The 57,671-nt window shown below is 65.3% G+C and carries 50 protein-coding genes (1 of these 50 running past the window's edge); 32 read left to right on the forward strand and 18 right to left on the reverse strand.

The features are described 5' to 3' along the window. Positions 1-56 precede the first annotated feature (56 nt). Entirely contained in the window at positions 57-893 is an 837-nt protein-coding gene (locus MnOB_RS25405; protein WP_077527315.1) for an arylamine N-acetyltransferase family protein, read from the reverse strand. A gap of 390 nt (positions 894-1,283) precedes the next feature. Here MnOB_RS25405 and MnOB_RS25410 point away from each other — a divergent pair, with 390 nt between their 5' ends. Next, positions 1,284-2,729, forward strand: a complete 1,446-nt coding sequence (locus MnOB_RS25410; RefSeq protein WP_077527316.1) for a high affinity choline transporter 1 — start codon at positions 1,284-1,286, stop codon at positions 2,727-2,729. 242 nt (positions 2,730-2,971) lie between these two features. On the opposite strand, the gene MnOB_RS25415 is transcribed toward MnOB_RS25410, so the two are convergent. The 4 genes from MnOB_RS25415 to MnOB_RS25430 all read right to left on the reverse strand — a co-directional run bounded on the left by MnOB_RS25415 (position 2,972) and on the right by MnOB_RS25430 (position 8,177). After that, on the reverse strand, positions 2,972-3,283 hold the full coding sequence (locus MnOB_RS25415; protein WP_077527317.1) for a hypothetical protein: 312 nt from the start codon (positions 3,281-3,283) through the stop codon (positions 2,972-2,974). 108 nt (positions 3,284-3,391) lie between these two features. Next, entirely contained in the window at positions 3,392-4,210 is an 819-nt protein-coding gene (locus tag MnOB_RS25420) for an outer membrane protein OmpK (RefSeq protein ID WP_077527318.1), read from the reverse strand. Between the two features lie 424 nt (positions 4,211-4,634). Further along, on the reverse strand, positions 4,635-6,839 hold the full coding sequence (locus MnOB_RS25425) for an Ig-like domain-containing protein (protein WP_077527319.1): 2,205 nt from the start codon (positions 6,837-6,839) through the stop codon (positions 4,635-4,637). A gap of 42 nt (positions 6,840-6,881) precedes the next feature. Next, the gene (locus MnOB_RS25430) at positions 6,882-8,177 is read right to left on the reverse strand and encodes a hypothetical protein (protein ID WP_077527320.1); all 1,296 of its coding nucleotides are present in this window, start codon (positions 8,175-8,177) and stop codon (positions 6,882-6,884) included. A gap of 387 nt (positions 8,178-8,564) precedes the next feature. Here MnOB_RS25430 and MnOB_RS25435 point away from each other — a divergent pair, with 387 nt between their 5' ends. The 3 genes from MnOB_RS25435 to MnOB_RS25445 all read left to right on the forward strand — a co-directional run bounded on the left by MnOB_RS25435 (position 8,565) and on the right by MnOB_RS25445 (position 12,139). Further along, a complete protein-coding gene (locus MnOB_RS25435; RefSeq protein ID WP_077527321.1) occupies positions 8,565-9,977 on the forward strand; it encodes a sensor histidine kinase in 1,413 nt (470 codons plus the stop codon). Positions 9,978-9,983: 6 nt separating this feature from the next. After that, a complete protein-coding gene (locus MnOB_RS25440; protein WP_077527322.1) occupies positions 9,984-11,414 on the forward strand; it encodes a sigma-54-dependent transcriptional regulator in 1,431 nt (476 codons plus the stop codon). A gap of 191 nt (positions 11,415-11,605) precedes the next feature. After that, positions 11,606-12,139 carry a response regulator gene (locus MnOB_RS25445; RefSeq protein ID WP_077527323.1) on the forward strand — a complete coding sequence of 178 codons (534 nt, stop codon included), beginning with the start codon at positions 11,606-11,608 and terminating at the stop codon, positions 12,137-12,139. Positions 12,140-12,341: 202 nt separating this feature from the next. Here MnOB_RS25445 and MnOB_RS25450 read toward each other — a convergent pair whose 3' ends face one another. Continuing rightward, positions 12,342-12,923, reverse strand: a complete 582-nt coding sequence (locus tag MnOB_RS25450; RefSeq protein WP_077527324.1) for an LOG family protein — start codon at positions 12,921-12,923, stop codon at positions 12,342-12,344. A gap of 216 nt (positions 12,924-13,139) precedes the next feature. Between MnOB_RS25450 and pdxR the strand changes: the two genes are divergently transcribed. The 3 genes from pdxR (at position 13,140) to MnOB_RS25465 (ending at position 15,493) form a co-directional block, all read left to right on the forward strand. After that, positions 13,140-14,564 carry a MocR-like pyridoxine biosynthesis transcription factor PdxR gene (gene pdxR, locus MnOB_RS25455; RefSeq protein WP_077527325.1) on the forward strand — a complete coding sequence of 475 codons (1,425 nt, stop codon included), beginning with the start codon at positions 13,140-13,142 and terminating at the stop codon, positions 14,562-14,564. A gap of 95 nt (positions 14,565-14,659) precedes the next feature. After that, positions 14,660-15,112 (forward strand): carboxymuconolactone decarboxylase family protein, encoded by a 453-nt coding sequence (locus MnOB_RS25460; RefSeq protein ID WP_077527326.1) that lies wholly within the window; start codon positions 14,660-14,662, stop codon positions 15,110-15,112. Positions 15,113-15,172: 60 nt separating this feature from the next. Beyond that, entirely contained in the window at positions 15,173-15,493 is a 321-nt protein-coding gene (locus MnOB_RS25465; protein ID WP_077527327.1) for a DMT family transporter, read from the forward strand. Between the two features lie 28 nt (positions 15,494-15,521). Here the strand turns inward: MnOB_RS25465 and MnOB_RS25470 are convergent, their stop codons facing one another. Both MnOB_RS25470 and gspG read right to left on the reverse strand, forming a co-directional pair. Continuing rightward, the gene (locus MnOB_RS25470; protein WP_077527369.1) at positions 15,522-16,712 is read right to left on the reverse strand and encodes a type II secretion system F family protein; all 1,191 of its coding nucleotides are present in this window, start codon (positions 16,710-16,712) and stop codon (positions 15,522-15,524) included. 5 nt (positions 16,713-16,717) lie between these two features. Then, entirely contained in the window at positions 16,718-17,140 is a 423-nt protein-coding gene (gene gspG / locus MnOB_RS25475) for a type II secretion system major pseudopilin GspG (protein WP_077527328.1), read from the reverse strand. 166 nt (positions 17,141-17,306) lie between these two features. Between gspG and MnOB_RS25480 the strand changes: the two genes are divergently transcribed. The 20 genes from MnOB_RS25480 (at position 17,307) to MnOB_RS25575 (ending at position 40,506) form a co-directional block, all read left to right on the forward strand. Then, positions 17,307-17,927: a lytic transglycosylase domain-containing protein gene (locus tag MnOB_RS25480; protein ID WP_077527329.1), complete on the forward strand. Its 621-nt coding sequence runs from the start codon at positions 17,307-17,309 to the stop codon at positions 17,925-17,927. A 507-nt stretch (positions 17,928-18,434) separates the two neighbouring features. Then, positions 18,435-24,239 (forward strand): manganese-oxidizing multicopper oxidase MnxG, encoded by a 5,805-nt coding sequence (gene mnxG / locus MnOB_RS25485; protein ID WP_371580353.1) that lies wholly within the window; start codon positions 18,435-18,437, stop codon positions 24,237-24,239. Positions 24,240-25,034: 795 nt separating this feature from the next. Continuing rightward, positions 25,035-26,945: a YncE family protein gene (locus MnOB_RS25490; RefSeq protein ID WP_077527330.1), complete on the forward strand. Its 1,911-nt coding sequence runs from the start codon at positions 25,035-25,037 to the stop codon at positions 26,943-26,945. Positions 26,946-26,955: 10 nt separating this feature from the next. Beyond that, positions 26,956-27,645 (forward strand): SCO family protein, encoded by a 690-nt coding sequence (locus MnOB_RS25495; protein WP_077527331.1) that lies wholly within the window; start codon positions 26,956-26,958, stop codon positions 27,643-27,645. Further along, entirely contained in the window at positions 27,642-28,274 is a 633-nt protein-coding gene (locus MnOB_RS25500) for an SCO family protein (protein WP_077527332.1), read from the forward strand. Before MnOB_RS25495 ends, MnOB_RS25500 begins: the two co-directional genes overlap by 4 nt. A gap of 11 nt (positions 28,275-28,285) precedes the next feature. After that, on the forward strand, positions 28,286-29,845 hold the full coding sequence (locus MnOB_RS25505) for a cytochrome c/ABC transporter substrate-binding protein (RefSeq protein WP_077527333.1): 1,560 nt from the start codon (positions 28,286-28,288) through the stop codon (positions 29,843-29,845). A 24-nt stretch (positions 29,846-29,869) separates the two neighbouring features. Next, positions 29,870-30,505: a SurA N-terminal domain-containing protein gene (locus MnOB_RS25510; protein ID WP_077527334.1), complete on the forward strand. Its 636-nt coding sequence runs from the start codon at positions 29,870-29,872 to the stop codon at positions 30,503-30,505. A 766-nt stretch (positions 30,506-31,271) separates the two neighbouring features. Then, entirely contained in the window at positions 31,272-32,960 is a 1,689-nt protein-coding gene (locus MnOB_RS25515) for a GspE/PulE family protein (RefSeq protein WP_077527335.1), read from the forward strand. Further along, positions 32,941-33,732, forward strand: coding sequence for a hypothetical protein (locus MnOB_RS25520; RefSeq protein WP_107504133.1), 792 nt, complete (start codon positions 32,941-32,943; stop codon positions 33,730-33,732). Before MnOB_RS25515 ends, MnOB_RS25520 begins: the two co-directional genes overlap by 20 nt. Position 33,733: 1 nt before the next feature. Continuing rightward, on the forward strand, positions 33,734-34,279 hold the full coding sequence (locus MnOB_RS25525) for a PilN domain-containing protein (protein ID WP_077527336.1): 546 nt from the start codon (positions 33,734-33,736) through the stop codon (positions 34,277-34,279). Further along, positions 34,266-34,817: a GspMb/PilO family protein gene (locus MnOB_RS25530; RefSeq protein WP_077527337.1), complete on the forward strand. Its 552-nt coding sequence runs from the start codon at positions 34,266-34,268 to the stop codon at positions 34,815-34,817. The genes MnOB_RS25525 and MnOB_RS25530 overlap by 14 nt, the downstream gene beginning before the upstream one ends. Positions 34,818-34,819: 2 nt before the next feature. After that, positions 34,820-35,317 carry a secretion system X translation initiation factor gene (locus MnOB_RS25535; protein WP_077527338.1) on the forward strand — a complete coding sequence of 166 codons (498 nt, stop codon included), beginning with the start codon at positions 34,820-34,822 and terminating at the stop codon, positions 35,315-35,317. Further along, entirely contained in the window at positions 35,314-37,134 is a 1,821-nt protein-coding gene (locus tag MnOB_RS25540; protein WP_077527339.1) for a type II secretion system protein GspD, read from the forward strand. The genes MnOB_RS25535 and MnOB_RS25540 overlap by 4 nt, the downstream gene beginning before the upstream one ends. Positions 37,135-37,137: 3 nt before the next feature. Next, positions 37,138-37,608 (forward strand): type II secretion system protein, encoded by a 471-nt coding sequence (locus MnOB_RS25545; RefSeq protein WP_077527340.1) that lies wholly within the window; start codon positions 37,138-37,140, stop codon positions 37,606-37,608. A gap of 2 nt (positions 37,609-37,610) precedes the next feature. Continuing rightward, the gene (locus tag MnOB_RS25550) at positions 37,611-37,985 is read left to right on the forward strand and encodes a type II secretion system protein (RefSeq protein WP_077527341.1); all 375 of its coding nucleotides are present in this window, start codon (positions 37,611-37,613) and stop codon (positions 37,983-37,985) included. Next, positions 37,972-38,460 carry a type II secretion system protein gene (locus MnOB_RS25555; protein WP_077527342.1) on the forward strand — a complete coding sequence of 163 codons (489 nt, stop codon included), beginning with the start codon at positions 37,972-37,974 and terminating at the stop codon, positions 38,458-38,460. Before MnOB_RS25550 ends, MnOB_RS25555 begins: the two co-directional genes overlap by 14 nt. Beyond that, positions 38,457-38,849: a curli production assembly/transport protein CsgE gene (gene csgE / locus MnOB_RS25560; RefSeq protein WP_077527343.1), complete on the forward strand. Its 393-nt coding sequence runs from the start codon at positions 38,457-38,459 to the stop codon at positions 38,847-38,849. The genes MnOB_RS25555 and csgE overlap by 4 nt, the downstream gene beginning before the upstream one ends. Further along, entirely contained in the window at positions 38,846-39,247 is a 402-nt protein-coding gene (locus MnOB_RS25565; protein WP_077527344.1) for a curli assembly protein CsgF, read from the forward strand. Before csgE ends, MnOB_RS25565 begins: the two co-directional genes overlap by 4 nt. Before the next feature lie 27 nt (positions 39,248-39,274). Then, positions 39,275-40,120 carry a CsgG/HfaB family protein gene (locus tag MnOB_RS25570; RefSeq protein ID WP_077527345.1) on the forward strand — a complete coding sequence of 282 codons (846 nt, stop codon included), beginning with the start codon at positions 39,275-39,277 and terminating at the stop codon, positions 40,118-40,120. A gap of 77 nt (positions 40,121-40,197) precedes the next feature. Beyond that, positions 40,198-40,506 carry a hypothetical protein gene (locus tag MnOB_RS25575; RefSeq protein WP_077527346.1) on the forward strand — a complete coding sequence of 103 codons (309 nt, stop codon included), beginning with the start codon at positions 40,198-40,200 and terminating at the stop codon, positions 40,504-40,506. A gap of 21 nt (positions 40,507-40,527) precedes the next feature. Here the strand turns inward: MnOB_RS25575 and MnOB_RS25580 are convergent, their stop codons facing one another. The 10 genes from MnOB_RS25580 to MnOB_RS25625 all read right to left on the reverse strand — a co-directional run bounded on the left by MnOB_RS25580 (position 40,528) and on the right by MnOB_RS25625 (position 52,031). Continuing rightward, positions 40,528-40,926: a transcriptional regulator gene (locus tag MnOB_RS25580; RefSeq protein WP_077527347.1), complete on the reverse strand. Its 399-nt coding sequence runs from the start codon at positions 40,924-40,926 to the stop codon at positions 40,528-40,530. Positions 40,927-41,675: 749 nt separating this feature from the next. Next, complete coding sequence (locus MnOB_RS25585) at positions 41,676-42,335, reverse strand: DUF2931 family protein (protein WP_077527348.1); 660 nt, start codon at positions 42,333-42,335, stop codon at positions 41,676-41,678. Continuing rightward, positions 42,335-42,994, reverse strand: a complete 660-nt coding sequence (locus MnOB_RS25590; RefSeq protein ID WP_077527349.1) for a DUF2931 family protein — start codon at positions 42,992-42,994, stop codon at positions 42,335-42,337. Before MnOB_RS25590 ends, MnOB_RS25585 begins: the two co-directional genes overlap by 1 nt. Further along, the gene (locus MnOB_RS25595; protein WP_077527350.1) at positions 42,994-43,647 is read right to left on the reverse strand and encodes a DUF2931 family protein; all 654 of its coding nucleotides are present in this window, start codon (positions 43,645-43,647) and stop codon (positions 42,994-42,996) included. The genes MnOB_RS25590 and MnOB_RS25595 overlap by 1 nt, the downstream gene beginning before the upstream one ends. 17 nt (positions 43,648-43,664) lie before the next feature. Then, on the reverse strand, positions 43,665-45,446 hold the full coding sequence (locus tag MnOB_RS25600; protein ID WP_158713860.1) for a phospholipase effector Tle1 domain-containing protein: 1,782 nt from the start codon (positions 45,444-45,446) through the stop codon (positions 43,665-43,667). A gap of 706 nt (positions 45,447-46,152) precedes the next feature. Next, positions 46,153-46,449 (reverse strand): hypothetical protein, encoded by a 297-nt coding sequence (locus MnOB_RS25605; protein ID WP_077527352.1) that lies wholly within the window; start codon positions 46,447-46,449, stop codon positions 46,153-46,155. A gap of 44 nt (positions 46,450-46,493) precedes the next feature. Further along, positions 46,494-47,876: a curlin gene (locus tag MnOB_RS25610; protein ID WP_077527353.1), complete on the reverse strand. Its 1,383-nt coding sequence runs from the start codon at positions 47,874-47,876 to the stop codon at positions 46,494-46,496. A 53-nt stretch (positions 47,877-47,929) separates the two neighbouring features. Further along, on the reverse strand, positions 47,930-48,400 hold the full coding sequence (locus tag MnOB_RS25615) for a curlin (RefSeq protein WP_077527354.1): 471 nt from the start codon (positions 48,398-48,400) through the stop codon (positions 47,930-47,932). 10 nt (positions 48,401-48,410) lie between these two features. Further along, positions 48,411-50,630, reverse strand: a complete 2,220-nt coding sequence (locus MnOB_RS25620; RefSeq protein ID WP_077527355.1) for an Ig-like domain-containing protein — start codon at positions 50,628-50,630, stop codon at positions 48,411-48,413. A 39-nt stretch (positions 50,631-50,669) separates the two neighbouring features. Beyond that, on the reverse strand, positions 50,670-52,031 hold the full coding sequence (locus MnOB_RS25625; RefSeq protein ID WP_077527356.1) for a hypothetical protein: 1,362 nt from the start codon (positions 52,029-52,031) through the stop codon (positions 50,670-50,672). Between the two features lie 385 nt (positions 52,032-52,416). On the opposite strand from MnOB_RS25625, the gene MnOB_RS25630 reads away from it, so the two are divergent. The 5 genes from MnOB_RS25630 to MnOB_RS29855 form a co-directional block, all read left to right on the forward strand. Then, positions 52,417-53,877 (forward strand): sensor histidine kinase, encoded by a 1,461-nt coding sequence (locus tag MnOB_RS25630; RefSeq protein WP_077527357.1) that lies wholly within the window; start codon positions 52,417-52,419, stop codon positions 53,875-53,877. Continuing rightward, the gene (locus tag MnOB_RS25635) at positions 53,877-55,298 is read left to right on the forward strand and encodes a sigma-54-dependent transcriptional regulator (RefSeq protein ID WP_077527358.1); all 1,422 of its coding nucleotides are present in this window, start codon (positions 53,877-53,879) and stop codon (positions 55,296-55,298) included. The genes MnOB_RS25630 and MnOB_RS25635 overlap by 1 nt, the downstream gene beginning before the upstream one ends. Positions 55,299-55,605: 307 nt before the next feature. Next, on the forward strand, positions 55,606-55,851 hold the full coding sequence (locus tag MnOB_RS25640) for a DUF3203 family protein (protein WP_077527359.1): 246 nt from the start codon (positions 55,606-55,608) through the stop codon (positions 55,849-55,851). 83 nt (positions 55,852-55,934) lie between these two features. After that, complete coding sequence (locus MnOB_RS25645; protein ID WP_077527360.1) at positions 55,935-56,114, forward strand: hypothetical protein; 180 nt, start codon at positions 55,935-55,937, stop codon at positions 56,112-56,114. 245 nt (positions 56,115-56,359) lie between these two features. Beyond that, positions 56,360-57,671, forward strand: partial view of a methyl-accepting chemotaxis protein gene (locus MnOB_RS29855; protein WP_077527361.1) — the 5' portion only. It continues 5 nt past the right edge of the window; 1,312 of the gene's 1,317 nt are visible here — the first part of the coding sequence; the start codon lies at positions 56,360-56,362; the stop codon falls past the right edge of the window.

Below are 57,671 nucleotides of genomic sequence, written 5' to 3' on the forward strand. Positions count from 1 at the left end.
GTCTCCCGACACCCGTTACCTATGTCCCCCGGCTGAACACGCAGCGCACCCTACCGTCAGCCGTTGAGCAGGCCATCCAGGCGCTGGCGAAGCGGCTCGATCTCGTCGTCCGTGAGGTTCAGCAGGAAGTCGTTTCTCAGCACCTCGACCAGTTCGGCCGCATCCTCGATCCGACGGCTTTCCACGCGGCCATCGCGGTGGCGCTTGTTGAAGGTGCCGTTGGCCAGGGTCAGGCGCCATTCGCCTTCGCTGCGAGCGGTCATCAGCATCTGCCGGAATACGCTGTTCGGGTGGGTGGAGGTGTACCAGTTGCGCGGAATGCAATCGACCCAGGCGTTCACCTCCGGTCCGAAGCGATAGCAGGCCGCCCAGCCGCTTTCCGTGCGGAAGTTTTCCAGCTGCACCTCACCGGTTCCATCCTCCTGCGGGCGCAGACGGTAGGGAAGGTCGTCGGGCATCTCACCCACCAGGGGCACGGCGCGCCAGGGCGTGGCGGAGCCGAAGCCGACGTCCGCCAGGTAGGGGCCTTCGGGCAGCAGCACACGCAGCATCAGGTGGGAAAGCATGGTCTGCGGCGCATCCAGCGGCAGGCCCCAGCGCACGCGGCCCCCCAGCAGTTCGAGCTGGTAGCCGAGGGCGAGCAGCAGGCGCGCAAAGAGGTTGTTCAGCTCGTAGCAGTACCCGCCGCGTTGGCGCTCCACCACCTTGGCGAATACCGCATCGGCATCGATGTGAACGGCGCGGTCGAGCAGGACATCGACGTTCTCGAAGGCCACCCGGCGCTGATGGGCGGCGATGAGGCGGTCGAGGCTGGCGAGGTCGGGCTGCTGCGGAGCGGGGATGTCCAGGTGACGCAGGTAGGACTCAGTCTGTTGCGGGTTCAGCGCGTACATGCACGAAGGCTCCATGACGATGACGCCTGGATGCTAGCAGATGACTTCCTGTTGACGATGAACGGTAGTTTGGTGTCGTTCTTAATAAACAGTGCATGTAAAAAATAAAAAACTGACGAGTCACAAGCTGACGTTACGACGCCTTTAAATTCAAGGCTTTGTGAGTCTGGCTGCTCTGCAATGAGGCACGCATCCTGTCGATTTTTTTGCTCATCGGCGCGGTAATTGTTTGACATATTTTACGTCTTTGGCAGACTGCGCCTCCGTGGTACCCGCCTGCCTCGCGCTGTATCGGGCCCTTCCGCGTCAATAACAAAAACTCCGTCAGTCGAACTCCGGACTCCCAGGTTTTTTCCGGCCTCGACGAGCGTGCCTCTGGAACAAGAACAAATGCTTATCTGGTTTGTTGCGATCTATCTGCTGATCACTGTCGCTGTCGGCTTCTACGCCTCCACTCGCGTCAAGAACTCCACGGACTTCGCTTCCGGCGGCCGGAGTATGTCTTTCCCCCTGGTCGTGGCGATGGTGTTCGCCACCTGGTTCGGCTCGGAAGCCGTGCTGGGCATTCCCGCGACCTTCCTCGAAGAAGGCTTCGCCGGGATCATCGAAGACCCCTTCGGCTCCTTCGGGTGCCTGATGCTGGTGGGCCTGGTATTCGCCCGTCCGCTCTATCGCCTCAACCTGCTCACCATCGGTGACTTCTTCCGCAAGCGCTTCGGCCCGAACGTGGAACTGCTCACCAGTCTGGTGATCATTGCGTCCTACCTCGGCTGGGTCGCTGCGCAGCTCACCGCGCTGGGCGTGGTCTTCAGCGTGCTGTCCGACGGCGCCCTGACCACCACCCAGGGCATGATGATCGGCACCTTCATCGTCCTGCTGCACACGCTGTTCGGCGGCATGTGGTCGGTGGCAATGACCGACTTCCTGCAGATGATCATCATCGTCGTCGGCCTGTTCTACCTGACCTGGCTGGTCGGTGACATGGCGGGCGGCCCTGCAGCCGTGATCAGCCAGGCCGCGAACGAAGGCAAGTTCGCCTTCATTCACGGTACGTCGGCCAAGGACATCGTCGCCTTCCTCGCTGCCGCAGTGACCATGATGTTTGGCTCCATCCCGCAACAGGACGTGTACGCCCGCGTGATGTCGGCCAAGAGCGAGAACATCGCTGCCCGCGCCTCCATGACCGGTGCCTGCTTCTACCTGTGCTTCTGCATGTTGCCGATCTTCCTCGCCTACTCGGCCAAGATGATCGACCCGGCGATGGTGCAGCATTGGCTGGCCGAGGATTCGCAGATGATCCTGCCGCGCCTGATCCTGGAACGCACCCCGCTGTTCGCCCAGATCATGTTCTTCGGCGCCATCCTCTCGGCGATCATGTCCACCGCCTCCGGCACCCTGCTGGCGCCGTCGGTGACCTTCACCGAGAACATCCTCAAGCGTTTCATCCCCGACATGACTGACCGCCAGGCCCTGCTGGCCATGCGTTGCAGCGTGCTGGCGATGACCTTCGCCACTGGCCTGTTCGCCCTGAACTCCAACTCCAGCATCTACGAGATGGTCGGCAACGCATACAAGGTGACCCTGGTCGCCGCCGCCGTGCCGCTGTTCGCTGGTCTGTTCTGGAAGCGCGCCACTACCCAGGGCGCACTGCTGGCCATCTTCGCCGGCCTCGGCTCCTGGGGGCTGCTGGAAATGACCTATCAGGAAACCGATTTCTGGCCGCCGCAATTGGCTGGCTTGCTGTTCAGCTGGATGGGCATGGTCGTGGGTTCGCTGCTGCCGCAACTGGTGCGCAGCCGGGCCGAGATCATCGGCGTGGCTCCCGCCAGCGCCTGATCGCTCCCGCGATGAAAAAGCCCCGCCAAGTGCGGGGCTTTTTCTTTGGGGGAATGCTGCTGAGGCTGATGGGTTTCGCTTCGCTCTACGCCATCCTACGGAGGAGGAGTCGTAGCTCGTTGAGGTAGGTTGTGGCTGAGCTACGCGAAGCCCAACGCAAAGGTCGCTTCCGAATGTTGGGCTTCGCTGCGCTCTGACGGAACGCCGCCCGCACCAACCTACGGGATACCGCGCCGAAGAGATCAGGCCACCAGTTCGACGAAGCCGCGCAGCACCGTGAGGCCGACGAACACGGCCATGGCAATCGAGCTGTTGCGGGGCACTTCGTCGCAGAGCTTGCGGTAGTTGATGGGGGTGATGAAGAGCTTCGGCCAGCAGGCGAAGGCGGCGCAGAGGGTGATCAGGGAAAGCAGCGCCAGGCTGGCGGAGAAGTCGAAGGATTCGTCGGAGAACAGGCAGCTGAAGGGGATGATGATGCCGAGGGCGATCCAGGCGCTGGAGACCAGTTTCTCACCGCGGGTGTGCGAGGAGGCTTGGGCGCTGTCGCTGGCCATCGGAACATTCCTTTTCTGACTGCAGGCTGGGACTGCCGCGCATTCTCCACCCGCCTTTTCCATGGCGCAAGACAGAAGGGCCCGACAATGTGCCGGGCCCCGCAATCATCAGAAGTGCACCTTGGCCAGCAGGCTGAAGGTGTTCTGGTCGGTGCCACCGAGGATGTCGTCGCCGAGGAAGCTGTTGTCGTCGATGGCGTACTTGTTCTTCCAGTAGTCGTACTCGACGCCGACGTAGAAGTGCTTCACCGCGCTCCAGCCCATGGCCTTGCCCAGGTCGTACTTGATCTGCGGGTTGAAGTGCAGGTTGGCGTGCAGGTCGTTTGGACGGTCGGAAGTGGCGTCCTTGTTGTTCCACACCCAGTCCATGAAGCCGTCGATCACGACGTCGGAATTACCCACCGGAATGGTGTAGGACCACACCGGGGTGACCTGCCACTGGCCGGACGGGTAGTTGGTGATGCCGTCGGGCTTGCGGTAGTAGAAGTTCAGCTGGAAGTAATCGAAGCCGGGGAGCTTGAGGTCGAAGCCCGGGCCGATCAGGTAGTTCTGGTTGCGGTTCTCGCCGCGCTCGTAGGTCGCCGCCAGCAGCACGTCGCTGATGGGGCCGAATTCCAGCTTCTGGTCGAAGATCTTGCCGAAGGACAGGCGCGGGGAAATCTCGCCGTAGTAGGTGTTCTTGCCGGCGTTGGCGTCTTCCTCGCCGTTGTAGTTGATCTGGTCGACGAAAATGAACAGGTCGCCGAAGGTCCAGCCGCTGGCGTGCTCGAAGGTGAAGGTCTGCTGGATTTCAGGGTTGATCTGGAAATCCTTGCCATAGAGGTAAGTCAGGCTGTTGTCCTGCCAGAGCAGGGGGCCGTCGGCCATGGCATTGCCGGCTGCCAGCAGGCCGCCAGCGAGCATCAGGGAAGAAAAGACGCGGTTCATCGGGTTTGGCTCCAGTGGTTTTTAGCTGTGTCTATCTGCGTAGAACTTGTCTGATTGGTCAGGTCTGCCGGCGAGCAAAAAGGGCGCCAGGATGCTCTGGGCAAACGACCGGGCGCGCGATTATCGGGCGATGGCGGGGTTTTTCAAGCGGTTGTGCGAAGTTCGCCAGGATTTCCCGACTGCTGGAAGCTGACCATGTGCACAACTATGGGGCGGTTTGGCAGGCATAGCGCCGCTGGTGGATGGAAAAGCGCCATCCACCCTACAGGGCCAGTCAGTGCGTAGGGTGGATAACGCTCTTTTTATCCACCATCGGTGCCGGGCCGAATATCCAATGCATCAGGATTCCTCAGGCCTGTCCGGCGGCAGAACAAAAAAATCCCCCAGCCGCATGGCGCGGCAGGGGGCAACTGGAGCTGAGCGATCAGCGTACGGAAATGGTGCCGGTGCGCACTCCGCCGAAGGTGGAGCGCACGGTAACGCTGGGGTTGGCCGCGGGAACGACGGCGGTGGAGTTATTCACCGACAACCTCCACTTCCCATTCGGCCCCGGCGCGGCGGTGCCCAGCGGGACGACGCCCTGGGCGCTGGCGACTTCAATGCGGATCTGGTTGCCCGCAGGCCGCGAGGTCGTGCCTTCGAAGTCCCAGGAGAAGCGGTTGTTGGAACCTGCCTTCACGTCAGCCTTTGTGATCGCCAGGGTGTCGGCGGCTGCGGCCGGGTTCACCGTCACGGTCACCGTTGCCTGGGGCGAGGTGGCACCAATGGAGTCCTGCGCCTGGTAGTTGAAGGTGACGGTGAAGGCGGTGGTCACCGTTGCCGGTGGGGTGTAGGTCACCGTGGTGCCGTTGGTGCTGGTCGTGCCGCGACCTGTGGGCGGCGCGGTCAGGTTCACCACCGTCATCGGGTTGGCTTCCGGGTCCGCGTCGTTGGCCAGCACGTTGATCGTCACCGGTGCGCCGGCGTTGGTGGTCGCGGTGTCGTTGGCAACCACCGGCGGCAGGTTCGGCCGCACGGTGAGCGTCACCAGGGCCGGGACGGAGAGAGCGCCGAGGTTGTCACGGATCTGGTAGGTGAAGGTCAGCGTCTGCGTCGTGGCGACCTGCGCCGGCGGATTGTAGATCACCGAGCCGTTGCCGCTCTGCACAAGGCCGCCGAGGGTGACGCTGCCAAAGTTGTCGATGATCAGCGGCAGGTTTCCGTCCGGGTCGCTGTCGTTGGCGGTCAGGGCCAAGGTCACCGGTACGCCGGCGGTGGTATTGGCGCTGTCCGGGTTGGCCACTGGCGGCTGGTTGGCCGGGACATTGGCCGGCCGTCCTTCGATGACCACGAACTCCGTGTCGCTGCCGCCGGCAGCCGATTTCACCGTGACCTTCGCCGGCGGCTGTTCGATGCCGGCGGCCACCAGGCGCTGGGTCGCGCCGCTGACCGGCAGCAGGCGGCCGAAGCCTTCGGCGACCATGGACGGGATTTCCACTTCGTCACTGGAGCGCGCTTCCACCGTCAGCGTCTTGTTCGGCCAGGAATAGCGGGCCTGGCTGATCTTGACGATATCGGTCAGCTGCTGGGTCTGCGTGGTGGCCGACGCGTTGGTGTCCGTGGCGGTGATCAGCACGAAGGGCGGCAGGCTGGCCGGTGCCAGGTCCTGGCCGAAGAACAGGCCGCTGCCATCGCCGGTCATCTCGAACTGGCAGGGTGACGGCGGGTCGCCCACCAGGTCGAGGCTTTCGCGGAAGCACAGCGTTGCGCTGGCGCTGGAGTTGGCGAACACCGAAATCCAGGTGCGTTGGGCGTCGCGGCTGTAGGTGGCGCGGTCGACGCCGACCTTGCTGGCGATGCCGCCGGTGAACAGCTTGCCGGACAGGTTGAACAGGCTGGTCTCGATGGACAAGCCATTGGGGCCTTCGATGCGGATGAAGTTGGTCCCGAAGGGGCTTCCCACCACCGGCTCGGCCAGGTTGGGGTCGCCGATAAAGGTTTCCACTTCATTGGTTTCCGGGTTGGTTTCGGTGTACAGCGGCCCGTCCCGATGAAGGAACGGACCGATATTGCCCGCCAGGGCGCCGCTGAAGTCGCCGGGCGCGCCGATGCCGATGTCGCGGGTCATGTTGATGGCGCGGCGGCCGGGCGCGGTGACGGTGAAAGTGTCCACGCCATAGGGATGGATGACCTTGTAGGTGCCGGCCACCGGAACCGTCACGCGGATGCGGATGCGCGCGAAGCTCTGTTGATCGCCCAGGCGCGGGACTTCGGCGGCGAAGGCCGCTTCTATGCCGGCCACGTAGGCATCCAGCTGCAGGCCATTGCCGGGATCGTCGATGCTGGCTTCGGCGAGCATCCAGAAGCTTTCATCCGGGAAGTTGCCGGGGAAGGCGACGGGCTTGGTGTCGTCGAAGATGCCGGGGGTCGGCAGCAGGGTGCACATGAAGTTGCCGGGCGCGCGCGAGCTGCGGGCCTTGGACAGACACAGCTCCAGGGCCGCGCCCTCGGTGTCCTGGTACCAGCGCGGGAAGTAGCCGCTGGCGGCGGTGAAGGGACCTGGGTCCACCGCCGCCAGTTGCGCCTCGGCAACGGGGGCGCCGATGAGCACACCCAGCAACAGGGTGAGTATTCCTGGCCATCTGAACATGACTGCCTCCGTTCACCCGCCTGCGGCAGGTGAGTGTTGTTCTCAGGGGAGAATCAGGACTTCTTCGGTATCGGAGCCGCCATTGGCCGAGTTCACGTGGACGGTCGCCGGTGGAATGAGGCCGGCCGGGAGATCCAGGTGTCCGGCGATCAACTGGCCCAGTCCCTCGGCGGTCAGCACCGGCTGGCCGGTCTGGTCGCTGGAGCTGGCGTCCACCGTCAGGCGGCCGGTGGCCAGGCTGTACTCGGCGCGGCTGATGGTCACCAGGTCCACCAGCGGGGCGGTCTTGGTGGTGGCGGTGCTGCTGGGAATGGCTGCGCTGTTGTCAGCGGTGAAGGACAGGTTGCCATTGGCCGTCGGGGTGGCCGCGGACTGGCCGTACCAGGCACCGGTGGCGCTGCCCAGCATGGCGCCGCTGGCGCCGGCGGTATCGGTGTAGCGCACGGTGGCCGGAGCGGGCGGGGCCAGGGTGAAGAAGTCCTGCTGGGTGGCTCCCCCCGTGCCGCCGGTGGAATAGGTGGCGCGCTCGACGATCAGCGGCGTCGGCAACGGTACCTGGGACAACTTGCCGGAAATGGCGAACTGCCGTGTTTCCGCGCGCAGGCCATTGGGGCCTTCGATGCGCACGAAGTTGGTCCCGTAGGGGCTGCCGGTGACTTCCTCCAGCACGTTCGGGTCGCCGATGAAGGACTCCGGCAGGCTGGTGACCGGATTGACCTCCACATAGGGCCCGTTCACCGAGCGCAGGAAGGGCCCGACGTCGCCTTTCAATGCACCGCTGAATTCGCCCGGCGTGGTGATGCCGATGTCGCGGGTCAGGTTGATGGCGCGAGTCCCGGGCGTATCCACATCGAACACTTCCACGCCATAGGGGTGAGTGATGGTGTAGGTACCGGCCACCGGCACCGTCACCCGGATGCGGACGCGCGCGAAGCTGATCTGCTCGCCTACCGCCGGCAGCTCGCCGCTGAAGGCGGCCTCCAGGGCGGACACGTACAGCAAGTCGATGCCGGTGGTGGCGTCGGTGATGGCGGCATCGCCAGTGAACCAGAACGCCTCGTCCGGGAAATTGGTGGGGAAGACGATCGGCTGGGTGTCGTCGAACACCCCCGGATTGGGCAGCAGGTTGCACATGAAGGAGCCGGGAACGCGGGTGCTCTGTGCCTTGGAGAGACAGAGGTCGAGGGCGCGGCCGTGGGTGTCCTGGTACCAGGCCGCGAAGAATCCGTTCGCCTCGGTGTAGGTGGTCTGGTCGACCGCGTAGAGACCGGCCTTGGCCGGGACGACCGTGAGTCCGAGCAATAGCGGGAGCGCGAGTTTCGGCAGTGCGTTGTGCATGGTGTTGCCCTTCCAGTCGATGAACTTCGCCGTTTGTCAGGCTCCGATGGGCAAGGGGCCCGTCGTTGACCGGAAGAGGGCGCAAACCCCATGCCAGAGCGGTTCCGGCGCTCTGGTTCGGGGTTGGTGTCTGAAACATCTTGAAATAAGTCGTGGGGAGGACTTCCCGGCTCTGGGGGCTGGTAACCCAGAAGTGGGTGAAAAGTGGGTGGGGAAATGGGGAATTTCCGTCCCTACCGTTCGGCGACCGCTGAACGGTAGGACCGCGAATTACGGGGCCTGCGCTATAACTACCCGCAGTCGGCGCAGGAGTTGCCGACCCGGCCGGAGGCCCCTTTTTACGCCCGCCTTGCGAGCGATCCGACGGTCAAACACGGGGAGGTTTCGATGAAGATGGCGCTGGTGAGCAAGCCCTTCAATCTGTTCCGCTGGTTTTCCCTGGTGAGCCTGGTGATCATCGTCGTGGTGGCCGTCCTGCTCGGCTCGGCGGCAACCCGCTTCCTGATGCGCGAGAGCATCGACCGCGATGCCATGCTCAGCGCCCAGTTCATCAAGTCCATCGCCGATGTCGAAGTCATCCACGGCAATTTCTCCCCCGGCCTGACCCTCGGTGAATTCCTCGACAAGCGCGTCGATGGCGCGCGCCTTGGCGTCTCCCACGAACAGCTGGTGAAATCCCACGAAGAGTTCTTCGACCACATCGTGCGCCTGCCCGATGTGCTGCTGGCCAATGTCTATGCGCCCGATGGCGTGGTGATCTGGTCGACCAATCCGAAGCTGGTGGGTGGCCATTCGCTGGAGCGCGCCAAGCTGAGCGAAGCGGTCAAAAGCCGCAACACGGTGACCACCGAGCATCACGGCCCCGATGCCTGCCCGGCCGAAGCCTATTTCATGCGCGTGCCGCACAGCCTCTATCTGGAAAGCTTCATCCCGCTGGTGGACAGCCGGGGCGAAGTGCTCTCGATCATCGAGATCTACAAGGAACCGGTGGACCTGATCGCCCGCATGAACCGCGGACTCGTGCTGCTCTGGATCGCCACGGCCGTGGGCGGCGCGGTCATCTACCTCAGCCTGTTCTGGTTCGTGCGCCATGCCTCGCGTCTGGTGGACGACCAGCAGCGGCAACTGGTGGAGAACGAAACCCTGGCCCTGCTCGGCGAGATGTCCACCGCCGTCGCCCATAGCCTGCGCAACCCGCTGGCGTCCATCCGCTCCAGCGCCGAGCTGGCGCTCGAAGTGGACCCGGGGCCGTTGCACAAGAACCTGGGCGACATCATCACCCAGGTCGACCGCATGTCGAAGTGGGTGCGCGAGCTGCTGCTGTCAGCGCGTCCGCTGGCCGGCGACCAGGAACCGGTGGACCTCACCAATGCCCTGGAAGAAACCCTCGCCGCCTACGAACCGCAGATCCGCCATGCCGGCATCGAGGTCGACTGGCAGACCCGCCACGCACCCAAGGTGGTCAGCCACCCGGTACTCCTGCAACAACTGCTGGGCAGTGTCCTTTCCAACGCCATCGAGGCCATGCCGCGCGGCGGTCGACTGGCCATCTGCCTGGAGCCGGATACGCAGCGCCGGTTGCTGACCCTGACCGTCAGCGACACCGGCAGCGGCATGTCGCCGGCCATGCTGGAGATGGCCTTCAAACCGTTCCATACCACCAAGCGTGGCGGGCTGGGCGTCGGCCTGGTGCTGGTGCGCAAGATCGTCGAGCGCTTTGGTGGCGCAGTCAGCATCGATAGCCGGGAAAATTCCGGTACCAACGTGCACCTGACCTTCAGGGCCACGGCAGGGGGATAACAACAAATGGGCAATAGCATTCTGATTGTCGAAGACGACGAAATCCTGGCCGACAACTTCTGCACTTACCTGCAACGGCGCCAGTTCGACGTCATGGTCTGCAGCTCGGCCGAAGAGGCCCTGCCGATCATCGAGGCGCAGCACCCGGACCTGGTCCTCACCGACTACTGCCTGCCCGGCATGAGCGGTTGCGACCTGATCAGTCGGGCCCGCGCGATGGACGAGCAGCTCAAGGTCATCATGATCACCGGCCACGGCAACGTGCAGGGCGCGGTGGAAGCCATGAAGGCCGGCGCCACCGACTACCTGACCAAGCCGGTGGCGCTCGCCGAGTTGAAGCTGGTGGTGGACAAGGTGCTGGAGGCGCGGCGACAGGAGCAGCGCCTGTCCTTTTACCAGCAACGTGAAGCCCAGGACTCCGGGCTCGCCGGGCTGATAGGCGACTCCGAACCCGTGCGCGCCATGAAAGACATGGTCCGCCAGGTACTCGGCGCCGAGGAACGCATGGCCGGGGAAGACCTGCCGGTGGTGCTGATCGAAGGCGAGACCGGGACCGGCAAGGAACTGGTGGCTCGCGCGCTGCATTTCGATGGTGCACGCAGCAAGGGCCCCTTCGTCGAATTCAACTGCGCCTCGATTCCCTCGCACCTGCTGGAGGCCGAACTGTTCGGCCACGAGAAGGGCGCCTTCACCGACGCCAAGGACCGCCGCGTGGGCCTGGTGGAAGCGGCTGATGGCGGCACCCTGTTCCTCGACGAGGTAGGCGAGATCGACCTGCTGCTCCAGGCCAAGCTGCTCAAGTTGCTGGAAGACCGCACCATTCGTCGCCTGGGTTCGGTGCGCGAGCGCAAGGTCAACCTGCGCATCATCAGCGCCACCAACTGCAATCTCGAGCAGATGGTCCAGGAGGGCAAGTTCCGCCGCGACCTGTTCTTCCGCCTGCGCATCATCACCATCAAGGTGCCGCCGCTGCGCGCCCGTGGTGAAGATGTCCTGACCCTGGCCGAGCATTTCGTCGCCCAGCATGGCAAGCGCTACGGCAAGCCGGGGCTGCGTTTCAGTGCGGAAGCCCGGGCTGTGCTCAAGGGCTACAGCTGGCCGGGGAACGTGCGCGAGCTGCGTAACATGCTGGAGCAGACGGTATTGCTGGCGCCGGGCAACCTCATCGGACCGGACCAGCTCACCATCTGCCGCGGCCTGCTGGCCGGGGTTGGCGTCACCGAATCGGCTCCTCCGCAGATGGTCGGCGGTCCGCTGGGGCTGGACGACGAGAACATGAGCCTGTCCGATGCCGAGCGCGACCTGGTGGTGAAGGTCCTGGGCAAGACCGACTGGAACATCTCCAAATCCGCCCGCATGCTCGGCCTCACCCGCGACATGCTGCGCTACCGGATCGACAAGCTTGGCCTGGAACGGCCCGACCGGCAGCAACATTGAAATGGCCCCGATCCAGGGGAATCCCCCGGCCAACGTAGGGGGTTATGGGGATGGTGAAACTTTTCCGCCGATCTAGACTCTAGGAATCATCGACCCGGGCGGGTCGATGCAGCCTTGGCTCGGAATGTGCAGGGATGCAATCAGCGGTCAGCCTGGCCGTCGTCCGATCTCCTGACAGGGGAGCAGCCGCAGTGACGAAGAAAGTACTGATAGTCGACGATGAAGAAATCCTTGCCGCGAATTTCCAGACCTACCTGGAAATGCTCGGTTGCGAAGTGCGCACTGCCGCCAACGGTGCCATCGCCCTGGAGGTCGTGGTGAACTTCAAGCCCGACCTGCTTGTGCTCGACTATCGTTTGCCCGACATGACCGGTTTCGAGGTCTTCGATGCCATGCGCACCCTGCACAGCTGCGAAGCGGTGCTGATGACCGCGCATCCCAGCATCGAAGTGTGCAACCGCGCCATCGAGCGCAAGATCGACATCATCCTCCTCAAGCCATTCCCCCTGCATGAACTGGGCAACGTGGTGCTCCACGGCCTACCGACTGCCGCCCTGCGCGATCAGGAATCGCCGGCCGAGCAACCCGTCCAGGTGGACCGCCGTCGCGGTGGCGAGGTGAACTTCCCGCTGAAGCTGTATGACGGCGCCTGGGTGCTCTCCGACCGCCGCCGCCCCGCCGCAAGCTCCGAAGAGCCCCTGAAGCAGATCAAGAAAGGCACATAAAGTCCCCTCAGATTCAGGCCGCTGCCTGCCCTCAGGATTGCTTGTGCCTCACCCGCGCGAGTCACCCCTCTCCTCTTCAGGGAGAGGGGCTGGGGGAGAGGGTTGCTTCAGGCTGGCACCGAGGCCAGACAGAAACAAAAAGCGCAGGCACTGACCTGCGCTTTTTCGTTTTCGGCCTACCAGCGCGCTGCTGAGGCGCCCACTACAACCACTTCGGCACGTCGACCCGCGAGTAACTGCGAAGCTTGTCGATAAGCGCATGGGCATCGGCATCCACCGAAATCGAATGACGATGCGCTGCTGGCAGGAACCGCGTGTCGACCATGTGATCGATGAACGTCAGGAAGGCCGTGAAGAAGCCGTCGGCATTCAGCAGCCCCACCGGTTTGTCGATTTCCGCGAGCTGGTTCATGGTCCAGACCTCCATCAGCTCCTCGATCGTGCCGATGCCGCCGGGCAGGGCGATGAACGCATCGGCCAGCTCGACCATGCGTTCCTTGCGGCTGGGCAATGTACGGGCGATTTCCTGCCGGGTCAGGCCAGCGTGTGACTGTCCACGCTGGTGCAGGCTTTCGGTGATCACGCCATGGACGCTGCCACCGGCTGCCAGCGCGGCATCGGCCACCACCCCCATCAGGCCCTTGGTGGTGCCGCCGTAGACCAGGTCGATTCCAGCGCTTCCCAGTGCCTGGCCGAGTGCCCGGGCCGCTTCAGCGAACGCTTCCGACGCGCCATGGTTCGACCCGCAAAATACGGCGATGGTCCTGATTGCACGTTCACTCATGCGACACGACTCCCCTCGGAAGCAGGTAGGTGGAAAGAGGAAAAATACGCCTGCAGCGCACGGTCCGATTCTATGAATTTCATGGATCATCCCGTAGAACCATGAATACACTTCAGGACTGAGCCATGAGGGCGGTCCGCGCCGATTTGCCGGAGCCATCGCGCAGGGTCACTATGGCCCACCTGTTCTGGCTCAACTTGCAGGGCGTACCCGTCCATGACCGCCGTAAACCCTCCCAGCATCGCGCCGTTGGACCCAGCGGCGGGCGATCCCTTCTACCGGCAGATCTACGACCGCTTCCGCGCCGCCATTGCCAGCGGCGCGTTGAAGCCGGGCGACCGCATTCCCTCGGCCCGGGCGCTGACCCGGGAATTGGGGCTGGCCAGGGGGACCATCGACGCCGCGTATGCCCTGCTGGCGGCTGAAGGGTACATCCAGGCCCGTGGTCAGGCGGGGACCATCGTGACGCCGGACCTCAAGCCCCGGGTGCCGGTTGCAAGCCCGCCGTTGCCGACCGTTGGCGACACTGCCGTGCCGAGTTTCCGACCGGACTCGATCCTGCCGTTCCAGATGGGCTTGCCCGCCCTCGATGAGTTTCCCAGGAAGATCTGGGCACGCCTGGGCGCGCGTTGCCTGCGTGCCATGCAGCCGGTGGACATGGTCCATCCGCCCGTTTACGGCTTGCCGGCCTTGCGTGCCGAGATCGCCGCCTACCTCCAGGTCGCTCGTGGCATCAACTGCTCTCCCGCCCAGGTGTTCGTGACATCGGGCTTTCGCCACACCATTGCCTTGATCGCCCATGCGCTGTTGAAGGCCGGCGACCGCGTGTGGGTCGAAGCCCCCGGCTATCCACCGACGCGCGAGCTCCTCGCGCAGATGAAGATCGCCGCCGTACCTGTGCCGGTGGATCGGGACGGTATGCGGGTGGCCGAAGCAATCCGGGCTGTGCCAAGGGCGCGCGCGGCCGTGGTCACGCCAGGGCACCAGAGCCCGACCTGCGTGTCGCTGTCCCTGCCACGACGCCTGGCGCTACTGGATTGGGCGGGACGCAATGACGCCTGGATCATCGAGGACGATTACGACGGCGAGTACCGCTATGTCAGCCGTCCCCTGCCGTCGCTGAAAAGCCTGGACCGGGATGGACGCGTGCTCTATGCCGGCACCTTCAGCAAGGTGCTTCTGCCTAGTCTTCGCCTGGCCTACCTAGTGGTGCCGGAAAGCCAGGTCGAGCGTTTCGAGCAGGTCATCCAGATCGTTGCCGGGGGCAGCCCCGAGCTGATGCAAGCCGTGGTGACCGCCTTCATTCGGGAAGGGCACTTCGCGCGGCATATCCAGCGCATGCGCAGGCTGTACGCCGAGCGGCGGGAGGTCACCGCAGCAGGCCTGGAAAACGTGCTGGGGAAACGGGTGCGAATCGATGAGCAGCCGGGAGGGATGCATCTGATCCTGCGGCTGCAGGGCCAGCAGTCGGACCGGCACCTGGTTGCGGCCATGCGCAAAGACGGACTTTACGCAGAAGCCCTGAGCGACTGGATGAGCGACGGCGAGGAAGCCTCGACCCTGCTGCTGGGATTCACCAACGTCGATTCCCAGGCCACGGCCGAGCGGCTCGGCAAGCGCATCCTGAACTTGATGGAGTGATCATGGCCTAGCACTCAAGCCGGATCATGGATCTTCTTGGGTAGGCCAAGATGCTAGACGATGAAGTCCTTGATCAATCAGCTCGAGGATTCACCATGACTCATCGCATCGACTACGCCACCGTCGCTCCCGAAGGTTACAAGGCCTTCGGCAACGTCTACGCCACCTTGCAGAACGGCAGCGTGCCAAAGGCACTCGTCGACCTTGCCTACCTTCGGGTTTCGCAAATCAACGGCTGCGCCTTCTGCATCGACATGCACTCCCGCGACCTGCTCAAGTCTGGCCTTGCGGTCGACAAACTGGTGCTGGTGCCGGTGTGGCGCGAGGCCGGAGCGGTGTTCAGCACCCGCGAACGCGCCGCGCTCGCCTGGGCAGAATCCGTAACCCGCGTCGCGGAGTCCGGGGTTTCTGATGCGGACTATGCCGCCGCTACCAACGAGTTCAGCGAGAAGGAGCTGGCCGACCTCACCTATGCCATCGGCCTGATGAACGCCTTCAACCGCTTCGGTGTCGCCTTCCGCTCGACGCCTGCGGCTGCCAAGGCCTGATCACCCACTGCGCCGGCCACGGGTCGGCGCCCCTTCCATCACGCAACGGATGTGGCAGTCATGGCATGGGTACTACTGGGCCTCGCCGGCCTTCTGGAAATCGCCTTCGCGTTCGGCATGAAGTGGTCCGAAGGGTTCACCCGATTGACGCCTGCGCTGTTCACGGTCGCCACCGGTGTGTCGAGCGTCGTGCTGCTTTCATTCTCCCTCCGCAGTTTGCCGGTGGGCACCGGCTATGCGGTCTGGACCGGTATCGGCGCTGCGGGTACGGCGGCGCTGGGGATGATCGTGCTGGGCGACTCCGCCGCTCCGCTTCGGGTCTTCTGCATTGTCCTGATCCTCGCCGGCGTCATCGGGCTCAAGCTGCTCTCGAGTAACTGAGGAGCATCTGGCGGGTTGGGCGCGCTCATCACTGAATGCTCGATGCCAGCTCGAAGATCGGGATGTACATCAGGATCACGATCACCCCGATGATCAGCCCGATGAACGTCATCAGCAGCGGCTCGAACAAGCGCACGAACCATTCGATCCAGCGGCCTGTTTCCTCGTCATGGAAATCGGCCGTGCGCTCCATCATCTCGCCAAGGTTGCCGGACTGTTCGCCGGCCCTGAGCATGCGCAGCGACACCGGGGTCGACAGCCCATGTTCTTCCAGCGCACGCGACAACGCCTGGCCTTCGCGAATGCGCGCGGCGGCCTGGTCCAGACGTGGTCGCGACGCGGCGCCGAGCAGGCCACGGACCATCTCGATGGCGGTGAGGATGGGAATTCCGCCCTGCAGCAGGATGCCCAGGGAGCGATAGAAACGCGCCAGCTCATAGACCTGGATGCGCTCGCGGATTGCCGGCAATCGTTCTATCTGGCGGCCGATGGCGCTGCGCACATTCTCCTGGCGCAGCAGCAGCACCAGTGTCACCAGGGCCAGTGCGGCGCCACCGAACACCTCCGCCTGATGCGAGTGGAGGAACAGGCCGCTGTGCAGCAGGACCCGGGACAGCCAGGGCAGGTTCGAACCCAGGCCTTCGAACACCAGGCTGAAGCGCGGCACCACGTAGCCCACCAGGAACAACAGTACGCTGCAGCCGACCATGAACAGCAGCACCGGGTAGACCGAAGCACTGATGATCTTCTGCCGCACTTCATCCATCCGCGTGCGATAGGCCACGTAGCGCCCCAGGGCATCACCCACTGCGCCGGTCTTCTCGCTGGACTGCACCAGCGCCACGTAGAGCGCGGGGAACACCGAGGGGAACTGCGCCAGCGCCTGGGACAGCGACTTGCCCTCATAGAGCAGCCGTACCAGGGCACCCAGCACCTTGCGCGCCTGCGGGTCGGCCTCCTTCTCCGCCAGGCTCTCCAGCGCATCGATCAGCGCCAGGCCGGCATTCAGCAATGTGGTCAGCTCCTGGCTGAACAGGAGCAGCGGGAATACCTCGCGCCGCCGCCAGCTCCGTGGTGACCAGCCGCGCTCGGCCTGTAGGGTCAGCACCCGCAATCCCTGGGATTCGGCCTGGCGACGGGCGTCGTCATCGCTAACCGCCTCCAGCGTCAGGGCGACCACCCCGGCCTGGCCACGCACCGCCTTCACCTGGAAGCGCATGGCGGTCACTGCCAACTGGTGACTTCGGCGTTCTCGCCGTCGCCGCCAGGCTGGCCATCCTTGCCCAGGGTGAGCAGGTCGAAATCGCCGTTCTCACCGGGCGCGCGATAGACATAGGCGCGGCCCCAGGGATCCTGCGGCACTTCCTTCTGCAGATAAGGACCACCCCAGCGCGGCTCGTCGGACGGTGCGCTCACCAGCGCTGTCAGACCCTGCTCGGTGCTGGGGTAGTGGCCCACTTCCAGGCGGTAGATATCCAGCGCCTTCACCAGCCCCTCGATCTGCGCGCGGGCCACCTTGGTTTCGGATTTGCCGAGTTGATTGAAATACTTTGGCGCCACAATGCCGGCCAACAGGCCGAGCACCACCAGCACCACGAGGAGTTCGAGAAGGGTGAAACCCTGTTCGGGTCGACGAAGCATCTTCATGGGAGCCTCCGCTGCAGGTCAGTGCGAAGGGCTATGCAAGAGGTGTGCACGACGAGCGGGCGAGGGGGGGCGACACATCACCAGTTGGATCTTCCGGCACGTGCTTTGCTGACGGTACAGCACCCAGCAACCCAAAGGGCATCGGCCCTCACAGGGGAGAACAACGATGAAAGTGCCCGCCCTGGTGCTGCTCAGCATCCTTGCGACCATCGCTGACGAAGCCCGCTCCGACATCTATCAGGTGGTCTCCGCCAACGGCAGCATCACCCTCACCAACATCCACCGGACGGACCGCAAACTGGTCCGCGTGGCTCGCGAAAGACCCGCGTTGGCGAAGGCTCCGAGCCAGGTCAAGCCGATTCGCAAAGGCGTTGCCAAGGCCCCGCGCTACGCCCTGATCGTCGCCCAGGCGGCCTTCGACTACGACCTGCCCGCTGAGCTGCTGCACGCGGTGATCAAGACCGAATCCAACTACGATCCTTTCGCCCTCTCGCCCAAGGGCGCGGCCGGCCTGATGCAGCTGATGCCCGATACCGCGAAGGATCTCGGCGTGCAGGACGTGTTCGACCCGGCCGCCAACGTGCGCGGCGGCGCACGCTACCTGAAGCGCCTGCTGAAGATGTTCGACAACGACCTTTCCCTCACCCTGGCCGCCTACAACGCGGGTCCCGGCACCGTGCTCGCCCATGGCAGCGCCATTCCCCCCTACCCGGAAACCCAGCGTTACGTACCCAGCGTCCTGGGTCACTACCAACGCCTCCAGGCCGACGCAAAACGACCCCGCTAGTGGGGAATTTCCCCAGATGCGGGGGCGTTTTTCTGCGAATCCTGTGGGAGCGAATTTATTCGCGAATGAATTCGCTCCCACAGGAGTTGCATTCGGGCCAGGGATTCTTCTGTGGGGGCGACTTCAGTCGCTAGACCAGTGGCTGGATCGATTCTGCCTGGTGGACGAAAAAAGCGTCGTCCACCCTACAGGTTCGCGCCGGTTGCAAACGCATTTCTGCAAGGAATGTAGGGTGGATAACGCTCTTCTTATCCACCGTCGGCTGCCTGGCCGAGCACCCTGTGGGAGCGAATTCATTCGCGATTGAAATCGCTCCCACCACCCCTCCGTCCAACCCCGGTCAAAACCGGGGAATTGGGTGGGAATCGGGTGGGGGAAATACTGGCACTTCCCCCATTAGCCATTCCAACCGTCTGATTTAAAAAGCTTTGTGCTGATGGCACAGGCATTGCTCGGTCAGTCCTGCCCTCTATTGGCATCCGTGCACCTGATACCGAGGTCAGCCAAATGAAACGGACGAATCCTTCGCGCAGTGCAAAAAACATTTTCGATGGTGCCCCGAGGGCATCTCTTTACCTGGGCGGCGCCCTTCTATTGTTGGGCGCGCTCTTTCCCACCGAGGAGGCGCGGGCGGCCGTGCAGTGCACGCGCAATTTGGTGGCCAATGTCGTGGCCCTGGACCAGCCGCTGATGTTCAACCGCCTCGGCGCGCAGAACATCAACGGCATGATGTTCGCCCTGCGCCGCGACGTGGTGGACAAGAATGAAGTGCCGCTCACCCAGGGCGGCGCGGCGGTGCCCGGTGAAGTGGCGCTGCGTCCCGACAAGCGTCCGCGTCCGCTGGTGCTGCGGGTAGCCGCGGGCGATTGCCTGACCATCAACCTGCAGAACCTGCTGGCCTACCAGGCCAACCCCCGGAACCCGGACGACCCGCTGTTCAAGAAGGACGAGCAGGTTGCCGACCGCCATGTCGGCTTCCAGGTCAACGGCATGCAGGCGGTCAATGACATTGGCGACATCGCCACCAACGCCGGGCGTAATCAGAACAACCTGATCCCGCCGGGCGGCAGCCGCTCCTACACTCTGTACGCCGAACGCGAAGGTGCGTTCGCCGCCAGCAGCTACGGCGCCACCTTCGGGGGTGAAGGCACCGGCGGCAATACCGCCAACGGCCTGTTCGCCCAGGTGGTCGTGCTGCCCAAGCTCTCGCGCACTTACCGCAACGTGGTCACCGAAGAAGAGATGCGTCTGGCTACCACCGGACGTACCCCGGCCGGCCAGCCGATCATCGACTACGAAAAACGTTATCCACAAACCTCGCCCTGGAACGAGGAAGGCAAGGCCGGCCTGCCGGTGATCGCCATGATGTACAACGGCGAGATCATCTCCAGCGACACCGATGCCGTGGTCATGGGCCCCAACCCCGATGGCACCTTCCCGCAGAACACCTACCCGCTGGAAAGCTACGGCAAGCGCAACCCGGCACTGCCCAATCGCCTGGAACCCTTCCGCGATTTCTCCTCCGTGTTCCATGACGAGAACGCCGTGGCCCAAGCCTTCCCCGGCTACTGGAATGACCCGGTGTTCGGCCATGTGCTGGAGCCGACCCGCGACTCCTTCATGATCAACTACGGTGCCGGTGGCATCGGTGCCGAAGTGGTGGCCAACCGCCTGGGCGTGGGTCCGATGCATGACTGCCTGTCCTGCGCCTACGAAGAGTTCTTCCTCAGCGCCCACGTCGTCGGCGATGCCGCCATGCAAGTGGATGTGCCGGCCAACGTCGGCCTCGAAGCCATCCTCCCCGGCCAGGTCCCTCCGGAAGGCACTACCGGCGTAAAAGCCACGATGGCGCTGTTCCCGGCCGAGCCGTCCAACGTCGCTCACAGCTACATCGGCGATGCCGTGCGCATCCGCAACACCCACAACGGCTATGAGCAGCATGTGTTCCACCTGCACGGCCACCAGTGGCTGTTCAACCCCAATGACGACAACTCCGACTACATAGACGCGCAAGGCATCGGGCCGGGCTCGGGCTACACCTACGAGATCGCCAACGGCGGCTCCGGCAACCGCAACCGCACCTCGGGCGATGCCATCTACCACTGCCACTTCTATCCGCACTTCGCCCAGGGCATGTGGGCCATGTGGCGCATCCACGACGTGTTCGAGGAAGGCACCCGCCTGGCGGTATCCGAAGAAGGCGACGGTGGCTATCACAAGAAAGCCTTCGAGCTGCGCAGCGGCCTGCCTGCACAAGGCGCCCGCGCCCTGCCGGACGGCGAGATCGTCGCCGGTACACCGATTCCCGCCATCATCCCGCTGCCGGGCAAGGCCATGCCGCCCATGCCGGGCAAGGTCACCGTGGTCGCCAAGTACGGCGAAGAGCTGGTGGCCGCGAACGACGACGACGAGCACGAAGAAGGCGATGACGATTCCAGCCACGAACCCGAGCGCAAGGCCGTGGGTTCGGTGGCCCTGGTGGATCGAGGCTGGGCCAACCGCAATGCCGACGGCACCCTGAAGAACCCGGGCTTCCCGTTCTGGATCGGCGGCATCGAGAGCACCGTCGGCCAACGCCCCAGCACACCGCCGCTGGACATGCTCGACGCCGCTAAGGCCGAGAGCCTGCGTGATTCGGGCAAGGCCCTGTGGGCGAACATCGACCCGGCGCAGGCCGGTGGTTGGGACGGCGGTCTACCGCGTCACACCCTCGACGGTGTGTCCGCCGGCGGCGAGGCGGAAGTGGTCACCAGTGCCCTGGACTTCTCCAAGGTGGTCCATCGCGCCAAGGCCGTGTTCTTGCCGGAAGAGGGCACCGACGTCGAACAGTCGGTCATGGCCTTCCATGCCAAACCCAGCCATGCGAGCTTCGCCGTGTCGCCGACCGGCGCCGTGCAGGCCAAGGACTTCCGTACCAACGGCGCCCTGCCGGTGGGCGGCGCGCCGTACTACGAACCGTGCATGGACGACACCGGCAAGCGCCTGACCCAGGCCTCCGCCCTCGGTCGCTACAACAGCGGCGACACCATCAATGGCCAGTCCTTCACCGGCAGTTCGGCCTACACCGCCGACCGCCCGCGCGTCTACAAGGGCGCCAACATCCAGTTCGACGCCGTGTTCAACAAGGTCGGCTATCACTTCCCGCAGACCCGCATCCTCGCGCTCTGGGAAGACGCCTGGCCGGTGATCAACAAGCAGCAGCCGCCGGAACCGCTGGTGATGCGGATGAACACCTTCGACTGCACCATGTACCAGCACACCAACCTGATCCCCTCGGTGTATGAACTGGACGACTACCAGGTGCGCACGCCCACCGACATCATCGGCCAGCACATCCACCTGCCGAAGTGGGACCTGACCGCCTCCGACGGCTCGGCCAATGGCTGGAACTACGAGGACGGCACGCTCTCGCCGGCCGCCGTTGTGGAGCGCATCCACGCCATCCGCGAATACAACCACTGCGTCGAGGCCGACCCGCGCGACGGCACCCAGGAATGCCCGGTGGCCAAGGAGCACCCCTACTTCGGCCAGTTCGGACGCGCCGACTGGCTGGGTGCCCGCACCACCCTGCAGCGCTGGTTCGCCGACCCGCTGATCAACACCTACAACGTCGACCGTGGCCTGGGGAACATCTTCACCCACGACCACTTCGGCCCGTCCACCCATCAGCAACTCGGCCTCTACGCCACCGTGCTCACCGAACCCGCCGGCTCCAGCTGGTACCACGGTGAAACCGGCCAGCCGCTTTACAGTGGGCGCCCGGACGGCGGCCCGACCTCCTGGCAGGCGGTGATCGCCACCGGCGACCTGGACGGCGACGGCAAGAACGACAGCTTCCGCGAGTTCTTCATGGAGTACAGCGACTTCCAGCATGCCTACGAGGCGGGCGTCTACGTTGGCGCCGGTCCTGACGGCGTTCCGGATGCCGGTGCCTATCCGACCTCCATGGACAGCTTCCGCTACGCCATCAACCCGCCTGTGCGCCAGTCCGGCCCGAATCTCTTCGAGTCGGTGCGCGAGGCCGCTGGCGGCCAGGTCCTGGGCTGCCCGAGCCGTCCCTGCCCGCAGGCGATCTCGGTGGATGATCCCGGCATGTTCGTCGTGAACTACCGCAACGAACCAGTGGGCCTGCGCATCTACGACCCCTACAAGGTGGCCCCGGACGGCAAACCCGGCATGCAGGCCGACGGCCTGGCGGGTGATCTCGCCTATGCCCTGCAGACCCGTACCGACCGCGCCATCCCGGCGCTGAACCTGGCGCCCAGCGCCATCAGCTCGGCCACCGGCCCCACCGGTGCCAGCACCGAGTTCCCGCCACACATCAACGCCGGCGGCGACCTGCCCGGTGACCCCTTCACCCCGTTGCTGCGGGCCTACTCCGGCGACAACGTGCGCCTGCGGATGCACGCCGGCGGCCACGAGGAAGAGCACAACGTCACCCTGCACGGCGTGAAGTGGCTGTACTCCGGCACCGGCTTCGGCAACAGCGGCAACTCGGGCTGGAAGGCCTCGCAGATGGTGGGCATCTCCGAGCAATTCGGCTTCGTCGCCCCGGTGACCATGATGTCCGGCAACACCACCTATGAAGCCGCCGACTACCTGTACAACATGGACGCCTCCATCGAGGGTTACTGGAATGGCATCTGGGGCGTGATGCGCAACTACACCCAACCGCGCGCCGACCTGTTCGCCCTGCCGAACAACCCGCGCCCGGTATCGTCGCGCAACACCACTCAGTTCGACGGCGTGTGCCCGCGCACCAGCCCCAACCCGAACGGCATCGGTACCCGTACCACGGTGCAGCGCAACTACGAGATCGTCGCGGCGCTCGCCAACGACATCCTCGGCAATCCTCTGGGCCTGACCATCGGCGACCCGGCCGGGGCGGGTATGCATGCCGGCGGCCCGCTGAATCCGCAGGGTGGCACCCTGGTGTACAACTCGCGGCCAATGACCATTCCGCAGGCCACTGTCATCGACGAGGAAGACGGCGAGGTGTTCACCATCGGCGGCCAGGCCGGCCCGCTGCATGACCCGACCGCCATCCTCTATGTGCGCAAGGCCGACCTGGACCCGCTCACCGGCAAGCTGAAACCCGGAGTGCCCATCGAGCCGCTGGTACTGCGCGCCGCCGCTGGCGATTGCGTGAACATCACCCTGGAAAACCGCCTGCCGCAGGTAATGCCGGACCTGCCGACCTACGCGGTGATGCAGGGCCTGGTCAAACGCGACCGCAACAGCGCGCAGGGCCCAACCACCTTCAACAACAACATGATGCGGCCCTCCAGCCATGTCGGCCTGCACACCCAGTTGCTGGCCTACGACATCACCAAGTCGGATGGCTTCAACGTCGGCATCAACCCGGTGCAGACCGTGGAACCGCGTGCCGCCGCTGGGGGTGCCTGGCCGTCGAAGAGCTACAAGTTCTACGTCGGCCACCTGGAGCGTGAAGGCAAGCCGGTGACCCAGCTCGGCCGCAGCGTCGACAACATCACTGCGACCCCCATCGAGTTCGGCGGCTTCAACCTGCTGCCGGCCGATCCGGTCAAGCAGGGCCAGAAAGGCCTCGCCGGTGCGATGAGCATCGCGCCCCAGGGCGCCACCTGGGTCGAGGACGCCAACATGCGCGCCGCCGCCACCGTGACCCCGTTGTCCGGCACGCCGTACCGCGACTTCTCGCTGGTGCTGCACAAGTCGCTGAACATGCGCTGGGCCAACGGCCGACCGGTGGAAAACATGGCCTCCGAAGGTTTCGGCGTCCCCGCCGATCCCAAAGACAACTCCGGCATGGCCGTGAACTACAAGAGCGAGCCGCTGTGGTACCGCTTCGGCAAGGCGCCGGACGCACCCTTCGGCCACGCCCAGGGCCACGGCTGGGGCGACGTGCCCAATGCGCACATGGCGTACAACAACGAGCTGGTGGGAGGCGACCCGCTGACCCCGATCATGAAGGTCAAGCCCGGTCAGCCGTTCCGTACCCACGTGACCATGCCCTCGGGCGGTAGCCGTGGCATGACCTTCCAGCTCGATGGCCATGTCTGGGCGTTCAACCCCTACCTGTCCGAGAAGCTGGATGTCTGGGGCTATCCGCAGAAGAACGCCGGCATCGGTTCGCTGCGCTTCGGCATCAACCCGGCGGCGCTATACATCGGGGCCCAGGAAAGCGTGTTGCCGGCCGCGCACTTCAGCCTATCGATCCCCAGCGCCGGTGGCGCCAACGCGGTGCCGGGGGACTACCTGTACCGGGACTACGCCGCCTTCGGCAACGTCGGTGGGGTCTGGGGCCTGCTGCGGGTGACCAACGAGCAGTAGGGGGCAGGATGGCGTTGAGCGCGGCGACACCCCGATGATGGGTATCGCTTCGCTCAACACCATCCTACGAGTCTGTCTGCGTAGGATGGGTTGAGGTACGAAACCCATCATCGGAGCCCACCTGAACACTGAAATCGCAGGCCAGAAATGTCCTGCGATTTTCTTTTCCGGGGAGGCAGGACTGCGTCCTGCCTGGCGATTGAAATCGCCCCTACAGGACGGTGCCCAGACTGAACGCCGGCACGGACAGCCCCCTCTCCCTCTGGGGTGAAGAGGCACGCTTCTGGAAGCACCGCTTCCTGTGCCGATGAACGCTTGAGCGCGCAGCGATCAGGCCGGGGCGCAGAGCGGGGTTGGGGTGAGGGCAGCCTCCGGTTGGCACGGTGCATTGCCATTTCGCGAATGAATTCGCTCCTACAGGGCAGGACTGCGTCCTGCCTGGCGATTGAAATCGCCCCTACAGGACTGTGCCCAGACTGAACGCGGGCACGGACAGCCCCCTCTCCCTCTGGGGTGAAGAGGCACGCTTTCGGAAGCACCGCTTCCGGTGCCGATGAACGACTGAGCGCGAAGCGATCAGGCTGGGGCGCAGAGCGGGGGCCGGGGGTGAGGGCTGCATCAGGCCGGCTCAGACTTGCCAGTTAGCATTCCCCAAAAGAGGGGGAAATGGGTGGGGAATATTCCGGGGGTCACCCTTGCCCAGTTCGCAACCCATTGAATCCATAGCCCTTCCCCGGCTGGCACAGGCATTGCTCCTGCATCAGGGCGAGGTCCAGACGAGAGGAAGGACGCCAGATGAAAGCCCTGCACAACGCTTCCAGCCTGCTGCTGCTCACCGGTCTGCTGGCCGCCCAGTTGCCTGCCGCCGAAGCACCGGCCGGCGTTTCCCAGCGCCTGGTGCGCGATGGTGTCGCCATCGAGTTCGAGGCCCGGCCGCTGGGCAGTGATGGCGTGCTGACCGAGGGCATGTTCGCCGACGTCCGCCTGCGCATCACCGATGCCACCACCGGCCAGCCGCTGGCCGGGCAGGTGCCGGGGGCCTGGCTCGACCAGGCGTTGCCGGAAGGCCAGGCCGACCAGTGCAAGGTGCGCATCGGCACCTACCTCAAGGGCGTGCTCAGTGCCCGTCCGCTGGTGGACCTGAACAGCTACTACCTGGTGGTGATGAACAAGGATTCCGCCCTCACCGTGATCGATCCGGTGACCTCGGTGGGAGGCATCACCAGCACTCTGACCCGCGTCCCGCTGAAACGTCCGCCCATGGATTGGGCCGCCAGCGCCGACGACCGCCTGCTCTACGTGTCCATGCCCAGCGCGGGTGAGGTGGCGGTGGTGGATACCACCGAGTTCAAGGTGCTGAGCAGCCTCCCGGCCGGCCCCGAGCCGGTGCGCGTGGCCCTGCAACCGGACGGCCGCTACCTGTGGGTCGGCAACAATGCCCAGCGTGGGGAAGAGGGCGGCGTGACCGTGATCGATACCCAGGCGCGCAAGACCGTGGCGACCCTGGCCACCGGCGGCGGCCACCACGAAATCGCCTTCAGCGGCGACTCGCGCTTTGCCTTCGTCAGCAGTCGCGATGCCGGCCGGGTAACCGTGGTGGATGTCGCCAGCCTGAAGAAGGTGCAGGACATCGAGACCGGACCGAGCCCGCTGTCGATGGCTGTCTCGAAGCTCTCCGGTGCGCTCTACGTGAGCGACGGCAAGGCCGGCACCATCACCGTGATCGATGCCCGCAGCCTCAAGGTGCGCAAGGTCATCGATGCCGGCCATGGCCTGGGGCCGCTGCGCTTTACCCCGGACGGCCGCTTCGGCCTGGCGCTGAACAGCCTGAATGACCAGGTGCTGGTGCTGGATGCCGGCAGTGACGAAATCGTCCAGCGCGCCGAAATCACCGCCGAGCCTTACCAACTGGTGTTCACCCGCAACTACGCCTATGTGCGCGGCCTGGCGTCGCCGAAGGTGACCATGATCAACCTGGAGTCCCTGGGCAAAGGCAAGCAGATCATCGTCCAGTCCTTCGAGGCCGGTCCCGCCGCGCCCAAGCTGGCCGGCGACCTGCCGCTGGCCGACGGCCTCAGCCAGGCTCGCGACGAAGGCGCCGTGTTCGTGGTCAACCCGGTGGACAACACCACCTACTTCTACATGGAGGGCATGAACGCCCCCATGACCGGCTACCTCAACCGGGGCCATACCTCGCGCGCCGCACGGGTTATCGACCGCAGCATGCGCGAAGTCGAGCCGGGCCTGTTCAGCAGCCGCATCAAGCTGCCGGCACCGGGCAAGTTCGACCTGGCGGTGATGCTCAACCAGCCGAAGATCGCCCACTGCTTCAGCGCGGAGGTACAAGCCAACAAGGCCATGGCCGCCCAGCGCAACAAACCGCGCGTGGAATTCCTCATCGACCAGCCGCTGGTGGCTGCGGGCGCCACCACCCAGTTGCGCTTCCGCATCCTCCAGGGCGGCGCGGAGGAGCCGAAGACCGGCATCACCGACCTGCGTGTGCGCTACTTCCAGGCGCCGGCCTCGCGCCCCTACGAGGTGGCAGCGGTGGAGGTGGGCAAGGGTATCTATGAAGCGCCGATCGAACTGAAGCAGGTCGGCGCGTACTACCTGCACGTGGGCTCGGCCTCCCTGGGCATGCCCTTCGGCTCGCAACCCTATGCCAGCCTGCGCGCCGTCCCGGCCCAGGCGCGGACCAACCCGTAAGGAGCACGCCATGGAACCGTTGAAGACGGGCATCGCCGCCGCACTGTTCACCCTGGGTCTCGTCGCCGGCCCGGTGCTGGCTGGCCACACTCCGGAAGAACACGCCGCACACATGGCGCAGATGGCCGCCGATCCCCATGCCCAGCACCAGGGACATGCCGGCGCGCAGGGCGCCCAGGTGGCTTTCGCCGATGTGCCGTTGCTGGATCAGGACGGCCGCGAGCTGCGCCTGAAGGACGATCTGGTGGGTGACCGCATCGTCGTCATTGGTTTCGTCTACACCAGCTGCACCACGGTCTGCCCGGTGATCTCGGCAATCATGCAGAAGCTGCAGAATCAGCTGGGCGAACGCGTTGGCCGCGACGTCCAGCTGATCTCCCTGAGCATCGACCCGCTGCGCGACACCCCTGAGCGCCTGCACGAATACGCCGGCCGTTTCGACGCGGGCGAGGGCTGGCGCTGGGTCACCGGCAGCAACGAGGCGGTGACCGACACCCTCAAGGGCCTCGGCACCTGGACCGCGAACTACCAGGACCATCCGCCGCTGATCATGGTGGGCGATGGCCGCACCCGGCAGTGGACCCGCTTCTACGGCTTCACCGATCCTGCCGTGCTGATGGCGCGGGTCGACGAACTCAGCGCCGCCCGTGAACACGGCGGCCACGGTCACGATGCCCTTGCCCAGGAGACCCACCCATGAAGCGCCTGCTCCCGATCGTCCTGGCCATGGCCCTGGCCAATGTTGCCCTTGCCCACGAAGGCCACGAGAACCACGAAGGCGCTCCGGCTTCCAATGCGCCCGCCGTGCAGACCCTGAAGGCGGGTGGCACGACAGACGCCCAGACCTACTTCACCGATACCCTGCTGCGCGACCAGAACGGCCAGGAGGTGCGCTTCTACAGCGATGTGCTCAAGGGCCGGCTGGTCATGCTCAACGTGATCTTCACCCACTGCAACGACGCCTGCCCGCTGATCACCCGCAAGCTCAAGGAAGTGCGCGACGCCATGGGCGAGGACCTGGCGAAGCAGGTCTACTTCATCTCCCTGTCCAGCGATGCCGAGAACGACACCCCGGAAGTGCTCAAGGCCTTCGCCGCCAAGCACGGTGTGGATTCGCCCAACTGGATCTTCCTGACCGGCGACAAGGCCGACATGGACCTGGTGCTGACGCGCCTGGGGCAACTGGGTGAAAGCCCCGAGGCCCATTCCACGTTGCTGATCGCCGGTGACGTGCCGAACAAGCGCTGGAGCAAAATTCGCCCCGACGCGCCGGTTCCCGCCATCGCCCAGCGCCTGCAACTGATGACCATGCCCGTGGCCGGACGTTGAGGACCGATGCCGTGTGGCGCGCCGTACTGCTGGCCCTGCTGCTCGCCCAGTTGAGCCCCGCTTTCGCGCTGGAGCTCATCCCCGAGGAAGCGGCGGGCCGGCGCATCTACCTGGAGGGCGTGGGCGCGGCCAATGGCGAGATCAGCGCGCGGGTCGGCGCCGGCGACACCCTGGTGCCGGCAGCGGTGATGCCCTGCGCCAACTGCCACGGCGCGGATGGCCGTGGCCGTCCGGAAGGGGGTGTGCGTCCGCCGGATATCACCTGGCGACGACTCTCCTTGCCCTATGGTCAGCTACAGGCCAACGGCCGCAGCCATGGCCCCTACGACGAAGGCGCATTGGCTCGCGCCGTGAGCGAGGGCCGCGACCCCGCCGGCAATCGCCTCGACCCGGCCATGCCGCGCTTCGTCATGTCCCTGCGTGACATGGCCAACCTCACGGCCTACCTCAAGCGCCTGGAAGACGACCGCGACCCCGGTGTCCAGGAAACCGAGCTGCGCCTGGGAACACTGCTGCCAACGCGAGGCCCCCTGGCCGAGCTGGGCCATACCGTGGAAGCGGTGCTGCGCGGCGCCCTGGCGCAGGTCAACGAGGCGGGCGGCATTCATGGCCGACAGCTGTCGCTGGTGGTACGCGACCCCGGCATGGACCGGCAAAGCACAAAGCGGGCGCTGGACCAGTTGCTCGGCGAGGACCAGGTCTTCGCCTTGCTGGCGCCCCTGGTGCCCGCGCTGGATGGCGACCTTTCCGACGCCATCGGCAAGGCCGGCGTGCCCCTGGTGGGGCCGCTGGCGCTGTTCGACGAAGCCGGTGACAACCGGCTGGTGTTCAATGCCCTGCCGGGCCTGCGCGAACAACTTTTCGCCCTGGCGGGCTATGCCAGCAGCGACCTCGGCCTGAAGCAGCCTGAGGCGCTGGTGGTCTACCCCGGCGAGGCCCGGCAACAGGGCCTCGCCGAATCCCTGGCCCTGCGCCTGATGGACCAGGGCTGGTCGCGGGTGCGCCTGCTGGACTACGGCAGCGGCAACCGTGATCACGTCCTCGCGTCTGCGGCCCGTGGTGCACAGGGCGTGTTCTTCCTCGGCCAGTCGGAAGACTTCGCCCGGCTCGCCGATCAGCTCCAGGCCGACGACCTTTCGCCCTACCTGTTCGCTGCCTCGGCCCAGGTCGCCAGCAGCGCCCTGCGCATTCCGCGGCGCTTTTCCGAACGGGTATTTCTCGCCTATCCCTTCATGCCCGCCGACTGGACCCCGGAAGGCGAAGCGGCGCTGCTGGCGATACGTCGCAGCCAGGGGGTGGGTGGCCAGCACGCGGCCTTGCAGGTAGGCGCCTACTGCGCCGCCATGCTGGTCAGCGAAGGTCTGAAACGGGCGGGCCGTGACGCCAGTCGCGAGAAGCTGGTCAGCGCACTGGAAGGGCTGCGTGGCTTCCACACCGGCCTGACCCCGGCGCTGGATTTCGGCCCTGGACAGCGGGTGGGCCTGGCCGGCGCACATATCGTCACCGTCGACCTGCACGGCCAGAGCTTCCGGCCGCTGGGCAGGTTCATCAAGGTGGACACACGGCTCTAAGCATCACGAAGGGGAGGACAGGACATGCAAGGCAATCCCTGGCTCGGGCTGGTCATCGGCCTGCTCACGCCCCTGGTGCTGGCCGGCGAGACCGGCATCGCCGCGCGGGTCAACGGCACCGACATCAGCAACTTCCGGCTGGAGCGGCACTTCGTCGACTACCTGAAGATCCAGGGCCGCCAGGTGGGCGCCATCCGCAGCCCGGTGGCCTACAAGCGCCTAAAGCGCGAGGCGCTGCAGCAACTGATCGACAAGGAACTGCTTTGGCAGGAGGCCGGCCGGCTGGGCATCAGTGTGTCGGATGAGGAAATCAGCGGCAGCCTGGCCGAAATGAAAGCCGCCTTCCCCGACACTCAGGGCTTTGCGCGGGCACTGGACGAGGCTGGTTTCGATGAGCCGTCCTACCGCGACTACCTGCGCCATGAACTGGTCGCCAGTCGTGTGCTTGATGAACTGGCCGAAGCAACCCCGCCCACCGAGACAGAGGTGCAGGCGGCCTACGAAAGCCTGAAACCGCAGGTCGACCCGGCCATGGACGAAGCCCGCGCCAAGGCCCTGGTGCGCCAGTACCTCACCGGCCAACGCATGGCCCAGGGCCGCGAGCAGGCGCTGGAGAAATTGCGCGAGAAGGGCAGGGTGGAAGTGCTGGTTGCACTGTAGGGGCGAATTCATTCGCGATGGGCTGCGCAGCAGCCCCGTAGGGTGGACCACGCTTCACCGGTCCACCATCGGAGGCTCGATCGGGCACCGTTGGTGGATGTAAAAAGCGACATCCACCCTACGCACCGGGGCCTGATTTTCTGTGGGGGCGAATTCATTCGCGAAGGAGGCCGAAGGGCTCCCCACGGTGTTCCGCATCCGCCGGGGAATTCCCTCACCCCCGGCCCCTGCTCTGCGCCCCAGCCTGATCGCTTCGCGCTCAGTCGTTCATCGGCACCGGAAGCAGTGCTTCCGAAAGCGTGCCTCTTCACCCCAGAGGGCGAGGGGTGACTCGCGCCTGCGGCTCCGTGCGGTCAATGGGCTTCTCTTGTAGGGGCGAATTCATTCGCCAAGGGCTGCGCAGCAGCCCCGTAGGGTGGACCACGCTTCACCGGTCCACCATCGGCGGCTCTATCGGGCACCGTTGGTGGATGTAAAGAGCGACATCCACCCTACGCACTGTTGTTGTGGGAGCGAATTCATTCGCGAAAGAGCCCGCAGGGCTCCCATGAAAGGCCTTCCCCACTTCTGGGGATAGCCACTGGCCGACATCGGCCATTCCCCCGGTTTTGGGGGAACCCCCGATGGCGGGGAAATCACCCCCATTGCAAATCAGCGACTTAGAAGCCCCTCCGGCCAGCCAGTCGGCTGGCACGATGCATGCGTATGTCCAGGCAAGGGCGGATTCCGGCAGCACCGGACCGCCATGGCCCCTGGAGGTACCACCATGGACAGCCAGCTTCTGACGCAGCCTGTACCGGAGCGTTTCGATACCGAACTGATGCGCGCTGCACGCAAGCGTTCGGACGAGCTGGGTCATCGCCTGGTGGATGCCCTGGATGAGTTGGCCAACCTCTCCCCCGATACCTTCGCCCAGCGCCTGGGCAACACCCTGCATTACCCGGTACTGGCCTTCGAGGCCCTCAGCCGTGGAACGCCCTGCTTCGAGCGGGTTCCGCTGGCACTGGCCCTGAAACGCGAGTTCGTCCTGCTGGAGCTGGATGGCGAAACCCTTGGTGTTTTCGCCGACCCCTTCGACGAGTCGCGGCTGGCCTGGATCGAAGAGCAGCGCCAGGGCGCGCATCTCTACCTGGTGCATCCGCGCGAGCTGGCGGCCTACCTCGAACGCCATGAAGAAAGCTTCCACGCCGTCGATTCCCTGCAGGCGGGTGCTGGCAACGTGCAGGAAAGCGAGGCCCTGGAAACCCTCTCCCTGGCGCGCATCAGCGAAGACGCCAGTGTGGTGGTCAAACTGGTCAACTCCACCCTCTACGACGCTCTCAAGCTGCATGCCAGCGATATCCACCTCGGCATGACCGGCAGCGGCCTGTCCATCAAGTACCGCATCGACGGTGTACTGGGCGGCGGCAGCCGGGTGCCCGGCGCGGAGCTGGCCGAGCAGGTCATTTCGCGGGTGAAGGTGATGGCCGAGTTGGATATCGGCGAGAAGCGCGTGCCTCAGGACGGGCGCTTCAAGATCGGCATCAATGGTCGGCAGATCGACTTCCGCGTCTCCATCATGCCGAGCATCTTCGGCGAGGACGCGGTGCTGCGGGTGCTCGACAAGCAGGACCTGGCAGACCAGGTCCACGGCGTGCGCCTGGAGGCCCTGGGCTTCGAGGACGGCACCCTGCGCAGCCTGCGCCGGCTGGCCTCGGAGCCCTACGGCATGGTGCTGGTCACCGGCCCCACCGGCAGCGGCAAGACCACCACGCTGTACGCGATGATCACCGAGATCAACCACGGCGTGGACAAGATCATCACCATCGAAGACCCGGTGGAGTACCAGCTTCCCGGCGTGCTGCAGATCCCTGTGAACGAGAAGAAGGGCCTCACCTTCGCCCGTGGCCTGCGCTCCATCCTGCGCCACGACCCGGACAAGATCATGGTCGGTGAGATCCGCGACCCCGATACCGCGCAGATCGCCGTGCAGTCGGCGCTCACCGGTCACCTGGTGTTCACCACCATCCACGCCAACAACGTGTTCGATGTGATCGGCCGTTTCAGCCAGATGGAAGTGGACCCCTACAGCTTCGTCTCGGCGCTCAATGCGGTGCTGGCCCAGCGCCTGATCCGCCTGGCCTGCCCGAGCTGCGCCGAGGCCATGCAGCCGGGTGAAGAAGAACTGCTGGCGTCGGGCATCGACCCCGCCAGCGCGCACCAGTACCGCTTCATCACCTGCCTGGGCTGCGGACGCTGCCGGGGCACGGGTTATCGCGGGCGGACCGCCATCGCCGAACTGCTGCGCCTGGACGATGACTTGCGCCAACTGATCATCGAGCGCCAACCCATCAGCCGCATCAAGGAACTGGCCGTCAAGCGCGGCCTGCGCCTGCTGCGTACCTCGGCCCTGGACCTGGTCCGCGAAGGCCGCACCACGCTGGAGGAGATCAACCGTGTCACGTTTGTGGCCTGAGGCCTATACCGCCGTGTTCGGGCCCCACAGCGTGGGCCTGTTGCGCTGCCGCGACCGCGAGTGGCTCGGCAGCGCTGCCTTTGACGCCGTCGGCGGCCTGGCCTGGCCGTCCGCAGTGGCCGCGCTGGAAACCCTGCTGGCCGGACGCAAGCCGGGGCGGGCCATGCTCAAGGTGCTGCTTTCCAGCCACTACACGCGCTTCTGCCTGGTGCCCTGGAGCGAGGCCATCAACACCCCCGAGGAGTTGGCCGGTTACGCGCGCCTCTGCTTCGAGGACATTTACGGCAGCTTGGGCGACGGCTGGAGCCTGTCCCTGGCGCCGGAAGCCGCTGGCCAACCGCGTCTGGCCGCCGCCATGCCGGACGAGCTGCTCACCCAGCTGCGCAGCCTGGCCAAGGGTAATGGCCTGCAGCTCGCCTCGGTGCAGCCCTACCTGGTTGCCGCCTTCAACCGCTACCGCGCGGCATTGTCGATGGACGACTTTCTCTTCCTCGTGGCCGAGCCCGGACGCGGCAGCCTGCTGCTGGTACGTGACGGTCGCTGGGCCACCGTGCGCTCGGTGGCGCTGGACGAAAGCGACGCCGCACTGAATGACCTGATCGCCCGCGAAGGCGAACTCCGTGGCCTGGAGCAGGACGCTCCGGCCGGCTTCTTCCTGCATGCCCCGGGACGCGCCGGCCAGTTCGCCGCAGAAGTCGCCCGCCTCGACGCCGAACTGTCGGAAGGGCGGTACCAGGACCCCTTGCACGCCATGGCAATGACGGTGAACTGACATGCGCCCGATCGATCTCGACTTCCAGCACAAGCCCGTTTCCAGCATCCCCGGTTGGCTGCTCCTGGGGGGCGGGATGCTGATGGCCGTGCTCATGCTCGGTGCGCACCATGGCATCGGCAACGAGACCGAAACCCGCAAGGCCGAATTGCAGCGCGTCGACCAGCAATTGCAGAAACGCGGACTGCGCCATGCGCCGCTCTCGGCGGGCGAAGAGAAGGCCCGCGCGGCCAGCCTAGCGGAACTGCGCCGCATCACCGCGCAGATGAACCTGCCCTGGGATGGCCTGTTCGCCACGCTCGAAGCCCAGTCGCGCAAGGACGTCGCCCTGCTGTCGCTGACCCCCGATGCCCGCAAGGGCCAGCTGCGCATTTCCGCCGAGGCGCGCGACCTGCCGGCCATGCTGGCCTTCCACCGGGATCTGGAAGCCAGCGACGCGCTGAGCGATGTCTCGCTGCTCAATCACGAAATGGTCACCGAACAGGCCGAGCGTCCCATCCGCTTCAACCTGCTGGCGAACTGGGGGGTGAAGGATGCACGTCCCTAGGCTGATCCTCATCGAACAGGCCCGTCGCCTCGGCTGGCCGGGTCTGGTCGGCGGCACGCTGCTGGTCCTGGCCCTGGGCTACGCCCTGTTCGGCCTGCTGCCGGCACGCGAAGCGCTGGCGAACCTGGATCAGCAACTGGCCGCCGACCGCGCGCAACTGGCGGCGGCCCCCACCGCCGTCACAGCCAAACCGGCCAGCGACGCCTCATCGGCCCAGCTGGAAGACTTCCGCCGCAACCTGCCGGCACAACTGGACGCCACCGGCGCCATCGACCGCATCTACGTCCTGGCCAGGGAGGAGGGCATCTCGCTGGCCCGTGGCGAATATGCCCTCGGGCTCGATCCCAAGACGCGCCTGGCGCGCTACCAGGTGCTGCTGCCCGTGCGCGGCAGCTACCCGCAACTGCGCCGCTTCCTCCATGGCCTGCAGGCGCAACTGCCGGCCCTGGCCCTGGAAGAGGTGGACCTGCAACGCAAGCAGATTGCCGACTCGGAACTCGAGGGGCGTATCCGCATGACCCTGTATCTGGCGAGGTGACCATGGCACGCCGTCTGTTCTGGTTGGCATTCCTCGGCTCGGCCGCCGTCCTGGCGGTGGTTCCTGAGTTCTTCGGCGAGCAGGCCGAACCCATGGCCATGCCGCGCCCGCAGCGCCTGGCGGCCTTACCCGATACCGCCGCGCCGGCCTCCGCTCCGGTCACGCCGGTGGTAGCGGAAGTCGCGGTACCGGCGGCCGACCTGTTCGCTGTGCAGAGCTGGTACGTGGCCCCGCCGCCGCCCCCGGCGATGGCCTCCGCACCGCCGCCTCCGCCACCGAAGCCAACGGCGCCGCCGTTGCCGTTCAAGTTCATCGGCAAGATGGATGACCGCCAGCAGATGCAGGTCTTCCTGATGCGCGGCGAGCAGGTGCTGGTGGTGCGCGAAGGCGACCTGATCGACAAGACCTACAAGGTCCAGCGCATCGATACCGAGCGCATGACCCTGGTCTACCTGCCCCTGGATATCGCCCAGACCCTGGTCGTGGGGAGCTCGCTATGAACCGCCTGTCCTGCTGCCTGGCCCTGGTGCTGCTCGCCGGTTGCGCCACCAACCTGGCCCAGCGTGAAGGGCTGGACCTGATCGATGCCGGCCAGTTCGAGGAAGGCCTGGCCAGGCTGGAGCAGACCGCTCGCGAGTCGCCCAACGACGTCAGCGCGCAGATGGCCGTGACCACCCAGCGCGCCCGGGCGGTGAAGGCATTGCTCAGCGATGGCGACCTGGCCCGCACCCAGCGCGATTTCGCCACTGCGCGGCTGAACTACGAACGGGTGCTGCGGATCGAGAAGCACAACCAGCGGGCGCTGGACGGCCTGCATGTGATCGAGCAGCAGCGCAACATCAGCGACATGCTGCGCCAGGGGCAGACCGACCTGCGCCGGGGCGATGTGGTCGGCGCCTCGCGCCAGGCGCGCGGCATCCTCGCCCTTGACCCGGAGCATGAAGGCGCCCGCGAACTGCAACGCAGCATCGAGGTGGTCCAGGCCCGCTCCGCCGTGCCCTATCCGCAGCTGCGTTCGCGCCTGGACCGGCCGGTGACTCTGGAATTCCGCGACGCCAACCTGAAGGTGATCTTCGAAGTGCTGGCGCAGACTTCGGGGCTGAATTTCATCTTCGACAAGGATGTGCGCCCGGACCTCAAGGCCACCATCTTCGTCCGCGAAGTGCCGATCGAGGATGCGGTCGAGCTGCTCCTGCAGCAGAACCAGCTGCACCAGCGCGTGGTGAACGACAACACCATCGTGGTCTACCCCGATTCGCCGCAGAAGCTGAAGGATTACCAGGACCTGGTGATGCGCACCTTCTACCTCACCAACACCGATGCGGCGACCGCGATGAACCTGGTCAAGACCCTGCTCAAGACCCGCGACGTATTCATCGACGAGCGCCTCAACACCCTGACCATGCGCGATACGCCCGACGCCGTGCGCATGGCCGAGAAGCTGTTCCAGGCCCAGGATCAGTCCAACCCCGAGGTGGTGCTGGAAGTGGAAGTGATGGAGGTCTCGCGCAAGCGCATCCTCGACCTCGGCCTGCAATGGCCCAACACCTTCGGTGTGATCAATGACGACGGCTCGCCGGTGACCATCCTCGACCAGCTCAAGGGCATCGATTCGGGCCGCATCAGCATCTCGCCGTCCCCGCAGCTGAAGATCAACGCCCAGGACAACGACGTGAACACCCTGGCCAGCCCGGTGATCCGCGTGAGCAACAAGGAGCAGGCCCGCGTCCACATCGGCCAGCGGGTGCCCATCGTCAGCGCCACCTCGGTGCCCTCCACCCAGGGCCCGGTGATCACCGAGAGCATCACCTACCTGGACGTCGGCCTGAAGCTGGAAGTGCAGCCCACGGTGCACCTGAACAACGAGGTGGCGATCAAGGTCGCGCTGGAAGTGAGCAACGCCACGCCGCTGACCCCGACCCAGAACGGCACGATTCCGGTCCAGGTGGACACCCGCAACGCCCAGACCACCCTGCGCCTGCGTGACGGCGAAACCCAGGTACTGGCAGGCCTGGTGCGCAACGACCAGTCCAACAGCGGCAACAAGATTCCCGGCCTGGGCGACATCCCCGGCATCGGCCGGCTGTTCGGCAGCAACAACGACCAGCTCGCCAAGTCCGAGCTGGTGCTCTCCATCACCCCGCGCATCGTGCGCAACCTGCCGTACCAGAGCCCCTACGACATGGAGTTCCCGTCGGGTACCGAGAGCAGCATGCGCGTACCGACGGTGCGCGGCCCGGTGGAAGCCCTGGGCGTCGACCTGCCCGATGCACCGGCGGTGGTGGTCAGCCCCGCCCCCATCAGCGGGAGGCCCTGAGCCATGCAACGCCAGGCCGCCTTCTCGCTGATCGAACTGGTGATCGCCATGGCCATCCTCGGCCTGCTCGCCAGCATGGCCGCACCGCTGGCGGAAACCGTGATCCAGCGCGGCAAGGAGCAAGAGCTCAAGTCCGCGCTCTACGAGATCCGCGACGCCATCGATGCGTACAAGCTGGCGGCCGATGCCGGGCATATCGAGAAATCCGCCGCCAACTCCGGCTACCCGGCGTCATTGCAGGCGCTGGTGGACGGCGTGCGTGACCTGCGCAGCATCAAGGGCGAGCGCATCTACTTCCTGCGCCGCATCCCCCGCGACCCCTTCGCCGACGCCCGCCTGGAGCCCGAGGAAAACTGGGGCCTGCGCGCCTACACCAGCCCAGCGGACGATCCGCGCCCCGGCGTGGACGTGTTCGACGTCTACTCCATGGCTGCCGGCCGCGGCCTCAACGGCACGCCTTACCGGGAGTGGTGAAGATGGCACGGCAGAAGGGCTTCACCCTCATCGAACTGCTGGTGGTCATGGCCATCATCGCCACGCTGATGACCATTGCCGTGCCGCGTTATTTCTCCAGCCTGGAGAACTCCAAGGAGACCACGCTGCGGCAGAGCCTTTCGGTCATGCGCGAGGCCCTGGACCAGTTCTACGGAGACACCGGACGCTATCCTGATTCGATAGAGGAGCTGGTTGCCCAGCGCTACCTGCGCGCCCTGCCACAGGACCCGATGACCGAGCGCAGCGATCTGTGGGTGCTACTGCCACCCCCGGAAGGCGCGCCGGGCAGCGTCTACGACGTCAAGAGCGGCGCCCCCGGCCGGGCGCGGGACGGGAGCCTCTATGCGGACTGGTGAGCAGGGTTTCACCTACCTCGGCGTGCTCTTCCTCGTGATGCTGATGGGGATGGCACTGGCCGGCGCGGGACAGCTCTGGTCCACCAGCAGCCAGCGCGCCCGTGAGCGCGACCTGCTCTGGGTCGGCAGCCAGTACGCCCAGGCCCTGCGCAGCTACTACCGGGCCTCGCCGGGCGTGGCGCAATACCCGGCGAGCCTGGACGAACTGCTGGAAGACAATCGCTTCCCGGAGCCTGTCCGCCACCTGCGGCAGCTCTATTCCGACCCCATCACCGGCAGCGCCGACTGGGGCGTGATCCGCTCCTTCGATGGCCGTATCGCCGGCGTCTACAGCCAGTCCCGCCAGCGCCCGCTGAAACAGGCGCACTTCCCCGCGCAATGGGTGGAGTTCGAGGGCACGGGCAGCTTCGCCGATTGGCGCTTCGTCGCCGAGAAGGCCTTCATGGAAAACACGCCAGCGGGGGCCACGCCATGAACCGCGCACCGCTGCTGGCCGTTCTCGTCCTGTGCTGCGCCCTGGGCGCGGCACGCGCCGATGAAGACGAGATCATGGGCTTCATCGTCGACTACACCATTTCCCACATCGGCCACGACTTCTACCGCTCGTTCAGTGAGCGCCTGCGCGATACCAGCAAGCTGGATTTCAACCTGGTGGTGCGCGAACGCCCCGATGCCCGCTGGGGCAGCCTGATCTGGGTGGAGTACGAGCAACGCGTGCTCTACCGCCAATTTCTCCCGCCCAACACCGCAGAACTGCAACCCACTGCCTACGCAGCGGCAGACCTGGTGCTGGAGGCCATTGCCCAAACGAAGCTGCAACGCCTCCTGCAAGACACACACGACATGGAGAGGGACGAACTATGAACAAGAACAGACTTGCCCTGTGGCTGCTCGGGTTCGGCCTGGTCGGAACGGTCCAGGCGACCGAACTGGTGTACACGCCGGTCAACCCTGCGTTCGGCGGCAACCCGCTCAATGGCACCTGGCTGCTGAACAACGCCCAGGCACAGAACGATCACGATGATCCGGATTCCCGCTCCACCGCGAGCCGGCAGAGTGCACTGGAGCGCTTCACCAGTACGCTGGAATCACGCCTGCTGTCGCAGTTGCTGACCAATATCGAGGAAGGCAATACCGGCAGCCTCACCACCGAGTCCTTCGTCATCAACATGATCGACGACGGGGGGCAGCTGACCATCGAGATCACTGATCGCGCCACCGGCGAAGTTTCGGAAGTCGTCGTCAACGGCCTGCTCCCTTAATCCAGGCATCGACAGGAAGCCACCACCATGAACAGAGTGCTGATGCTGGTCCTGCTGCTCGCTACCCTGCAAGGCTGCGGCCTGCGCCAGCCGATGTCGGCTGATACCGAGGGCCAGACCCCGACGCTGACCCCGCGCGCCTCGACCTATTACGACCTGTTGAACCTGCCCCGGCCCAAGGGCCGCCTGGTGGCGGCCGTGTACGGCTTCCGTGACCAGACTGGGCAATACAAGCCGACCCCGGCCAGCTCCTTCTCCACCAGCGTCACCCAGGGTGCGGCGAGCATGCTGGTGGACGCGCTGCAGGCCAGCGGCTGGTTCATGGTGCTGGAGCGCGAGGGCCTGCAGAACGTGCTGACCGAGCGCAAGATCATCCGCGCCTCGCAGAACAAGCCCAACACGCCGGCGAATATCCAGACCCAGTTGCCGCCGCTGCAGGCTGCCAACCTGCTGCTCGAAGGCGGCATCATCGCCTACGACACCAACGTGCGCAGCGGCGGTGAAGGCGCCCGTTATCTCGGCATCGGCGCCTCCCACGAGTACCGGGTCGACCAGGTCTCGGTGAACCTGCGGGCGGTAGATGTGCGCAGCGGCACGGTGCTGGCCAACGTGATGACCACCAAGACCATCTACTCGGTGGGGCAGAACGCCAGCGTCTTCAAGTTCATCGAGTTCAAGGAGCTGCTGGAAGCCGAGGCTGGCTACACCACCAACGAACCGGCGCAGCTCTGCGTGCTTTCCGCCATCGAATCCGCCGTCGCCCACCTGATCGCCCAGGGCGTGGAACGCCGGCTGTGGTCGGCGGCCGGGAACGAACCGGTGGAACAGACCTCGCTGAAGAAATACATGGGGGCGCAGGTGTCCATCCACTGACCCTCCGTCGTCAGGGCGGAACCCGCTGCCACGTACGGGTGGTCAACCTTTGTGTGACTACCCAGCGAGAGCCCGCCATGACCACGCCTATCACCCGTAACACCGCCATGCGCCTGACCAGCGAAGCCTTCGTACCCTACGGCTGCAAGGTCAGGAGCAACGAAGCGGACGACAGCTTCAGCTTCACGGTCCATGACTTGCACGGGCAGCAGGTCCTGTCCATCGAGAACATCCAGAGCACCCAGTACGCCAACCCGCTGCGGCTGGCCGGGGTGATCGCCCAGGCCCGCGCCGACCTGCAGCGCGAAGGTCGCAACCTGGACCCCTGGGCGATGCCCTACATCCCTGATCCGGAAGTCTTGCCGGAAGCGCCGCCGGTCTATTGATACCGGCGGCAGCAACGTCGCTCAGGCGCGAGCCGCCTGGGTGGCGATGTGATCGAAAACTCCCGGCTCCAGTGCCGATTCCCCCTGCGCATCGAGCATCTGCCGATACTGCAGGTGGGCGGGCAAGCGGCTGTTGATCAGCTCCAGCAGTCGCACGCCGCGCGACGTGAGCACGAAATTCTCGCCATTGCCTCCCTGGTCCTCGGGGCGGCTTTCGATGAAACCATTGTTGAACAGCAGGGACTCGTAATCTGCCGCCTGCATTTTCAGCTGATCCAGGTTGCCACCTACCGCCCGGCCTGCAGCCTGGCGGTCCTCAACCAGCTCGGCGACGTACTCGCGCGGCGCGTAGGCGACGTGGGCGGATTCCTGGACCTTGTGCAGGAGCAGTTCGAGCATCTCCCAATCGTGGCGTTTCATGGCATCGCTCCTCGGGTGTCTGTGAAGCTGCGACCGCCGGGAATGGAGTGGGGTTCGGGTGAATGGCGTTAGTGGTAGGTGGGGCAGGACGGTGTCCTGCATCGCGAATGAATTCGCTCCCACAGGGTGAAGCCCAGGTGGGCAGGGCGGTGCAGGCGCGCGTCACCCCTCGCCCTCTGGGGTGAAGAGGCACGCTTTCGGAAGCACTGCTTCCGGTGCCGATGAACGACTGAGCGCGAAGCGATCAGGCTGGGGCGCAGAGCGGGGGCCGGGGGTGAGGAAGGTGCCAGGCTGGCTGGAAGTCGGTTGGGGAGGATTTGTAGGGTGGATAACGCTCTTTTTATCCACCATCGCGAGGCCAGGCTGAACTCCGCCTGGTGGACATGAAAAGCGATGTCCACCCTACGGGGCTGCTGCGCAGCCCATGGCGAATGAATTCGCCCCCACGAGGAGAAACCCTTCGTGAGCAGGGCGGTGCAGGCGCGAATCACCCCTCGCCCGCTTGCGGGAGAGGGGCCGGGGGAGAGGGTGACTTCAGGTTGGCTGGGAGGCTCTGTAGGGTGGATAACGCTCTTCTTATCCACCCTCGCAAGTGCCGGAAAGCGATCACTGATTGGTAGGAGCGAGCTTGCTCGCGAACAGCCCCATGGGTAGCTGCGCACCCCTTAGCGAATGAGTTCGCCCCTACAGGGCTTTGGCCTGGGAGCCGTCGACCAGCAGCAGGCCCAGGAGGGTGAGGAGAGCGCGCATTACCAGCTCCCGAAGGGAATGCCGAAGCGCTCGATATAGCGTTTGGCCTTCTCGCTGGGCTTGTAGGCATAGCGTCCTTCATTACGTCCCTGGTCCGGCCCCAGGGGCACCACCTCGGCCTGGGCGCGGGCCACCTTGACCGACCGGTAGCAGCGGTTATAGACCCAGACCTGGATGATGCCGCCCGGGGCCAGGCCCAGGTACAGCGTGGCCTTGTAGCTTGAGACCCTCTGGGGTTTCTCCGGGCAGCGCCAGGCCACGGAATCGCGCATGATCTGCCGCGCTTCCTCTGGGATGTCCACCCAGGCGCGGTAGGTCTGCGGCTCGACGATGGACTGCCAGCGAACGTAGATGCGCTGGGGCAGGTCGGCGCCGACTACCGCGACTCCCGTGGGGCCGGCGCCACCGCGCCAGCCGCGGGCGGCTTCGGTGCCATCCTCCGGCTCATCCCCAGCGGCCGTGCCGCCGCCGGTATTCCAGAACAACCGACCGCGGATATCGACGACTGCGCTGTCCTCGACCCAGACCTTCATATAGGCGGGTTGGACGAAACCCAGGCTCCACCAGGGATCATGGGGATCATTGGCGCCGGAGAGCGGGTCCATGGCCTGGCAGCCGCTGACCAGCAGCAGTCCCAGCAGGGTAAGGACAGTACGCATCACCAGCTCCCGTAAGGAATGCCGAAGCGCTCGATATAGCGCTTGGCCTTTTCGCTGGGCTTGTAGGCATAGCGTCCCTCGTTACGTCCCTGATCCGGTCCCAGCGGCTCCACCTCGGCCTGGGCGCGGGCCACCTTGACCGACCGGTAGCAGCGGTTATAGACCCAGACCTGGATGATGCCGCCCGGGGCCAGGCCCAGGTACAGCGTGGCATCGTAGCGTGAGACGCTCTGGGGTTTCTCCGGGCAGCGCCAGGCCACGGAATCGCGCATGATCTGCCGCGCTTCCTCTGGGATGTCCACCCAGGCGCGGTAGGTCTGCGGCTCGACGATGGACTGCCAGCGGACGTAGATGCGCTGGGGCAGGTCCGCACCGACTACGGCGACTCCCGTGGGGCCGGCGCCGCCGCGCCAGCCGCGCGCGGCCTCGGTGCCATCCTCCGGCTCATCGCCAGCGGCAATTCCCCGGCCGGTATGCCGGAACAGACGACCGCGGATATCTACGACTGCGCTGTCCTCGACCCAGACCTTCATATAGGCCGGCTGGACGAAACCCAGGCTCCACCAGGGGCTGTGATCGTCCTGGGCGCCGGAGAGCGGGTCCATGGCCTGGCAGCCGCTGACCAGCAGCAGGCCCAGCAGGGTAAGGAAAGTACGCATCACCAGCTCCCGTAAGGAATGCCGAAGCGTTCGATATAGCGTTCGGAAGCGTCCGACAGGGGATAGTAGTGACCGCCTGACTGGCCCAGATGTGGCCCAAGGGGCTCTACCTCGGCCTTGGCGCGGGCCACCTTGACCGACCGGTAGCAGCGGTTATAGACCCAGACCTGGATGATGCCGCCCGGAGCTAGGCCTAGATAGAGCGACGCTCGGTAACGTGAGACTCTGTCTGGCTTCTGTGGGCAGCGCCAGGCAATGGAGTCACGCATGATCTGACGCGCTTCCTCCGGGATGTCCACCCAGGCGCGGTAGGTCTGCGGCTCGACGATGGACTGCCAGCGCACGTAGATGTGTCGGGGCAGATCTGCGCCGACCACCGCGACGCCGCTGGGGCCGGCTCCGCCGCGCCAGCCGCGCGCGGCCTCGGTGCCATCCTCCGGCTCATCGCCAGCGGCAATTCCCCGGCCGGTATTCCGGAACAGACGGCCGCGGATATCGACGACTGCGCTGTCCTCGACCCAGACCTTCATATAGGCCGGATGAGCGAAACCCAGGCTCCACCAGGGGTTGTGATCGTCCTGGGCGCCGGAGAGCGGGTCCATGGACTGGCAGCCGCCGACCAGCAGCAGGCCTATCAGAAGAAAATGGCGCATCGAATCAGGCTCCTGTGCTAGGCATGGGGGTGACGCACGCGCCGGCCATTGGCGGTGGGGGCATTGATGAAGGTCAAGGCGACCCCCGTGCGCGGGGTCCGGCCCTGCAGGCTTACAGGTGGGTTCCAGTGGGCCGAGCAGTGGATGTAGTGCAGTCGCAACAACCGCTCTGTGGCGGGGGTGGTTCTGTAGTCGCCGGCCAGAACGTCATCGCAGAAGGGCTGCAAATCGGCGGGCAGCATCAGCTGCGGATCATGCTCGTCGATGGCGTTAAACCTTACGCCGTACTGCCGGGCCAATTGATGCATCAGCCGCAGGTAGACCCGCGACAGTTCGCCCCGCACGGAGCGCTTCAGTTGCAGGGCGGCATAGACGCGTTTGCGTGGTGGGGCCAGGCGGTCAGCCGGATCGAGTGGCAGCGGCCGGGCCTCGGGGATGACGATGGTCAGCATGTGGGCTGGCCAGTCTTTGGCCAGCCAGGCGTCCCGGGCCCGCTCGGCATCGCGGTGGATGGAGGTGCTTCGCACATCGGTGTGCAAGGGAACGTCCAGCGCCTGCATGGGGCTGACCAGCAGGGACTCCTCCGCTTCGGCCAGGTAACCGCCCCCGAGGTCGGCATGGACGCCAGGCAGAACGATTTCGCGGTGCTCGGGCGCGGTGCTGTTGAGGGCGAAGTTGGCGCGGTATTCATCCCGCGCCACTAGATGCACCACAGTCGGGAAGTGGTCAGGTGCCAGGTAGAGTTGCAGGCCCGGGGTGCTGGCGCTGCGCACATTGCCCAGGTTGGCAAGGCCCGCGGTGGAGGCCACGGTGTCGAACAGGCCGATAACGGCTACTTGCACTCCGTGGCCGTAACGGCCGCGCAGGTCGTTGCTGAAGGTGCCGCTGGTATCGGGGAACAGCATGCCCAGGGGGCCATTGCGGCCCTTGGCGATCTGGTTGGCGAAGTGCCGGGCCGCTGCTGCGCCTCGGCTGAAACCGAAGATATCGAAGGTCAGCGACTCGATTTCATAGTCGGTGTTTTCGTCGATGAAGTCGTAGCAAACCCTTCGGATATCCTTAAAGGCCTGCTGCACCTTTCCCGCCACGCCAGTGGCGCCACGCCCGGTGCCTGCGCCGAACAGACTGTCCTCCTCACCCGCGCGGGTGCCGCTGCCCTCGACATAGATACGTCGATAGCCCTGTTTGGCTGTGGCCGGCAGCCTCCGGGTTTCGGGATACAGGTCATGGAGCAGCCTGATATTGGTCACACCATTCCCATAGCTGCTCTCCGGGTCGCGCATATAGGGCTTGCAGCTGGCGTCCAGGTCGTCCTCGGTGATGGCGTGCTGGGCGCCGCAGAGTAGGCCCAGGGCGGCGTTGGCGGCATTGTTGTAGGTGCCGTCGAAGAACACGCCGATGCGCAAGGCGATGCGAAGTTTGGCCTTTGGGGTATGCGTGAAGGGCTTCCAGTCGGGCGGTAGCTTGGGCTCGGCAGGAGCGGGCGGGGCGGAAACCGGTGCGCCGAACCAGGCCAGGTCGTCGGTCACGGAGTGCCGTTTTCCGCTCAGAGGCTTGAATGGACGCCGGCTGATGAGAAGCCAGTCGCCGCTGCGAACTTGCTCGAGAATCCGGTTCCGACAGTATTCCTCCTGCCTGTCGTTGGGATCGATGCCGCATTCGCTGAGCAGTCGCTCGAGCCCGGGTAGTTGCCAGGGCTCGTCCAATGCCCGATCGACTTTGGAGACGGCGAAGAAAGGATCCTCCACCTGGTCCTCGTTGACGGGGTCGAAGATCGACCGTTTGACCAACCTGTCCATTGCGCTGTGCTTCCTGTGAGGCTCCATGGTTGAGGAGCGAGGCTTGCACAGGCGTGATGCCCTGGCGGCGTGATGCGGGCTGAACGCGCTATGGGAATGGTCTGGTTTTCGCTGTTTGGGAGTTCGGGGCTTGGAACTTCAGATTCGACAGCAGACCAATCTGTCGCGGCAGGGGCGGGCCGCGTTAGGACGGGGGAAGTGCGAGACCGACTGGGAGTCTGTTGGGCAGGACTGCGTCCTGCTTGGCGAATGAATTCGCCCCTACAGGGTTCGTAGTCAGGCCGGGGCGCAGGGCGGGGGCCGGGGGGAGCGCAGCATCGGGCTGGCTGGGACTCTGCTGGGCAGGACTGCGTCCTGCTTGGCGATTGAAATCGCCCCTACAAGTGGAAGCCCGTGCGGGCAGGGCGGTGCAGGCGCGAGTCACCCCTCGCCCTCTGGGAGAGGCGCCGGGGGTGAGGGTGGCTACAGGCTGGCTGGAAGTCTGTTGGGCAGGACTGCGTCCAGCTTCGCGAATGAATTCGCTCCCACAAGGTGTAGCGCTCGTGTGGGCAGGGCGGTGCAGGCGAGAGTCACCCCTCGCCCGCTTGCGGGAGAGGGGCTGGGGGTGAGGGCGGTTCCAGGCTGGCTGGAAGTCTGTTGGGCAGGACGGTGTCCTGCTTCGCGAATGAATTCGCCCCCACAAGGAGAAGCCCGGCGGGATTGCCTTCTACAACTCCACCCACTCCACCCGCTCTTCCTGCTCCACCCCGTCGACCCACCACCTGAGCCGGGCTTTCACTCGCGTCTCGGCGGGCAGGTTGAGGCGGTTTTGCACGGGGCAGGGGCGGTCGGCGATGCCGCTCTGGCGGGACTGGCTGCGGCCGGCCGGGCCTTGCGCGGTGACCTGGAGTTCGTAGCGGATGGCCGGTGTGGGGTTGTCGAAGCACAGGCGCACTTCGGCCTGGCCGGTGCCATCGGAGGAAAGCTGGAGGCTGGCGCTGGCCAGCAGGGCGGCGAGGAGCATGGGAAAAAGACCGCCGCCCACGGAGGGGCGGCGGTATCGGGGGATTACTGCTGGACGACGATGGCGCTGTTGCCGGTGCCGTTCTGGTCGATGACGGAGTTCTGGTTGAAGTTGCTCTGGGTGACCGAGGCCTGGTTGTCCCAGCCCACCTGGGTGACGACGGAAATGTTGTTCATGTCGGCCTGGCTGACGATGGCGCTGTTGCCGCCACCTGCGCTCTGGAACACCTGGCTCAGGTTATCGCTGCCGGACTGGTCGATTTCCACGTTGTTGCCGATGCCTTCGCTGGAGCCTTCCGCCACGTTGCCGCCTTCGCTCTGCGCGACCACCAGGGTGTTGTCGTCGCCGGTCTGGTCGAAGTACAGCTCGTTGAAGTTGCCTTCCTGGGTGAAGTTGGCGGTGTTGCCGTTGCCGTTCTGGGTCAGCGCCACGGTCTGGTCTTGGCCGAACTGGCCGCCTTCCTGGGCGCCTTGCCAGTTGCTGGCATAGACGTTGTTGTCGTTGCCGTTCTGGTCGATGGTCAGGCTAAGGCTCACGCCGTTCTGGTAGGTCAGGCTGAGGTTGCTGTCGCCGGTCTGGGTGATGGTGCTGGTGGAGTCGCTGGATTCGAACTGGTCGGCCCACGCGGCGTTGGCGTTGCCGGTCTGGGTCATGGTGGCGACGTTGCCGGAGCCGTAGCTCTGGTCGACGATCACTTCGTTGAACTCGCCGCCGCCCTGGTCGATGGTGGCCAGGCTGCCGTCCTGCTCGGTCTGCCAGATCTCGGCGTAGCCGGTGTCGCCGCTCTGGAAGATCACCGCCTGGTTGTCGAGACCGGGGCCGGTCTGGTCAATGTAGGCCTCGTTGTCGCTGCCGGACTGCTGGACCTCGACGCGGCTGCCGGTCTGGTCTGTCTGCCAGGTGGCAGCCTGGTTGTGGGTGCCGCTCTGGTTGATGGTGGTGGTGTTGTCGGTGCCGAATGCCTGTTCGGCGTCGGCGATGTTCTGCTGATCAGTCTGGGTAATGTTGACCGTGCTGCCGATCTGGCTGTCCTGGAAGCTGAACGCGTCGTTCTCGCTGCCATTCTGGGTCACGTTGGCGTGGCTGTTCTCGTTGAACCATTGCTCGCTGTGGGCAAGGTTCCATTCGCCTTCCTGGATATGGGTGACATCGCTTTGAGTTTCCGTGTTCTGCACAGCGGTGGAGGCGTTGTACTCGCCGTTCTGAGTCTGGGAGACGGTACCGGTTCCGCCTGCCTGGTCGGCGAAGGCGTTGTTGCCATCGCCGGTCTGGTCCTGGGTGGCGGTGCTGGACGGCGCAGCGGCCTGTAGCACCTCGGCGACGTTTTCCAGGCCGCTCTGGGTCTGGGTCGATTGGCTGTTATCGGCGAAGGCCTGGATGCTGACCAGGGCCAGGATTGCTGCGGCAAGCGGTTTGTACTGGAACATGGTGTTGCCTCCTGGGGACGGTCCCCGCGAGTCGTTGGATCGTGAGTTCGCCTTCAGTGCTGGATCACCTGCACGCTGAGGCCGTTTCCATACTGGGTAACGCTGCTGTTCAGTCCGTCCCCGGACTGCACGATGGATGCGCTGTTGTCGGCTCCGACCTGGTCGATGCCGGCGCGGTTATTGGTGCCGCTCTGGGAGATGAACGCCTGGTTGCCCGTGCCCTGCTGGGAAATGGACGCCAGGTTCTGCACACCTTCCTGGAGGATGTAGGCCTCCTGGTCGCTGCCGTTCTGGATGATCTGTCCCAGCAGCGACTGGCCGTTCTGGGTGAGCAGTGCGACGTTCGCTTCGCCCAGCTGACGCACCAGGGCCTGTTGGTCCAGCGGTGCGCCTTGCGGGCTGGTGAGGTCGGTATTGCCACCGGCCAGGTCGAAGTTCTCCATCAGGTCCGCCGCCTGCGGCACGCCACTTCCGAGCCCGAGGACCAGGAGGAGGACGGTGCGCGACAGGACGGCGGTATTCATGGCCAGGCTCCTAGCGGGGAACCAGGGTGACGGTGCGTACCGTGCCCTGCGAGGTGGTGATGGTGGCCGTCGGGGCTGCGGTCGGAACCGCGCCAGTGGTGGTCACCGACATCCGCCAGCGTCCGCTTGCCGGCACCACGACCGAGCCCAGGTCCAGCAGGCCGGTGGTGGTGGTCACCTGGACCCGCACGCTGTTGCCGACGGTCACTGAACTGGTGCCGTCCAGGGCCCAGGTCACCCGGTTGTTGGAGCGCAGGGTGAACTCGTTGGTGGCGACGGTGAAGTTCTCCGCGGCGGCTGGTGGCGGCGATACCTGCACGTTCACGCTCACCGGGGCGGAGAGGGCGCCGAAGGCGTCCTGGACCTGGTAGGCGAAGGTGGCCGTGAAGGCGGCGGTGACATTGGCCGGCGGGATGTAGGTGATGGTGGTGCCGTTGGTGCTCGCCGTGCCCCGGGCCGGCTGGGTGAGGTTGACCACGGTCAGCGCGCTGCCTTCCGGATCGCTGTCGTTGGTCAGCACGTTCAGGGTCAGCGGTACGCCCAGGGTCGCGCCGGTATCGGCGATGGCCACAGGCGGCTGGTTGGGACTGACGGTGACGGTGACGGTCGCCGGCGCCGACTCCATCCCGCGTAAATCCTGGGCGCGGTAGGTGAAGGTGGCGGTGAGCGGGCTGTTGACCACCGGCGGCGGGGTGTAGACGACGCTGGCGCTGCCGCTCATGGCCACGGTGCCGAAGCCGGGGGCGGGCGGGTTCAGGCCGGTGATGCTCAGCGGCACGTCGCCGTCGGTATCACTGTCGTTGGTCAGCACGCTGATGGTCACCGGTACGCCGAAGCTGGTGCTGGCGCTGTCGTTCAACGCCACCGGCGGCTGGTTTGGCACTTCCGCTGGCGCAGTGCCGACGACGACCACCGGCTCGGTATCGGCACCGCCCGCGGCGGACTTCACCGTGACCACGGCTGGTGGCTGGGACAGGTCAGTCACCCGCAGGGTCTGCAGGACACCGGCCTTGGTCATGCGACCGAAGCCCTGTGCGGCGAGATCGGGGATCTGCGTCTCATCGCTGGAGCTGGCTTCGATGGTCAGCGAGTGATCGGCCCAGTTGTAACGAGCAGTGCTGACTTTCACCACGTCCGTGACTTCACGGGAAATCGAGGTCGGCTTGGTGACGTTGGCCGGGTCGGTGCCCGTTACCACCACGAAGGGCGGCAATACGGACGGTGACGGGTTCTGGGCGAAGAAGTAGCCGCTGCCGTCGTTGTCCATGTCCGTCAGACAGGCTGGCTTGGTGCCCCCTGTCACCAACTCCAGGGTTTCCCGGTAGCAGAACTCGGAGTTGGCCGGACCGTTGGCGAACACCTCCAGGCGGGTGCCCTGGCTGGTGCGTCGGTAGCTGGCCCGCTCGATTTCCACCGGGGTGGCGGCGCGGGAGTCGAACACCTTGCCAGAGACCGAGAACAGGCTGGTGCTGATGGTGCCTGCTGGGCCCTTGATCTCGACGAAGTTGTTTCCGGTCGGGCTACCCGTGACAAGCGAGGGGACGTTGGGGTCTCCGATGAATTGCTCTGCTTCCCCGGTTTCCGGGTTGGAGGCCGGATAGGGATAACCCGGGCCTTTCAGGAAGGGACCGACGTCGCCGTTGAGGGCACCGGTGAAGACGCCTGGAGCGCCGATGCCGATATCGCGAGTTATGTTGATGGCGCGACGGCCCCCCCTGTCGGCGGCTTGCGCCGGGGTCACGGTGAAGGTTTCCTGGCCGTAGGGGTGGGTGACGATATAGGTGCCCGGCACGGGGATATTGGCACGGATGCGGATGCGGGCGAAGGCCTGCTGGTCACCGACGCGGGGGACTTCCAGAGCGAAGGCGGCCTCGATGGCGGCGGTGTAGACCTCCAGCTCGTAGCCGGCGGCATTGGCCGGGATGTTGGCCTCGGCCATGTACCAGAACAGCTCGCTGGGCCAGTTGTTGGGGAAGACCATCGGCTGCAGGTCATCGAACTGGCCGGGTTCCGGCAGCAGGGTGCACATGTAGCCGCCGGTGGGGCTGAGTGCCTTGGATTGGCAAAGCTCCAGGCTCAAGCCGTCGCTGTCCTGGTACCACTGTGGGAAGTAACCGGTGGATGCGGTGTAAGGGCCTGGGTGGACCGCCTCGAGGGCGGCCTCCGCCATGTCGATACCTTCGACGGCGAGACCCAGGGTAGTGAGAAGCAGGCAGGGCCACTTATTCATGTTGCCTCCTGGCGCTTGAGCGCTCGGCTCTGGGTTCGCTTAGGGAAGGATGACCACTTCTTCGGTATCACTACCGCCGCTGCCCGAGGTGACGGTGACCGTCGCCGGAGGCGTGGGCGTGACGCCGGTAATCAGGGTCTTGGTCGCGCCGTCGCCGGTGAGCGAGCCGATGCTCGCGCCGCTGCTGGTGGTGGCGGTGAGCGCGGGCGGTGAGGTCTCGTCGCTGCTGCTGGCCACCACGGTCAGTTGGCCGGAGGTCAGGCTGTACTCGGCGCTCTGGATCCGCACCAGGTCCACCAGCGGTGCGCTGACGGTGGTCGGCGTGCTTTCCGGGATGGCAATGCTGTTCTCGGCATTGATGGTGACGCTGGCCGGCGTCGAGGGATTGCCAGTGGATTGGCCGTACCAGTTGCCGGTGGAGTTGGCCTCGGTCATGGCCACTGCGGTTCCCCCAGCGTCGTCATAACTCGCGGTGCCGGGTGGTGGTGGCGCCATCACGAAGACGTCCTGCTGGGCGCTGGCGCCTGCTTCACCGGTGCCGCGCGAGTAGGTCGAGCGCTGGACGATCACCGGGGTGGGGCGCTGCACATCGGAGAGCTTGCCGGAGATGGCGAACAGGTTGGTTTGCACGTCGATGCCACCGGGACCCTGGATGCGCACGTAGTTGGTGTTGAACGGGCTGCCGGTGACCGGCTCGGTCAGGTTGGGGTCGCCGATGAAGCGCTCGGTCGCGCTGGTTTCGGGGTTCACCTCGATGTAGGGGCCGTTGACGCTGCGCAGGAACGGGCCGATGTCGCCACCCAGGGCGCCGTCATAGGTCTTCGGCGCGCCGATGCCGATGTCGCGGGTCATGTTGATCGCCCGGCCACCATCGGTGCCAAACTCGGCGGCGGTCACTTCGAAGACTTCCACGCCATAGGGGTGGGTGATGGTGTAGGTACCAATGGTGGGGACATCCACCCGGATGCGGATACGGGCGAAGCTGATCTGATCGCCATCCGCGGGTTCTTCAACGGCGAATGCGGCTTCGATGGCGGCCCCGTACGACAGGTCGATACCACTGGCCGCATCGGCAATGGCGGCGTCGGCGGTGAACCAGAAGGCTTCCGGCGGGAAGTTGGTGGGGAACACCAACGGCAGTGCGTCGTTGAAGACGCCTGGTTCCGGCAGCAGCGAGCACATGTAGCTAGGAGCGCCAGGGGCGCCGGCTACCCGTGAGCTAACAGTCTTCGACAGGCAGAGGTCGAGGGTGCGGCCGTGGGTGTCTTGATACCAGGCGGCGAAGTAGCCGAGCTCGGGGAGGTATTCCCCACGGTCGACATCGAATAGGGCAGCAGGAACCTGGTCTGCCGCAACGATCAGGAGGAACGAGGTGGTGGCCTTGGAGAATGTGCGTTGCATGAGCGTCTCCTCTTGCAATGTGGGCGCCTCCCTGCGGAATCGCGTCGTCACAGGCTGGCTGATCGGCCCTTCGCAACGACCGTGCCAGTGTTTCGAAATCACCTCGCAAAGCCGCGTCGTATCTGGCTCACGGCCGTTACAAAAAAGTCCGCCGAACAGGTCGCCGAGGTGGGGGAGGCTCCCCACAACTGGGTGAATTTGGGGGTGGTGGGGGAGTGGGGAAAAGCCGGGGAATGGCTGGGTTAAACCTGGGGAAGCCGCATGGGACGGGCCTTTCAGCTGCTATGGGTAAAACCGGCCTGGTTTATGCACCGGTACAAGCGTCCAAGGCCGCCCGGTTGGCACGACGGGCCGAACCCATCACGCAACGCATAGGAAGGCTTCCATGAGCGCTCTGTCGGTGATCTGGGATAGGTATGCGATCGGCAAGACCGGCGATTCGCCGCCCCCGCAGCAATTCAACCTGCTGCGCTGGTTTTCGCTGGTCAGCCTGGTGGTCATCGCCAGCGTGGCCATTGGCCTGGGCATCATCTCCACGCGCTTCGTGGTGACCGAGAGCATCGAGCGTGACGCGATGCTCAGCTCGCAGTTCATCCAGTCCATCGCAGCGGCCGAGGCCCACCATGTGGCCCTGCCGTCGAGCATGACCATGGGCGAGCTGCTGGACCCCCGTCAGGATGGTCACCATCCGCAGCACATGCTGGAAGCGCGGCAGCGGGCCCGCAGCGAATTCCTCGATCACATTTCCATGTTGCCCGACGCGCTGCTGGCCAATATCTACGGCGCCGACCGGGTGATCGTCTGGTCCACCAACCCGGCGCTGGTGGGCAAGGACATGAGCGGACACGACGAACTGGAACAGGCCTTCTCCTCGCCTGCGCAGGTCGCCGCCAGTTACGACGAGGTCTCGGGTGGGCGCGCCGAGCAGAAGTTCCTGCGTGTCCCGCGCACCCTGTTCATCGAGAACTACATCCCGCTGTTGGACGACCAGGGCAACGTGGTCACGGTGGTGGAGATCTACAAGGAACCCCGCGACCTTGTGCAGCGCATCCAGCGCGGCTTCGTGCTGATCTGGTTGGCCACTGCCATCGGCGGCGGGCTGATCTACCTCGGTCTGTTCTGGATCGTGCGCCGCGCCTCGGGCCTGCTGGCTCAGCAGCAGAGCCTGCTGATCGCCAACGAAACTTTCGTCGCCCTGGGTGAGATGTCGTCCGCTGTGGCCCACAGCCTGCGCAATCCGCTGGCGGCGATCCGCTCCAGCGCCGAGCTGGCGCAGGAACTGGTGGACCCGCCAGTGCGCAAGAACGTCGCGGACATCATCAGCCAGGTGGACCGCATGTCGAAGTGGGTGCGCGAGCTGCTGATCTCGGCGCGGCCACTGTCCGGCGACTCCGAGGCGGTGGAACCGGTGGCGGTGATCAGCGAGGCGTTGCACGGCTTCGACCAGCAGATCCGCCATTCCGGCGTGCGGGTGGAGTTCCATGCCGAAGCGGCGCCGGCGGTGGTCAGCCACAAGGTGCTGCTGGCGCAGGTGCTCAACAGCCTGTTCGCCAACGCCATCGAAGCCATGCCCAACGGCGGCCTGCTGCGTATCGAGGTCAAGCCCGACAGCACCGGCAAGCGCCTGCTGCTGGCCATCACCGATACCGGCCAGGGCATGACGCGCAAACAGGAAACCATGGCCTTCAAGCCCTACTACACGACCAAGCAGGGCGGCCTGGGCGTGGGCCTGGTGATGGTCAAGCGGATCATGGAGCGCTTCGGCGGCAAGGTCAGCCTGACCAGCCGCGAGCGCGAAGGCACCCGCATCTGCCTGAACTTCAAGGTCGCTGGGGGGCGGATGTAATGGAACACAGCGTACTGATAGTCGAAGACGACGAGCTGCTGGCCGGCAACATCCAGACCTACCTGGAGCGCAAGAACTTCGAGGCCCTGGTGTGCCATTCGGCCGAAGAGGCGCTGGAGCTGCTGCAGAACCAGGTGCCCGATGTGCTGCTCACCGACAACTCGCTGCCGGGCATGAGCGGCCATGAGCTGATCCGCGAGGTGTGCAACCGCGCGCCGCAGATCAAGCCGATCATGATGACCGGCTACGGCAACATCGAAGACGCCGTGCAGGCGATGAAGGCCGGGGCCTTTCACTACCTGACCAAACCGGTGGCGCTGGCCGAGCTCAAGCTGCTGCTGGACAAGGCCCTGGACGCCCAGCGCCTGGAGCACAAGCTGGACTTCTACCAGAGCCGCGCGGCGCAGGATGCCGGCCTGACGGCGCTGATCGGCGAGTCGCCGGCGATGATGGAAGTCAAATCCATGGTGCGCCAGTTGCTGGATGCCGAGAGCCGCATGGCCGACGCCGAGCTGCCTGCGGTACTGATCGAAGGCGAGACCGGGACCGGTAAGGAATTGATCGCCCGCGCCCTGCATTTTGACGGTGCGCGCAGCCGGGGTCCCTTCGTCGAGTTCAACTGCGCCTCGATTCCCGCGCACCTGCTGGAGGCCGAGCTGTTCGGCCATGAGAAGGGCGCCTTCACTGATGCCAAGGACCGTCGCCTGGGCCTGGTGGAAGCGGCCGATGGCGGCACCCTGTTCCTCGACGAGGTCGGCGAAATGGACCTGGTGCTCCAGGCCAAGCTGCTCAAGCTGCTGGAAGACCGCACCATCCGCCGCATCGGTTCGGTGAAGGAACGCAAGGTCAACCTGCGCATCATCAGCGCCACCAACTGCAACCTCGAACAGATGGTCCAGCAGGGCAAGTTCCGCCGCGACCTGTTCTTCCGCCTGCGCATCATCTCCGTTCGCGTGCCGCGGCTGTATGTGCGCGAGGGGGACGTCCTGCTGCTGGCACGGCATTTCCTCAAGCAGCACGGCAAGCGCTACGGCAAGCCCGGCCTGCAGTTCTCCGCCGAGGCTGAGCATGTGCTGCAGAGCTACAGCTGGCCGGGCAACGTGCGCGAGCTGCGCAACATGCTGGAGCAGACCGTGCTGCTGGCCCAGGCGAACCTGATCACCGCCGCGCAATTGCATATCTGCCCGAGCCTGGTGGAGGACACCACGGCCCATTACCGCACCCATGGCAACGGCAATGGCGACGGTCATGGCGACGGTCATGGCGCCGAGCCCGAAGCCGAGCGGGAAATGGTCATCCGCATGCTCGACAAGACCGACTGGAATGTCACCAAGTCCGCCCGCCTGCTGGGCCTGACACGGGACATGCTGCGCTACCGAATCGAAAAACTGGGCCTGATCCGGCCGGATCGCCGTCACTGATCCGCCATCAGGCCCCGACGCCCACGGGCGTCACTGTTCCCTAGCACTCCCTCTCGCCAGTACGGGAGGAGGAGATCCTTGTGGCCGGGCTGCGATCCTGCTCGCATCGCCGCATTGTCCACCGGGGTTCGGTGCCCTCACACCGGCCCCGCTTTCTTATTCCAGGCGCCAGCCCCGCAAAGGGCTGGCGCCTTCGCATTCGGGGTGCCGCGAGCGCCCAGGCCAGCCGCCCTCCGATCAGATTCCCTGAACTTCGCCACCTCCTCGCGCTTCTACCGGCATAGGCCCCGTTCCCGAGGACACCGACATGACCGTCAACATCGACCTGGACCGCGACCTCTGCACCCTGGAACTCAATGGCAGGTTGATCGAGCTGCCGATCCACCAGGTGGTGGTCAATACCGATGAGAACCTGCGCGCGTCGGTGATCCGTTGTGTGGATGGCAATGCGGTGATCAGCGAGGACCAGGCACAGATGCTGATTGGCGCCGGCGCCAAGGACGATCGCAAGCACCTGTTCGTCGACGGCGGAGACGGGCCGGGCGAGCACTGAGTGGCAGCGGATGAACGGCAGAAACGAAGCGGCGTGCACGCCGTTCCAATAAACACGAGCCATTGGTTTTGAAGGGGTTCAGCATGAGCAGCGACCGCAATACCGACACGCATAGACGTGACAGCAAGGCCTTGGCGGACTTTCCGCGCTGGCTGGTCGACCCGGATTACGTCGACCTCGTCCTGGAGCGCGATCCGGATGATCCGCTGTTCGACACCACCCTCGACGACGCGGAAACCTTCCGTCATTCCCACCATGGGTAACGAGAATTGTTTTTAGCTGTAGCGCCGCCTGATTGGCTAATGGCAGAATGCGATCAGACACGGATGTCACCCATCTTCATCGCGCGCCAGCGATCCTTTGCAAGCCAACCAGGCCGCCTTCCTCCCGACGCATATCGCAGTCACTCTCCCGGCGGTCGCCAGGGGATGCCCCGAGCCTAAAGAAGCCGCCCGCGCAGCCGATGCAGGAAATATCTCCCTGCGTAATCACCTCCCCGAGCCCCGACATGTTCAACTCCCGTTTGAAACAGGAACTGCTCAGCCTGCGCGAAGAGCTGTCTTCCATCCAGCAGGTTCGCGACAGCCTCGATGAAGAAATGCTGGCGCTCTACCTCGACGCGCGCGGCCGCATCGAATCGGTCAACCGCAACTTCGAGCAGGAGATGCTCTACCGCGCCGACCAGTTGCTCGGCAAAAACCTGCTGGAGATGATCCCCGAACACGTACGCGGCCTGGACTTCCATCTGAAGGTGAAGACCGCGCTGGACCGTGGCGAGCACCTGGCCGGTGTGGTGCGCCTGCTGCGCGGCGACGGCGAGGAAGCCTGGCTGCGTTGCATCCTGCAGCCGCTGCGCAACAGCACCGGCCAGCTGCAGCGCTTTTCCCTCTACGCCAGCAACCTCACGCGCACCATCGAGGCCTCTCGCGAGCACGAGAACCTGATCAACGCCCTGCAGCGTTCGACGGCGGTGATCGAGTTCAACCTCAAGGGCGAGGTGCTGACGGCCAACGACCGCTTCCTCGACGGCATGGGCTACAGCCTGGAGCAGATTCGCGGCAAGCATCACCGCATGTTCTGCGAGCCGGAGGAACACAACTCCCCGCAATACCAGGCGTTCTGGGACAAGCTGCGTCGCGGCGAATTCATCGCCGACCGCTTCAAGCGCATCGACAAATATGGCCGCATCGTCTGGCTGGAGGCTTCCTACAACCCGATCATCGACGCCCACGACCGCCTCTACAAAGTGGTCAAGTTCGCCACCGTGATCACCGAGCAGGTCAACCGCGAGGCGGCGGTAGCCGAGGCCGCCAGCATCGCCTTCGAGACCTCCAAGGGTACCGACGACAGTGCCCAGCACGGTGCCGCCGTGGTGCAGCAGACGGTGGAGGTGATGCGCGAGCTGGCCACCCGCATGCAGGAAGCGGTGCAGGGCATCGAGGCGCTGGACCAGCAGTCGCAGGTCATCGGCGCCATCGTCAAGAGCATCAGCGGAATCGCCGACCAGACCAACCTGCTGGCCCTCAACGCGGCCATCGAAGCGGCCCGTGCCGGCGAGCAGGGACGGGGCTTCGCCGTGGTGGCCGACGAGGTCCGCCAACTGGCCTCGCGCACCAGTTCGGCGACGGTGGAAATCTCCAAGGTGGTGGAACAGAACCAGCAACTGGCCGAACGCGCCGTCGCCATGATCGACCGTGGTCGCGAGCAGGCCGAGCTGGGCCTGCAACTGTCCAGTCAGGCGGGTAACGCCATCGTCGAAATCCAGGACGGCGCGCAACGCGTCGTCAGCGCCATCGGTCAGTTCTCCAGCCACCTCTCGC

Origin of the sequence: Metapseudomonas resinovorans, assembly GCF_002003485.1 — a bacterium.
Lineage (GTDB): Bacteria > Pseudomonadota > Gammaproteobacteria > Pseudomonadales > Pseudomonadaceae > Metapseudomonas > Metapseudomonas resinovorans_D.

Bases quoted from the DNA above. Each gene is read 5' to 3' on its own strand.
- MnOB_RS25600 (WP_158713860.1), bottom strand. From the start codon at position 45,446: ATGGACAGGTTGGTCAAACGGTCGATCTTCGACCCCGTCAACGAGGAC.
- MnOB_RS25410 (WP_077527316.1), top strand. From the start codon at position 1,284: ATGCTTATCTGGTTTGTTGCGATCTATCTGCTGATCACTGTCGCTGTC.
- MnOB_RS25500 (WP_077527332.1), top strand. From the start codon at position 27,642: ATGAAGCGCCTGCTCCCGATCGTCCTGGCCATGGCCCTGGCCAATGTT.
- MnOB_RS25635 (WP_077527358.1), top strand. From the start codon at position 53,877: ATGGAACACAGCGTACTGATAGTCGAAGACGACGAGCTGCTGGCCGGC.
- MnOB_RS25405 (WP_077527315.1), bottom strand. From the start codon at position 893: ATGTACGCGCTGAACCCGCAACAGACTGAGTCCTACCTGCGTCACCTG.
- MnOB_RS25630 (WP_077527357.1), top strand. From the start codon at position 52,417: ATGAGCGCTCTGTCGGTGATCTGGGATAGGTATGCGATCGGCAAGACC.
- MnOB_RS25585 (WP_077527348.1), bottom strand. From the start codon at position 42,335: ATGCGTACTGTCCTTACCCTGCTGGGACTGCTGCTGGTCAGCGGCTGC.
- MnOB_RS25480 (WP_077527329.1), top strand. From the start codon at position 17,307: ATGAAAGTGCCCGCCCTGGTGCTGCTCAGCATCCTTGCGACCATCGCT.
- MnOB_RS25525 (WP_077527336.1), top strand. From the start codon at position 33,734: ATGCGCCCGATCGATCTCGACTTCCAGCACAAGCCCGTTTCCAGCATC.
- MnOB_RS25570 (WP_077527345.1), top strand. From the start codon at position 39,275: ATGAACAGAGTGCTGATGCTGGTCCTGCTGCTCGCTACCCTGCAAGGC.
- MnOB_RS25425 (WP_077527319.1), bottom strand. From the start codon at position 6,839: ATGTTCAGATGGCCAGGAATACTCACCCTGTTGCTGGGTGTGCTCATC.
- MnOB_RS25610 (WP_077527353.1), bottom strand. From the start codon at position 47,876: ATGTTCCAGTACAAACCGCTTGCCGCAGCAATCCTGGCCCTGGTCAGC.
- MnOB_RS25420 (WP_077527318.1), bottom strand. From the start codon at position 4,210: ATGAACCGCGTCTTTTCTTCCCTGATGCTCGCTGGCGGCCTGCTGGCA.
- mnxG (WP_371580353.1), top strand. From the start codon at position 18,435: ATGAAACGGACGAATCCTTCGCGCAGTGCAAAAAACATTTTCGATGGT.
- MnOB_RS25495 (WP_077527331.1), top strand. From the start codon at position 26,956: ATGGAACCGTTGAAGACGGGCATCGCCGCCGCACTGTTCACCCTGGGT.
- MnOB_RS25640 (WP_077527359.1), top strand. From the start codon at position 55,606: ATGACCGTCAACATCGACCTGGACCGCGACCTCTGCACCCTGGAACTC.
- MnOB_RS25460 (WP_077527326.1), top strand. From the start codon at position 14,660: ATGACTCATCGCATCGACTACGCCACCGTCGCTCCCGAAGGTTACAAG.
- MnOB_RS25625 (WP_077527356.1), bottom strand. From the start codon at position 52,031: ATGCAACGCACATTCTCCAAGGCCACCACCTCGTTCCTCCTGATCGTT.
- MnOB_RS25535 (WP_077527338.1), top strand. From the start codon at position 34,820: ATGGCACGCCGTCTGTTCTGGTTGGCATTCCTCGGCTCGGCCGCCGTC.
- MnOB_RS25510 (WP_077527334.1), top strand. From the start codon at position 29,870: ATGCAAGGCAATCCCTGGCTCGGGCTGGTCATCGGCCTGCTCACGCCC.
- MnOB_RS25620 (WP_077527355.1), bottom strand. From the start codon at position 50,630: ATGAATAAGTGGCCCTGCCTGCTTCTCACTACCCTGGGTCTCGCCGTC.
- MnOB_RS25530 (WP_077527337.1), top strand. From the start codon at position 34,266: ATGCACGTCCCTAGGCTGATCCTCATCGAACAGGCCCGTCGCCTCGGC.
- MnOB_RS25575 (WP_077527346.1), top strand. From the start codon at position 40,198: ATGACCACGCCTATCACCCGTAACACCGCCATGCGCCTGACCAGCGAA.
- gspG (WP_077527328.1), bottom strand. From the start codon at position 17,140: ATGAAGATGCTTCGTCGACCCGAACAGGGTTTCACCCTTCTCGAACTC.
- MnOB_RS25590 (WP_077527349.1), bottom strand. From the start codon at position 42,994: ATGCGTACTTTCCTTACCCTGCTGGGCCTGCTGCTGGTCAGCGGCTGC.
- MnOB_RS25565 (WP_077527344.1), top strand. From the start codon at position 38,846: ATGAACAAGAACAGACTTGCCCTGTGGCTGCTCGGGTTCGGCCTGGTC.
- MnOB_RS25440 (WP_077527322.1), top strand. From the start codon at position 9,984: ATGGGCAATAGCATTCTGATTGTCGAAGACGACGAAATCCTGGCCGAC.
- pdxR (WP_077527325.1), top strand. From the start codon at position 13,140: ATGACCGCCGTAAACCCTCCCAGCATCGCGCCGTTGGACCCAGCGGCG.
- MnOB_RS25415 (WP_077527317.1), bottom strand. From the start codon at position 3,283: ATGGCCAGCGACAGCGCCCAAGCCTCCTCGCACACCCGCGGTGAGAAA.
- MnOB_RS25490 (WP_077527330.1), top strand. From the start codon at position 25,035: ATGAAAGCCCTGCACAACGCTTCCAGCCTGCTGCTGCTCACCGGTCTG.
- csgE (WP_077527343.1), top strand. From the start codon at position 38,457: ATGAACCGCGCACCGCTGCTGGCCGTTCTCGTCCTGTGCTGCGCCCTG.
- MnOB_RS25550 (WP_077527341.1), top strand. From the start codon at position 37,611: ATGGCACGGCAGAAGGGCTTCACCCTCATCGAACTGCTGGTGGTCATG.
- MnOB_RS25515 (WP_077527335.1), top strand. From the start codon at position 31,272: ATGGACAGCCAGCTTCTGACGCAGCCTGTACCGGAGCGTTTCGATACC.
- MnOB_RS25555 (WP_077527342.1), top strand. From the start codon at position 37,972: ATGCGGACTGGTGAGCAGGGTTTCACCTACCTCGGCGTGCTCTTCCTC.
- MnOB_RS25430 (WP_077527320.1), bottom strand. From the start codon at position 8,177: ATGCACAACGCACTGCCGAAACTCGCGCTCCCGCTATTGCTCGGACTC.
- MnOB_RS25435 (WP_077527321.1), top strand. From the start codon at position 8,565: ATGAAGATGGCGCTGGTGAGCAAGCCCTTCAATCTGTTCCGCTGGTTT.
- MnOB_RS25595 (WP_077527350.1), bottom strand. From the start codon at position 43,647: ATGCGCCATTTTCTTCTGATAGGCCTGCTGCTGGTCGGCGGCTGCCAG.
- MnOB_RS25605 (WP_077527352.1), bottom strand. From the start codon at position 46,449: ATGCTCCTCGCCGCCCTGCTGGCCAGCGCCAGCCTCCAGCTTTCCTCC.
- MnOB_RS25580 (WP_077527347.1), bottom strand. From the start codon at position 40,926: ATGAAACGCCACGATTGGGAGATGCTCGAACTGCTCCTGCACAAGGTC.
- MnOB_RS25470 (WP_077527369.1), bottom strand. From the start codon at position 16,712: ATGCGCTTCCAGGTGAAGGCGGTGCGTGGCCAGGCCGGGGTGGTCGCC.
- MnOB_RS25465 (WP_077527327.1), top strand. From the start codon at position 15,173: ATGGCATGGGTACTACTGGGCCTCGCCGGCCTTCTGGAAATCGCCTTC.
- MnOB_RS25545 (WP_077527340.1), top strand. From the start codon at position 37,138: ATGCAACGCCAGGCCGCCTTCTCGCTGATCGAACTGGTGATCGCCATG.
- MnOB_RS25540 (WP_077527339.1), top strand. From the start codon at position 35,314: ATGAACCGCCTGTCCTGCTGCCTGGCCCTGGTGCTGCTCGCCGGTTGC.
- MnOB_RS25615 (WP_077527354.1), bottom strand. From the start codon at position 48,400: ATGAATACCGCCGTCCTGTCGCGCACCGTCCTCCTCCTGGTCCTCGGG.
- MnOB_RS25450 (WP_077527324.1), bottom strand. From the start codon at position 12,923: ATGAGTGAACGTGCAATCAGGACCATCGCCGTATTTTGCGGGTCGAAC.
- MnOB_RS25645 (WP_077527360.1), top strand. From the start codon at position 55,935: ATGAGCAGCGACCGCAATACCGACACGCATAGACGTGACAGCAAGGCC.